The 57,671-nt window shown below is 70.0% G+C and carries 46 protein-coding genes; 25 read left to right on the top strand and 21 right to left on the bottom strand.

Going from position 1 to position 57,671, the window contains the following annotated elements; genetic code table 11:
• Positions 1 to 282: 282 nt before the first annotated feature.
• Entirely contained in the window at positions 283 to 717 is a 435-nt protein-coding gene (locus tag FGD71_RS07915; protein WP_119099676.1) for a protease inhibitor, read from the top strand.
• Between the two features lie 197 nt (positions 718 to 914).
• On the opposite strand, the gene FGD71_RS07910 is transcribed toward FGD71_RS07915, so the two are convergent.
• A complete protein-coding gene (locus FGD71_RS07910; protein ID WP_119099675.1) occupies positions 915 to 1,106 on the bottom strand; it encodes a hypothetical protein in 192 nt (63 codons plus the stop codon).
• Between the two features lie 176 nt (positions 1,107 to 1,282).
• Here FGD71_RS07910 and FGD71_RS07905 point away from each other — a divergent pair, with 176 nt between their 5' ends.
• Positions 1,283 to 1,990, top strand: coding sequence for a MerR family transcriptional regulator (locus tag FGD71_RS07905; protein ID WP_338120040.1), 708 nt, complete (start codon positions 1,283 to 1,285; stop codon positions 1,988 to 1,990).
• Here the strand turns inward: FGD71_RS07905 and FGD71_RS07900 are convergent.
• A complete protein-coding gene (locus FGD71_RS07900; RefSeq protein WP_119099673.1) occupies positions 1,969 to 2,445 on the bottom strand; it encodes an STAS domain-containing protein in 477 nt (158 codons plus the stop codon). The genes FGD71_RS07905 and FGD71_RS07900 overlap by 22 nt on opposite strands.
• 226 nt (positions 2,446 to 2,671) lie before the next feature.
• On the opposite strand from FGD71_RS07900, the gene FGD71_RS07895 reads away from it, so the two are divergent.
• The 6 genes from FGD71_RS07895 to FGD71_RS07870 all read left to right on the top strand — a co-directional run bounded on the left by FGD71_RS07895 (position 2,672) and on the right by FGD71_RS07870 (position 9,008).
• Positions 2,672 to 3,205: a GNAT family N-acetyltransferase gene (locus tag FGD71_RS07895; RefSeq protein ID WP_119099707.1), complete on the top strand. Its 534-nt coding sequence runs from the start codon at positions 2,672 to 2,674 to the stop codon at positions 3,203 to 3,205.
• 86 nt (positions 3,206 to 3,291) lie between these two features.
• Positions 3,292 to 4,788 (top strand): ABC transporter substrate-binding protein, encoded by a 1,497-nt coding sequence (locus FGD71_RS07890; RefSeq protein ID WP_119099706.1) that lies wholly within the window; start codon positions 3,292 to 3,294, stop codon positions 4,786 to 4,788.
• Between the two features lie 12 nt (positions 4,789 to 4,800).
• Positions 4,801 to 6,651, top strand: a complete 1,851-nt coding sequence (locus FGD71_RS07885; protein WP_119099672.1) for an ABC transporter permease subunit — start codon at positions 4,801 to 4,803, stop codon at positions 6,649 to 6,651.
• Positions 6,648 to 8,006: an MDR family MFS transporter gene (locus FGD71_RS07880; protein WP_119099671.1), complete on the top strand. Its 1,359-nt coding sequence runs from the start codon at positions 6,648 to 6,650 to the stop codon at positions 8,004 to 8,006. Before FGD71_RS07885 ends, FGD71_RS07880 begins: the two co-directional genes overlap by 4 nt.
• 102 nt (positions 8,007 to 8,108) lie before the next feature.
• Complete coding sequence (locus FGD71_RS07875; RefSeq protein WP_119099670.1) at positions 8,109 to 8,465, top strand: ArsR/SmtB family transcription factor; 357 nt, start codon at positions 8,109 to 8,111, stop codon at positions 8,463 to 8,465.
• Positions 8,466 to 8,471: 6 nt separating this feature from the next.
• A complete protein-coding gene (locus tag FGD71_RS07870) occupies positions 8,472 to 9,008 on the top strand; it encodes an SRPBCC family protein (RefSeq protein WP_119099669.1) in 537 nt (178 codons plus the stop codon).
• Positions 9,009 to 9,012: 4 nt separating this feature from the next.
• Here FGD71_RS07870 and FGD71_RS07865 read toward each other — a convergent pair whose 3' ends face one another.
• The 6 genes from FGD71_RS07865 to FGD71_RS07840 all read right to left on the bottom strand — a co-directional run bounded on the left by FGD71_RS07865 (position 9,013) and on the right by FGD71_RS07840 (position 16,516).
• Complete coding sequence (locus FGD71_RS07865) at positions 9,013 to 10,977, bottom strand: DUF2264 domain-containing protein (protein WP_119099668.1); 1,965 nt, start codon at positions 10,975 to 10,977, stop codon at positions 9,013 to 9,015.
• Positions 10,978 to 11,016: 39 nt separating this feature from the next.
• Positions 11,017 to 11,997: a hydroxyacid dehydrogenase gene (locus FGD71_RS07860; RefSeq protein WP_119099705.1), complete on the bottom strand. Its 981-nt coding sequence runs from the start codon at positions 11,995 to 11,997 to the stop codon at positions 11,017 to 11,019.
• 83 nt (positions 11,998 to 12,080) lie between these two features.
• Entirely contained in the window at positions 12,081 to 13,004 is a 924-nt protein-coding gene (locus tag FGD71_RS07855; RefSeq protein WP_162931059.1) for a carbohydrate ABC transporter permease, read from the bottom strand.
• Complete coding sequence (locus tag FGD71_RS07850) at positions 13,001 to 13,978, bottom strand: carbohydrate ABC transporter permease (protein WP_240436453.1); 978 nt, start codon at positions 13,976 to 13,978, stop codon at positions 13,001 to 13,003. The genes FGD71_RS07855 and FGD71_RS07850 overlap by 4 nt, the downstream gene beginning before the upstream one ends.
• Before the next feature lie 9 nt (positions 13,979 to 13,987).
• Entirely contained in the window at positions 13,988 to 15,301 is a 1,314-nt protein-coding gene (locus FGD71_RS07845; RefSeq protein WP_119099666.1) for an ABC transporter substrate-binding protein, read from the bottom strand.
• A gap of 126 nt (positions 15,302 to 15,427) precedes the next feature.
• Positions 15,428 to 16,516 (bottom strand): LacI family DNA-binding transcriptional regulator, encoded by a 1,089-nt coding sequence (locus FGD71_RS07840; protein ID WP_119099665.1) that lies wholly within the window; start codon positions 16,514 to 16,516, stop codon positions 15,428 to 15,430.
• A 179-nt stretch (positions 16,517 to 16,695) separates the two neighbouring features.
• On the opposite strand from FGD71_RS07840, the gene FGD71_RS07835 reads away from it, so the two are divergent.
• The 7 genes from FGD71_RS07835 to FGD71_RS07805 all read left to right on the top strand — a co-directional run bounded on the left by FGD71_RS07835 (position 16,696) and on the right by FGD71_RS07805 (position 23,100).
• Positions 16,696 to 17,208 (top strand): ArsR/SmtB family transcription factor, encoded by a 513-nt coding sequence (locus tag FGD71_RS07835; RefSeq protein WP_119099664.1) that lies wholly within the window; start codon positions 16,696 to 16,698, stop codon positions 17,206 to 17,208.
• A gap of 3 nt (positions 17,209 to 17,211) precedes the next feature.
• On the top strand, positions 17,212 to 18,303 hold the full coding sequence (locus tag FGD71_RS07830) for a serine hydrolase domain-containing protein (protein WP_119099663.1): 1,092 nt from the start codon (positions 17,212 to 17,214) through the stop codon (positions 18,301 to 18,303).
• A gap of 214 nt (positions 18,304 to 18,517) precedes the next feature.
• Positions 18,518 to 19,261 carry a sulfite exporter TauE/SafE family protein gene (locus FGD71_RS07825; RefSeq protein WP_420878255.1) on the top strand — a complete coding sequence of 248 codons (744 nt, stop codon included), beginning with the start codon at positions 18,518 to 18,520 and terminating at the stop codon, positions 19,259 to 19,261.
• 106 nt (positions 19,262 to 19,367) lie between these two features.
• A complete protein-coding gene (locus tag FGD71_RS07820) occupies positions 19,368 to 20,363 on the top strand; it encodes a branched-chain amino acid ABC transporter permease (RefSeq protein ID WP_119099661.1) in 996 nt (331 codons plus the stop codon).
• A gap of 12 nt (positions 20,364 to 20,375) precedes the next feature.
• Positions 20,376 to 21,368 (top strand): branched-chain amino acid ABC transporter permease, encoded by a 993-nt coding sequence (locus FGD71_RS07815; protein ID WP_119099660.1) that lies wholly within the window; start codon positions 20,376 to 20,378, stop codon positions 21,366 to 21,368.
• A complete protein-coding gene (locus FGD71_RS07810; protein ID WP_205571104.1) occupies positions 21,358 to 22,356 on the top strand; it encodes an ABC transporter ATP-binding protein in 999 nt (332 codons plus the stop codon). Before FGD71_RS07815 ends, FGD71_RS07810 begins: the two co-directional genes overlap by 11 nt.
• A 3-nt stretch (positions 22,357 to 22,359) precedes the next feature.
• A complete protein-coding gene (locus tag FGD71_RS07805) occupies positions 22,360 to 23,100 on the top strand; it encodes an ABC transporter ATP-binding protein (RefSeq protein ID WP_119099659.1) in 741 nt (246 codons plus the stop codon).
• A gap of 114 nt (positions 23,101 to 23,214) precedes the next feature.
• On the opposite strand, the gene FGD71_RS07800 is transcribed toward FGD71_RS07805, so the two are convergent.
• On the bottom strand, positions 23,215 to 24,486 hold the full coding sequence (locus tag FGD71_RS07800) for an ABC transporter substrate-binding protein (protein WP_119099658.1): 1,272 nt from the start codon (positions 24,484 to 24,486) through the stop codon (positions 23,215 to 23,217).
• Between the two features lie 129 nt (positions 24,487 to 24,615).
• Positions 24,616 to 27,531 carry a glycosyl hydrolase 115 family protein gene (locus tag FGD71_RS07795; RefSeq protein WP_119099657.1) on the bottom strand — a complete coding sequence of 972 codons (2,916 nt, stop codon included), beginning with the start codon at positions 27,529 to 27,531 and terminating at the stop codon, positions 24,616 to 24,618.
• A gap of 325 nt (positions 27,532 to 27,856) precedes the next feature.
• Between FGD71_RS07795 and FGD71_RS07790 the strand changes: the two genes are divergently transcribed.
• The 3 genes from FGD71_RS07790 to FGD71_RS07780 all read left to right on the top strand — a co-directional run bounded on the left by FGD71_RS07790 (position 27,857) and on the right by FGD71_RS07780 (position 31,963).
• Complete coding sequence (locus tag FGD71_RS07790; protein WP_119099656.1) at positions 27,857 to 30,694, top strand: beta-L-arabinofuranosidase domain-containing protein; 2,838 nt, start codon at positions 27,857 to 27,859, stop codon at positions 30,692 to 30,694.
• Positions 30,695 to 31,000: 306 nt separating this feature from the next.
• On the top strand, positions 31,001 to 31,675 hold the full coding sequence (locus FGD71_RS07785) for a hypothetical protein (protein ID WP_119099655.1): 675 nt from the start codon (positions 31,001 to 31,003) through the stop codon (positions 31,673 to 31,675).
• A gap of 99 nt (positions 31,676 to 31,774) precedes the next feature.
• Positions 31,775 to 31,963 (top strand): hypothetical protein, encoded by a 189-nt coding sequence (locus FGD71_RS07780; protein ID WP_181359146.1) that lies wholly within the window; start codon positions 31,775 to 31,777, stop codon positions 31,961 to 31,963.
• 44 nt (positions 31,964 to 32,007) lie between these two features.
• On the opposite strand, the gene FGD71_RS07775 is transcribed toward FGD71_RS07780, so the two are convergent.
• From FGD71_RS07775 to FGD71_RS07750, 6 genes are all read right to left on the bottom strand, one after another.
• Entirely contained in the window at positions 32,008 to 32,814 is an 807-nt protein-coding gene (locus FGD71_RS07775; RefSeq protein WP_181359147.1) for an HAD-IIA family hydrolase, read from the bottom strand.
• Positions 32,815 to 32,864: 50 nt separating this feature from the next.
• Positions 32,865 to 35,633 carry an NHLP bacteriocin export ABC transporter permease/ATPase subunit gene (locus FGD71_RS07770; protein ID WP_240436457.1) on the bottom strand — a complete coding sequence of 923 codons (2,769 nt, stop codon included), beginning with the start codon at positions 35,631 to 35,633 and terminating at the stop codon, positions 32,865 to 32,867.
• A 118-nt stretch (positions 35,634 to 35,751) separates the two neighbouring features.
• Complete coding sequence (locus tag FGD71_RS07765) at positions 35,752 to 37,968, bottom strand: NHLP family bacteriocin export ABC transporter peptidase/permease/ATPase subunit (RefSeq protein WP_119099702.1); 2,217 nt, start codon at positions 37,966 to 37,968, stop codon at positions 35,752 to 35,754.
• Positions 37,969 to 37,997: 29 nt separating this feature from the next.
• Positions 37,998 to 38,804 (bottom strand): biotin/lipoyl-containing protein, encoded by an 807-nt coding sequence (locus FGD71_RS07760; protein WP_119099652.1) that lies wholly within the window; start codon positions 38,802 to 38,804, stop codon positions 37,998 to 38,000.
• 133 nt (positions 38,805 to 38,937) lie between these two features.
• The gene (locus tag FGD71_RS07755) at positions 38,938 to 39,153 is read right to left on the bottom strand and encodes a type A2 lantipeptide (protein ID WP_119099651.1); all 216 of its coding nucleotides are present in this window, start codon (positions 39,151 to 39,153) and stop codon (positions 38,938 to 38,940) included.
• Positions 39,154 to 39,634: 481 nt separating this feature from the next.
• On the bottom strand, positions 39,635 to 40,330 hold the full coding sequence (locus FGD71_RS07750) for a type 1 glutamine amidotransferase domain-containing protein (protein ID WP_119099650.1): 696 nt from the start codon (positions 40,328 to 40,330) through the stop codon (positions 39,635 to 39,637).
• Between the two features lie 429 nt (positions 40,331 to 40,759).
• Between FGD71_RS07750 and FGD71_RS07745 the strand changes: the two genes are divergently transcribed.
• Positions 40,760 to 41,980, top strand: coding sequence for a S1 family peptidase (locus FGD71_RS07745; RefSeq protein ID WP_119099649.1), 1,221 nt, complete (start codon positions 40,760 to 40,762; stop codon positions 41,978 to 41,980).
• A gap of 124 nt (positions 41,981 to 42,104) precedes the next feature.
• Here the strand turns inward: FGD71_RS07745 and FGD71_RS07740 are convergent, their stop codons facing one another.
• Positions 42,105 to 44,156 (bottom strand): SpoIIE family protein phosphatase, encoded by a 2,052-nt coding sequence (locus FGD71_RS07740; RefSeq protein ID WP_119099701.1) that lies wholly within the window; start codon positions 44,154 to 44,156, stop codon positions 42,105 to 42,107.
• Positions 44,157 to 44,918: 762 nt separating this feature from the next.
• Here FGD71_RS07740 and FGD71_RS07735 point away from each other — a divergent pair.
• From FGD71_RS07735 to FGD71_RS07705, 5 genes are all read left to right on the top strand, one after another.
• Positions 44,919 to 47,008 (top strand): SpoIIE family protein phosphatase (locus tag FGD71_RS07735; RefSeq protein ID WP_244951207.1); only part of this gene is annotated, 2,090 nt, incomplete at its 5' end.
• Between the two features lie 24 nt (positions 47,009 to 47,032).
• Positions 47,033 to 47,539, top strand: coding sequence for a metallophosphoesterase family protein (locus FGD71_RS07730; RefSeq protein WP_119099648.1), 507 nt, complete (start codon positions 47,033 to 47,035; stop codon positions 47,537 to 47,539).
• A gap of 142 nt (positions 47,540 to 47,681) precedes the next feature.
• The gene (locus tag FGD71_RS07725; RefSeq protein ID WP_119099647.1) at positions 47,682 to 49,688 is read left to right on the top strand and encodes an elongation factor G; all 2,007 of its coding nucleotides are present in this window, start codon (positions 47,682 to 47,684) and stop codon (positions 49,686 to 49,688) included.
• Between the two features lie 579 nt (positions 49,689 to 50,267).
• Entirely contained in the window at positions 50,268 to 50,972 is a 705-nt protein-coding gene (locus FGD71_RS07720) for a LuxR C-terminal-related transcriptional regulator (protein ID WP_240436452.1), read from the top strand.
• Between the two features lie 956 nt (positions 50,973 to 51,928).
• Positions 51,929 to 53,806 carry a cellulase family glycosylhydrolase gene (locus FGD71_RS07705; protein WP_240436451.1) on the top strand — a complete coding sequence of 626 codons (1,878 nt, stop codon included), beginning with the start codon at positions 51,929 to 51,931 and terminating at the stop codon, positions 53,804 to 53,806.
• On the opposite strand, the gene FGD71_RS07700 is transcribed toward FGD71_RS07705, so the two are convergent.
• A complete protein-coding gene (locus FGD71_RS07700; protein WP_119099646.1) occupies positions 53,799 to 55,073 on the bottom strand; it encodes a YncE family protein in 1,275 nt (424 codons plus the stop codon). The genes FGD71_RS07705 and FGD71_RS07700 overlap by 8 nt on opposite strands.
• A gap of 160 nt (positions 55,074 to 55,233) precedes the next feature.
• Here FGD71_RS07700 and FGD71_RS07695 point away from each other — a divergent pair, with 160 nt between their 5' ends.
• On the top strand, positions 55,234 to 55,896 hold the full coding sequence (locus tag FGD71_RS07695) for a TetR/AcrR family transcriptional regulator (protein ID WP_119099645.1): 663 nt from the start codon (positions 55,234 to 55,236) through the stop codon (positions 55,894 to 55,896).
• Between the two features lie 37 nt (positions 55,897 to 55,933).
• On the opposite strand, the gene FGD71_RS07690 is transcribed toward FGD71_RS07695, so the two are convergent.
• The 3 genes from FGD71_RS07690 to FGD71_RS07680 all read right to left on the bottom strand — a co-directional run.
• Positions 55,934 to 56,857, bottom strand: a complete 924-nt coding sequence (locus tag FGD71_RS07690; protein WP_119099644.1) for an aminoglycoside phosphotransferase family protein — start codon at positions 56,855 to 56,857, stop codon at positions 55,934 to 55,936.
• 32 nt (positions 56,858 to 56,889) lie between these two features.
• Positions 56,890 to 57,240 (bottom strand): hypothetical protein, encoded by a 351-nt coding sequence (locus FGD71_RS07685; protein WP_119099698.1) that lies wholly within the window; start codon positions 57,238 to 57,240, stop codon positions 56,890 to 56,892.
• Between the two features lie 5 nt (positions 57,241 to 57,245).
• Positions 57,246 to 57,671: cbb3-type cytochrome c oxidase subunit I (locus FGD71_RS07680; RefSeq protein WP_181359143.1), on the bottom strand; the 426-nt coding region annotated here is incomplete at its 5' end.

Raw genomic sequence — 57,671 nt, 5'->3', positions numbered from 1 at the left:
AAAGCGGAATGTTTCAGGCCTATTGCTGAGCAGTGCATATCCGGCCAGCTCGCCCCATCCGGGGTGTGGCGCCCGCTCTGTTGAGGGGGAGGCGCGTTCGAATTCCGTGACTTCGCGCCACTGATTCAACACGCAAGGTTACTGAAACGCGTGGGGTCCACGTGTGTTTCTGCCGCGGACTCGGCAGACTCGCCGTCGCCGGTCCGCCACACAGGATTCGGCACCCGCACGTTCCGGAACGCAAACGTTCCGGAACGCCATCTGAGCGGAAGGATGCACACAATGCCGACCACCGCGCGCTGGGCAGCAACCCTGACCCTGACGGCCGCCACTCTCTGCGGACCCCTGACCGGGGCCGCCCTCGCCGCCCCGGAGCCCGCCCCGTCCGCGCTCTACGCCCCTTCGTCCCTGGTGCTCACCGTGGGCCACGGCGACAGCGCGGCCGTCGCCACTGTCGAACGCGCGGTCACGCTGTCCTGTGCGCCGATCGCCTCGGGCACCCACCCGGCCTCCGTGCGAGCCTGCGCCGAACTGCGCGCCTCCGGTGGGGACTTCGACGCCCTGACCGACAGACGCGACGCCCTGTGCACCCGTGAGTACGACCCCGTGGTCATCACGGTCGACGGCGTCTGGCAGGGCCGGCGCGTCTCCTACGAGCGCACCTTCTCGAACGAGTGCGTGAAGAACTCCTACGGGACAGCCGTCTTCACGTTCTAAGGGCCGGGGTCGCGCGGCGCCCGTGAACGTCGACCGACGGCAGGTGGATGTCGACCGAGGGCCCGTAGCTGGGGAGTGCGGGTCCCGCCGCGGGTGCCGCGCGATCTCGCGCCGGGAGTCGGCAGGGACGGAAGTGGGGCCGTCCCGCCGACTCCCGGCATCAATGGTGACCATCGGTGCCGGTACTGCTCACGGCATCACTCGGGCGTGGTGATGCTCCAGCGCCCGACCTCGCGGTACTCCGAGTCGTAGATGGCCGATCCGTCTCCCGGCTTGAGGTCGTAGTGGTGGAGATTCCCGCCCCAGTACCGCAGGATCCGGCCGAGCTCCTGAGCGGTGTTCCCGTCCCAGGGCGTGTCCCCCATGTCGACTTCGAGCACGAACTTCACGTCGGCGCCCTCCCTTTCCAGGTCGATGTGCGACTCCTAGTGCGGCTGCAGCCCTTCAATCGTTTCATTGAAGTGCTTCTTGAGACTTGAGCCCGATGCGCAGCGGGAGCACTGCCCCCACTTATCCTGAAACCCTCAAATCGATGGGTGGGTACGGCGGGTGAGGTGCGGGTGAGGTGCGGGTGAGCGAACGGCTGCGGGCCGTCGACCTCGCGCGCGCGGCGGGCATCTCGACGCAGCAGGTCCGCAACTACGTGGAGACGGGGATCCTGCCTCCCGTCGAGCGCACGGACAGCGGCTATCGCGTCTTCACGACCGCACACGCCGAGGCGCTGACCGCCGCCCGCGAGCTCGCCACCGGCCACGGCTGGCCGACGACCGGCGCGATCATGCGCGCGGTGCACGACGAGGACCTGGAAGCCGCGCTCGCCGTCCTCGACGAGAGCCATGCCGAACTGCACCGGGAGCGGACCGAACTCGCCGCGGTGCTCGCCGCCCTGGACACGCTTCTCGCTGTCGGGGTCGCGCCCGGGGAGCGCGGGAGTCTGCGCATCGGCGAGGTGGCCGACGCCGTGGGCGTGCAGCCCCCCGTCCTGAGGCTGTGGGAGGCTCGCGGACTGCTGCGGCCCATGCGTGAGAAGTCCACGGGATACCGGCTCTACTCCGCTGCCGAGGCACGTATGGCGCAGGTCGTGGCGCTTCTGCGGCGCGGCAACCATCCCTTCGCCACGATCGAGGCGGTCCTCGCCGAGCTGCGGACCACAGGGAGCCCGGAGCGCGTTCGCCTCGCACTGGCCGCGCGTGAGCGGGAGTTGCATCACCGCAGTCTGAGCCGGCTGCGCGGCTCGGCGGCCCTGTACGCCTACCTCCGGCGCCTGCTCTGATTCGTTTTCGGGCCGCTCACTCCTGTGGGCGGGGGCTCTGATGCGCTGTCAGCGCCGGACGGAGGAGGAAGATCCGGGAGCGGCGGGAAACGTTTCAGGAGTCCCGAGGCGCGCAACAACCGGTGGATGCGGGGCTGGTCGGAGACGAGGCGGAGTGCGCCGCCGCGCTCCTTCGCGCGGCTGTCGGCACGGCACAGCAGGCGAAGCCCCGAGCAGTCGAAGAAATCGGCGGAGCGCAGGTCGACCAGGACCTGGGGCTGGGGGCGCGCGGTCGCGGCGTCCAGGTGCTCGGCCAGGGCGCCGGCCGTCGCCATGTCGATCTCGCCCAGCACCACGACCACCGTGAACTCGCCGCTCAGACGGCTGTGGGCGGATGGATTCGCCGCGGGGAGACCGGATACGTCCGCGCTGGTCTCGGGCAGTCCGGCGGTGCGGTCATCGGCTTCCGGTGGCATCTCGACTCCACCTCGTGCGGGGGAGGACATATGTGATCTCGGTAGTTACCCCGGCAGCCCAGGGGCCATCCCCGACACGCCGCCCGCAAGATCAGGTTCACTCGACTCGGTGAATTTCGGGAAGAAGTGTTGACTTCTGTCGCGCAGGCAAACCGCACCAGGGTCGGGCGGGCAAGGGGCTCCACCCCGGACGGGACGGCAGGGCCTTAATGCATATGATGTGCAGGTGCGTAGCTACTGCATCAGAACCGCGACCCCCGACGACCTCGACGACGCGCGATCCGTGATGCTCGACATCGTCTACGAGGACTTCGGCACAGGGTACGTACCGCGCTGGCACCGCGACATCGTCGACCTCCACCAGGCCTATGTCGCGCCCGCACGGCACACCTTGCTCGTCGCGGTCGACGAGCGGGACGGCACGGTGGCCGCGACCGCCGCGCTCGACTCCCGGGGACCGGCCCATCCGCCGAACCCGCGCCACCTGGCCGAGCGCTACCCCTCGGGGCGTACCGCCCAACTGCGCCGTGTGTACGTACGTCCCGAGCACCGGCGGCGCGGCCTGGCCCGGCGGCTCGTGGACGAACTGCTCGACTTCGCGACGGCCGACGGCGGCTACCGCGCCGTCTACCTGCATACGGATCCCGCGGTGCCGGGCGCCGAGGCGTTCTGGCGCTCCCTGGGCAAGTCGGTGCACGACGAGCGCGAAGAGCCGGGCGGAGGGCAGGGAATCGTGCATTTCGAGGTTCCCTTGCCCTGACGGCCCCTCAGGAGCTCAGGGACCCCACGGACCCGATGGGCACGCCCGCGCACCAACCGTCCCCGCCCCTCACGAAGAAAGAGACCATGCCCTCTCTGCCGCGCCGCCGCCGGTTCGTCGCCGGCCTCCTGCTCACCCCGCTGCTCAGCGGCTGCTTCGCCTCGGGCGGCGAGGACTCGTCCGACGCCGCGGGCGGCTCCAGGCTGCGGGTCGCACTCGCCTTCCCGCCCGCCGAGAACTTCTCCCCGTACGGCGCGGACGCCACCCTCCTCAGCAGGCTCGGCGTCACCGAGGGACTCACCCGCCTCGACGCCAACGGCGCGGCGGCCCCCGCGCTGGCCGAGTCGTGGAGCCGCGAGAACGACCGCAGTTGGCTGTTCACCCTGCGCGAGGCGACCTTCCAGGACGGCACCGAGGTCACACCGAAGGCGGTCGCGGCGTCCCTCACGCACGCGGCCCGCGCCGAGCCCGCGACCCCCGCGCTGACCGGCGTCGAGCTCACCGCCGAGGCAGCGGGCGGCGCACGGGTACGGGTGACCACCTCCGCACCCGACCCCGTACTGCCGCTGCGCCTGTCGAGCCCCGGAGTTCCCGTGCTGTCGGCCAAGGCCTACGCGAAGAAGGACGCGGTCCGTCCGGTCGGCACCGCCACCGGCCCCTTCGAGATCACCGACGTCACCGGCACCACCGTGGCCACCCTGGACCGCTTCGACGACTACTGGGGCGGCCGCGCGCAGGCCTCCGGCGTCGACGCGAAGTTCATAGCCGACGGCACGGCCCGTACCAACGCGCTGCGCACCGGCGAGACCGACATCGCCGAAGCCGTCCCGGTCTCGCAGGCCGCCTCGCTGGACGAGGGGGACCGCCGTGAGACGGCCACCACTCGCACCACGAGCCTGCTGCTCAACACCAAGTCCGGCGCCTTCGAGGACCCCAAGGTACGGGCCGCCGCACGCGAGGCGATCGACACCTCCTCCCTCGCCAAGGGGGTGTACGAGGGGCACGCCGACCCCGGCGCCGGGATCTACGGGCCCGCCCTGACCTGGGCGGCCGACAAACGCGTCAAGCCCTCCGGCCGGGCCCGGGCCGCGGGCGCCCAGGGCACGACGATCACCGTGGCGACGTACGACAACCGGCCCGAACTGCCCGAGGTCGCCCAAGTCCTCGAGCAGCAGCTCGAAAAGGCGGGCTTCGAGGTCAAGTTGGAGGTACGCGAGTACGCGCGGCTCGAAAGTGACGCGCTGGCAGGGAAGTTCGACGCGTTCGTCTCCGCACGCAACACCATGCTCGACACCGGCGACCCGGTCTCGATCCTCGCCGGCGACCACACCTGCGACGGCAGCTACAACCTGGCGCTGCTGTGCGACAAGACGGTCGACCGGGCCGTCTCCCAGGCCGGGTCGATCACCGACACCGCGAAGCGGCAGGGCGCGGCGATGAAGGCCGAGGCGGCGGTCCTCGGCACGGACGCGGTGGTGCCGCTCGTCCATCAGCGGATCATCACCGGCGTCGGCGGCGACGTGAGCGGAGTGCAACTCGACCCGTACGAGCGCAGCCTCGTCGGAGTCGGGACGCGGCGCTGACGGGTGGCGTCCATGCTCAAGACGGTCGTACGAGGCGGGGCGCCCGTGCTGCTCTGGCGCGCCGTCCTCGTCGGTGCCCTGCTGTGCGGGGTCGGGCTGTTGCCCTGGCTGACGCGCACCGACCCGGCGCTCACCGTGCTCAAGGCGCGGTCCGCGGAACGCGACCCCACCCCCGAGGCGCTGGAGGCGATCCGCTCCGAACTCGAACTGGACGCCGGGCCGTTGCGTCTGCTCGGAGCCTGGCTCGGCGGGCTGCTGCGTGGTGACGCCGGCCGGTCCTGGATCTCCGGTGCCGAGGTCACGCCGTCGGTCCTCGAGGCGCTCGGGGTGTCGCTGCTGCTGATGGCCGGTGCGCTGGCCGTCGCGGTCATCACGGCGGGCGCGGTGTGCGCGCGGACCTTGTGGCTCGGGTCGCGGTGGCGGCTCGCCGGGCGCCCGTCCGGGGCCACCGGGTCGGCGTTCCTGTCCACGCTGCCCGACTTCCTGATCGCGTCGGTGCTCGCCGCCGTGGTCGGCGTACAACTCGGCTGGCTGCCCGCGCTCGGCTGGTACGGGCCCCAGTGGATGGTGCTGCCCGCGCTGTCGCTGGGCCTGCCCGCGGGCGCGCTGCTCGGCCGGCTGCTCGACGACATGCTGCCGGGCGCGTTCGCGGAGCCCTGGGCGCTGGCGGCCGCGGCGCGTGGAGTCCCCGGCCGCGGGGTTGCCCGGCAGGCGCTGCGTCGCTGCGTACCCGGACTGCTCCCGAACACCGGTCTGTTCGTCGTCGGCCTGACCGGCGGCGCGGTCGCCGTGGAACAGGTCTTCGACATCCCCGGACTCGGACGGCTGACGTTGCAGGCCGCCGTGGCGCAGGACCTGCCCGTACTCCAAGCCGGAACGACGGCCCTCGTCCTGCTGGCGGCGGTCGCCTCAGGCCTCGCCCGGCTCGCGGCACGGCTTCTCGTCGGACCGGCCCTGCGCGACGGCGCGCTGTCCTCGCTGCACCGCCCGACGCCGACGCGGCCCTCGACCCTGCCTCTTCTGTACGGCGGGCTGCTGCTCGGCGCCGTCGCGCTCGGACTGGACCGGGACCCGGTGGCGCTGGACACCATGGCACGGCTCCAATCCCCTTCCTGGGACCACCCGTTCGGCACGGATGCCCTGGGCCGCGATGTACTGGCGCGGGTCGGGCACGGCGCGTGGGACACGCTGGCCCTCGCCGTCGCGGTGAGCGCGGCCGCCTTGGCGGTAGGGGTCGTACTGGGTCTGCTGCCGAGGTTCTCCGGCCCGCCCGCCGACACGGTCAACGCCGTGCCGCCGGTCCTCGCCGCCCTCCTCGTCACCGGTGTCGCGGGGAGCGGCGCCTCGACCCCGGCCCTCGCCGTGACCGCCGTCGCCTGGGCGCCGCTGGCCGCCCACACCTCGGCGCTGCTCCAACAGGAGCGCGCCACCACGCACTTGGCGGCGACCCGCGCTCTGGGAGCAGGCCCGCTGTACCTCCTGAGGCGCGAACTCCTCCCCGCCGTCCTGCCCCCGGTCGTCCGCCACGCCCTCCTGCGCCTGCCGGGCGTGGCCCTCGCTCTGGCGGCCCTCGGCTTCCTCGGCCTGGGCGCCCAACCGCCGTCGCCCGAGTGGGGGTTGCTCCTGTCCGAGAACCAGCCGTACGCCGAACGCGCCCCGTGGGCCGTCCTGGCCCCGGCCGCCGCGCTCGCCCTGCTGGGGGCGGTGGCGGTGACGGCCGGGGGAGGGGTGCGGCTGCCAAGGCTGCCGCGACCGCGACGGTCGGGTGGGGCGGTGTTCGAGGGCGAGATGCGAGCGGAGCACGAGCAGCGGTCCGAAGAACGCGAGCCGCTGGCCGCGAGTTCCATGGGGGAGAGGTCATGACCGAGCAGAAGCAACCACGCCAGGCTGAGACCCGGACGGGCACCCCCCGCCGCAGCAGGCGCCTGCTGCGGTCCCTGCGGACCTTCACTTCCCTCTCCCCGCTGCTCCGCCTCCTCATCCTCACCCAACTCGCCTTCAACATCGGCTTCTACGCCGTGCTGCCGTTCCTCGCCGAACACCTCGGCACGGCGATCGGCCTGGCGGGATGGCTGGTCGGACTGGTCCTCGGCCTGCGCACCTTCAGCCAGCAGGGACTGTTCGTGGTGGGGGGTGCGCTGGCCGACCGGTACGGAGTACGCCCGGTGGTGCTGGTCGGCTGCGTCCTGCGGATCGCGAGCTTCGGCTGGCTCGGATACGCGGACGCGAGCTGGGCGGTCATCGGCGCGGTCCTCCTGATCGGCTTCGCCGCCGCGCTGTTCTCGCCCGCCGTCGAGTCGGAGGTGGCCCGGCAGGCGGTCTGCCGGGAGGAGGCGGGCGACGGCCCGCGTACGCACGTACTGGCCCTGTTCACGGTGGCGGGCCAGGCCGGCGCGTTCGTCGGCCCGCTGATCGGCGCCCTCCTGCTGGCCGTGGACTTCCGCGCCGTCTGTCTCGCCGGTGCCGGAGTCTTCGTACTCGTCCTGGCCGGGCACGCGTGGCTGCTGCCGCAGCACATACCCGGCCGGGTTCGCGCCAAGGGCCGTGGAGGCCTCCGCTCGCTGGTCCGCAACGGCCGCTTCCTCGCCCTGTGCGGCGCGTACGGCGCCTACCTGCTGGCGTACAACCAGCTCTATCTCATCCTCCCCGCCGAGGTGGAGCGTGCGGCGGGCTCGCAGGCGCCGCTGGCGTGGCTGTTCGCGCTGTCCTCGCTTCTGGTCGTGACCGCCCAGCTGCCGGTCACGCGCTGGGCGGCGGACCGGCTCGACCTGCGCCGGTGCATGGCCGCGGGGTTGCTGCTCATCGCGGCCGGGTTCGCGGTCGTGGCCGTGGCCCGGCCCGCCGGGTGGACCGGCACCGCGGGGCTGCTGCCCGCGGCCGGCTACGTCGTCCTGCTCACCCTCGGCCAGATGCTCGTCGCCCCCGCCGCCCGTGCCTGGGTGCCGGACCTCGCCGATCCCGACCGGCTGGGCCTCTACACCGGCGCGATGTCCTCCGTGTCCGGCCTGATCGTTCTCGCCGGGAGCGCGGCCACGGGCTCCCTCCTCGACTCCGGGCTGCCACCGGCCGTCCCGTGGCTCGTCCTCGCCGCACTTCCCGCCGCGGCGGTCGCGTTGCTGCCCCGCCGCCCCGTCCCGACTGGAGCGGCCGGAGCGGCCGGAGCCGCCGGGCCACCGGCCAAAGCGGCCGCGGACGCCGTCGAGGACCGGGCCACATAGCCGCCTTCGCCCGGTGGCCCTCCCTCGCCCGGTACAAGGTCCGGATCGCGCAAGGCGATATATTCCTTGACTGGCATATAACCGCCGAGGCATATTTGAACCATGTCCGACGCCTCCCTGTGGACCGCGCTCGCCGATCCGCACCGGCGGGTCATCGTCGGCCTGCTCCTGGAGCGGCCCCGACCTGTCGGTGAGATCGTCGACGCATGCGGCCTGAGCCAGCCGAGCACCTCGAAGCATCTGCGGGTGCTGCGAGACGCGGGGCTGGTGCGCGTACGGCAGGACGCGCAGCGCCGCGTCTACGCCCTCGATCCTGCGCCGATCGCGGAGCTGGACGCCTGGCTGGCCCCGTACCGGAAGCTGTGGAACAGCAGCCTCGACGCACTCGGGCACCGGCTGGACGAGACGGCGCCCGGGGAGCCGCCGGACCACACCCAAGCCCCCACCTCGAAGGACTGAGCCACCATGTCCGCCGAACTCACCGGAACCTACCTGACCCTGGACGACGGCCGCCCGGCCGTCCGCTTCAGCCGCACCTACGACCACCCCATCGACCGTGTCTGGCAGTTCGTGACCGATGCGGACGAACTGGCCCACTGGTTCCCCTCCCGCGCCGAGATCGAGCTGCGTGTCGGCGGCACGATCACGTTCAGCGGCGACCCGAACCTGGAGGACACGACGGGCCGGGTGATCGCCGTCGAGGCGCCCCGGCACCTGTCCTTCGAGTGGAGCGGCGACGAACTGCACTTCGACCTGGAGGAGTTGGACGAGAAGCGGACCCGCTTCACGCTCACCAACGTGCTGGTGGAGGAGAACACCGCCGCCCGTAACGGCGCGGGCTGGGAGGTGTGCCTCACGGCCCTCGACGCCTGGTCCCGCGGCGAGCGGTTCGAGGGCCCGCACGCCGGTGCCTCCGCACCCTGGCAGGAGATCTACCGCGGTTACGTCGCGGCCGGAGTCCCTTCCGGTGCGCCGGTACCGGGCCTGGACGACGGGAGCTGAGCGGTCACGCCGGATCCCCGGCGGCGGTGCGGTCCGTCGTGACCGTGGGGCCGCCGTCGCCGAAGTCCACGACCGTACGGGCCCCGTCGGCCCAGCGGACGGTGACCGTCAGGCCGCTCACCTCGGCGGTGGCCTGCCCGGCGAGTCGGGACGCACCGGGTTCGCCGGTGAGGGAGGCCAGCGCGGCGAACACCGTGCCCGCCGGGTTCTCTTCGACGGTTCCGGTGAGTTCGGGGACCAGGGCCCAGGGGCCGTACGCCGTGCCCTGTGGTGCGCGGACGGTGCGCTGCGTCTGCCAGCCGTACAGGCCGAGCAACTGGCTGGTCACCTCAGGACCGTCGAGACGTATTTCCGCGCGCTGTTCTGCCTCGGCGGGCGCGGCCTCCGGCGACGCGGCGACGGCCCAGCCGCTGTGGTGGATCGGGGTCCCGGCCGGGACCCCGACCGTCCGGTGCACGCGCAGTTCGAACCTGCCGCGCGCCAGCGTCAGACTCTCGATCCGGGCCGAGGGCAGGACCGGACCACCCTCGGGGAAGACCGGCCGGTGCGATGAGGCGAGCCAGTCGGGGCCGGCGGCGAGAGGGTTGATGCGTACCCGGGCGCTGCGGGTGCCACGTGCCTGGAGCGCGATGTGGTTGTCGGGGGTGTTGGCGGCGCTGGTCGGGCCGGTACGGGTGGAGTACGCGAGGCGGGCGTACAGCGGGTTTCCGGGGGCCCGCTCCGGCTCCCGGGAGTCGAGCTTGTAGCTGCCGTGGTTGTGCAGTCGCGCGAGGCCGTCCCGGCCGGTGGTCTGGATGAGGAGCCCTGGGGCGCGCAGGGCGAGGGCGCGGTCGGGCCCCTCGGCGGGCGCTTTCTCCTCGGTGGCCGTCCACACCGGGTCCCCGGGCGGCAGGAGCAGAGCCAGGAAGCCCTTGGACGCCCAGTACGGGGAGCCCGGCCCCGAGTAGCGCTGGAGCGTCGCCTCGTGCGGCCCGTACCAGCCGAGGCTGAGGACGCCGTCCGCGGTCAGGGCGCCGCGGTCGAGGAAGTGGCGCAGTGCCCCGCTGAGGACGCGGCGGGTGACGCCGGGCGCGAGCGGTGTCATGCCGGTGAGGGCGCCGAGGGCCACGGAGGCGCCCGCGGCGAAGCGGTAGGCCAGGGAGCGCCCGTGGTGGATCGGCGCGCCGTTCGCGTCGAAGAGCAGCGTGAAGCCGTCGAGGAACTCCCGCAGCCGCGGGCCGAGATGGTCGAGCAGCGCCCGGTCACCGGCCAGGTGGGCATGGAGCATCGGGTACAGGTGCAGGGCCCAGCCGTTGTAGTGGTCGAAGGACCGGCCGTCGCCGTCGGAGTACCAGCCCTGCCCCTGGTACCAGCCGTCCAGCAGGTCGAGCCCGCGCTCGATCCCGCGGCGCGTCTCGGCGTCGCCCCGTCCGACGGATTCGAGGAACCCCGCGACGGTCAGCGGGAAGAGGTACCAGTTGTTCGGGGCGGGTGTGTGCCGCAGCGCGCCGCGCAGCCACTGTTCGAGGCGGTCCTGGTCGGCGGCGGGCATGGTGTCCCAGGTCCACGGCGTGGTCAGCCGCAGGGCCAGTGCCACCGAGGCGGACTCCACCATGGGCTGGCCGTGGATGCCGTGGTGGCCGATCACCGGCCAGGACTCGGCGTCGTCGCGCCCGGGGGTGCGGGTGCCGCGTGCGATGCCGGAGTTGTAGCGCTCCAGGAACCCGTGCGGGTCCTTGCCGGACGCCCCGGCGGTACGCAGCGCCGCCAGCAGGAACGTACGGGCGAATCCTTCGAGCCCGTCGGAGCGCACCCCGGACTTGGAGGGCGGGCCGGGCAGGTCGATCAGGGCCTGGCCGGGGGTGGCGTAGCGGAGGGCGGCGGCCAGCATCCGGTCGGCGGTGGCCTCCCAGTGGGCGCGGGTGCAGCCGGTGTGCGGGCTGAGGGTGCGATCTTCCTCGGGGGCTGTGGGGCGGGGGTGTTCGGGCATGGGAGGGGCCACGTCTCCTGTTCGTTCCGGCGGATGGGCTCAGGCGAGGCGGGCCAGGTGTTCGGGCCGGACGGGGTGGGCGAAGGGGCGGCCGAGGGCGTACGTTTCGACCTCGGCCAGCGCCAGGTCGGCGAGGCGGCGGAGTTCGCCGCCCTTGGAGCCGGCGATGTGCGGGGTGACGACGACGTTGGGGCAGTCGAACAGCGGTGAGTCGGCGGGCAGCACCTCCGGCTCGGTGACGTCCAGGATCGCGTGGAGCCGCCCGGACACCACCTCGTCGGTGAGGGCCCTCTGGTCGACGACGGCGCCGCGCGCGGTGTTGATCAGTGTGCCGCCCGTACGCAGCCGCGCCAGCAGCTCCCGGCTGACCAGGCCACGTGTCTCGGGCAGCAAGGGTGTGTGCACGCTGATGACGTGGCTGTCCTCGAACAGCCGTGGAAGCGGGACCAGTTGCGCCCCGAGTTCGCGGGCCTCGACGTCCGAGACGTAGGGGTCGTGGAGCAGCACCGTCAGATCGTGCGGGCGCAGCAGGTCGATGACGCGGCGTCCGATGATCGAGGCACTCAAAATGCCCACGGTCTTGCGGTAGTTGCCCGCGTCGGGGTGGCGTTCGTTCCAGTCGATACGGCGGCGCTCGGTGCGGTAGGCGCGGGCGGTCTCCAGGACCCGCTTGTTGGCGAGCAGGATCATGGCGAGGGTGTACTCGGCGACCGGTACGGCGTTGGCCGCGGCGGCCGAGGAGACCGCGAGGCCGCGCTGCCAGCACGCGGCGGTGATGTGGTGGCGCACGGTGCCGGCGGTGTGCACGACCGCGCGCAGTTTGGGCGCGGCGTCCAGGGCCGCGGCGTCGATGGGCGGGCAGCCCCAGCCGGTGATGAGCAGTTCGGCGTCGGCGAGCGCGCGGTGTGCGGTGGGGGTCGTGAGATCGTCCAGGACGAGATGCGGGTCGATGTCGGTGAGGGCGGCCAGCCGGGCCCGTATGCCGGCGTCGAGGACCTGCTCCGCGGTCTTCTTCGCCATGGCCAGCACGGCACGCGGGCGGGGCCGGTGGTCGAGGTCGGAAACTTCGGGCTCCGTACGGGGCAACTGGCGCTCCCTGTTGGTCACTTGACGCTTCCCGCCGTTAGGCCGGACTTCCAGTAGCGCTGCAGGGCGATGAACGTGACGATCAGCGGGACGACGGCGAGCAGCGAGCCGATGACGACGACGGGGTAGTACTCGGGGGAGACGGTGGCGGAGCTGTTCCAGGTGTAGAGCCCGAGGCTGAGCGGATACAGGTGCTGGTCGGAGAGCATCACCATGGGCAGGAAGAAGTTGTTCCAGATGGCGGTGAGCTGGAAGAGGAAGACGGTGACGAATCCGGGACCGAGCATGCGCAGGCTGACGCGTACGTAGGTCTGCAGTTCGCCCGCGCCGTCGACCCGGGACGCCTCCAGGACCTCGTTGGGTACGTAGCCGCTGCTGAGGAGACGGGCGAGGTAGACGCCGAAGGGGTTGAACAGGACGGGGATGAAGACGGCCCAGAAGGTGTTGACCAGGCCGATGCCGGAGGCCACCAGGTAGAGCGGGAGGGCCAGTACGGTCGGCGGGACCATGACGCCGGCGAGGACGAGTCCGAACAGCTTCTCCTTGTGCCGGAACTCGTACTTGTCGAAGGCGTACCCCGCGGCGACGCTGATCAGCGAGCCGACGAGAGCGCCACCGACCGCGTACAGCAGGCTGTTGAGGTACCACTCGCCGTAGAGGCCGCCGTCCATGGCGAACAGGTCGGAGAGGTTCTGGGCGAAGGAGAAGTCGCTGAGGGAGAAGATGTCGCTGCCGAAGAGGGCGTCGGCGTTCTTGGTGGAGGCGAAGAGCAGCCACAGTCCGGGCAGCAGGGTGTAGAGGGCCGCGATCAGGACGACGGCGTTGGCGACGCCGCGGCTGGTCAGCTTGCCTGTGCCGAAGGGGCGGCCGAGCGGCTTGCTCAGGGGCCGGCCGGCTACGCCGGGGCTGGTGCCGGGATTGGTGGGGGTCGTCGTGGTCATCGCGCGCTCCGATCCCGGCGGCCGGCCCACCGCGTTACCGCGTACGACAGGGCGCAGGTGACGACGAGGAGGATGACGGAGGCCGCGGCGGCCATTCCGTAGTTGTTGCGGCGGAAGGCCGCGTCGTAGATGTACATGTTCGGGGTGAAGCGGGAGTTGACCATCGGTGTGGCCTGGTTCATCAGCATGGGCTCGGTGAACAGCTGGAGTGCGCCGATCAGGGAGAACATGCACACCATGACGACGGAGGCCCTGATGATGGGGACCTTGACCTGCAGCGCGGTGCGCACATCTCCCGCGCCGTCGATCCGGGCGGCCTCCAGCACTTCGCGCGGCAGCGCCTGCAGCGCGGCGTAGAAGATCACCATGTTGTAGCCGAGGCCGCTCCACAGCGCGATGTTGACGATCGACGGCAGCACGGTGTGCAGACCGAGGAAATCGATGGTGATGTCGGCCTGCGCGAAGAGCTTGATGACCGGGCTGAGGCCGGGGGTGTAGAGGTACAGCCAGATGAGGGCGGCGATGATGCCGGGCACGGCGTGCGGCAGATACAGCAGCATCTGCGCCGTGCGCCGCAGCCGGACCAGCCCCGAGTCGAGGAGCAGGGCGAGCGCGAGCGCGCTGACCACGACGACGGGTACGAAGATCACGCAGTACAGGGCGATGGCGCCGAACCCGGACATGAAGCTCGGGTCGTCGAGCACCGCGAGGTAACTACGCAGCCCGGTGAAGACGGTGATGCCGCCGCCGAAACCGAGGCCCTTGTGGTCCTCGGAGAAGAGGCTCAGGCCGATGGCGTAGCCGACGGGTACGAGGAACACGGCGACGAGCAGTGCCGTGAACGGGGCCAGGAGCGTGACGCAGGCGAGCATCTGCTGTCGGCGTCCGGCTCTGCGGGGGCGGGCGGGACTCGCGGCCGGCGGTGTGGTGCCCGTCCGCTTTCCCGGTTTCCCTGGGGAGATCACTGTGCTCACGGCTGCACCTCAGTGGGTAGTGACCGACAGGCCGAGGCTCTTCAGGTCGGGCAGGGTTCTGCGCTGGGCTTCGCGGAGGGCGTCCAGGATGGTGCCGCTGCCGGCCCCTGCTCGCGCGAGCCCGTCGTCGCCGGAGCTGGTCGTCGACACCATGCGCGGCCCCCACTTCCATCGGGGGTCGATCAGCTTGGCCTCCCTGTGGAAGAGACCGAAGATGTCCTGGCCCGAGTAGTAGCTGGTGTCCATTTCCTTGCGGGCGACCGAAACCAGCTCGGGCACGGACGGATACGCGCTGCTGACGCCGCTGGAGAGCTTGGCGCGCAGCGCGGCCGGGCTGGTCACCATCCAGGAGATGAACTCCATGGCCTCCTTGGGGCGGTTGCTGTCCTTGGTGACCATGAAGGTCGAGCCGCCCTGTGTGCCGAGGGTCGGCTTCTTCAGGTCCCACTGCGGGAAGGGCGCGATGGCCCATTTGCCCTTGCCGCTCGGTGTGGAGGACATCATCGAGCCCGCGGCCCAGGCGCCCGCCAGCCAGCCGGCCGTCTCACCGCTGCGCAGATGCGCCCGCCACTGCTGGCTGGACGAGGGCTCGACACGCACCAGGTCGTCGTCGAGCAGGCGCTGCCAGTACGCGGTGACCTTGCGGGTGGGGGCGTCGTCCATGGATACGTGCCAGGTCTCGCCGGAGGTGTCGTACCACCGCGCGCCGGCCTGCCAGCTGTACCCGGCCATGTGGAGAGTGCCGCCAGTGGTGAAGAGGCTGGCGATACGGGAACGGGGATCGGCCTCCTTGAGCTTGCGGGCCGAACTCTCGAACTCCGCCCAGGTCTTGGGGACCGGGATGTCGTTCTTCGTGAACAGGTCCTTGCGGTACAGGAAGACCATCGGTTCGATGTCGACCGGCACGGCGTAGGTGCGCCCGTCGAATGTGGTCAGGTCCATCGCCTGCGGCAGGATCTTGCGGCGCACCGAGTCGGGCAGCAGCTTGGTGATGTCGCGGGGCACACCGTCGATGGCGTAGCCGGGCAGCTGGGGATACTCGATGGTGGCGACATCGGGGGCGTTGCCCGCCCGTGCGGCGTTGCTGAGCTTGGCCCAGCCTCCTTGATCGCCCGAGGGGACCTGCTCGAAGTCGACCTTGATCTTGGTGTGGGTGCGGTTGAACTCGTCCACGACTTCTTGGCTGCCGCGGAGGGCCGACCAGAAGGTGATGTGCACCGGCCCGCTGCCGGCGGTGTCGCTGCTGTCTCCGGCGGAACAGCCCGCCAGCAGCATGGCGAAGATCGTGAGCAGCGCCGCCGTGACCTTGCGGGTCCATCGCATGAGCCCTCCCGCGTCCTTGCATGGATTACGGGCATCTTGAGCGGCAGATGAAAAAGGCGTCAATAGATCGAACAGAAGAAACTGAAACGGTCAAACGAACAAGTGTCAGTCGACCGGTGAGCGGGATCAGGCCGGCGGCGGAGCCGTGGACTCCCTGATCACCAGACCAGGCAGCAGCTCCAGATGACGGGTGGCCCCCGGGCGCAGCCCCTCGCGCGCCATGTCGAGCCGGCGCAGCAGCAGATCGACTCCGACCCGCCCGAGCTCCGCCTTCGGCGGGGCGACGGCCGTCAGGGCGACCGGCCCCATGTCGGCGACCACGTCGTTGTACGCGACCACCGAACACCTCCCGGGCACATCGATCCCCGCCGCCTGCAGCCGCTGCACCAGCACCAGCGCGTCCATGTCGCTGTGGATCAGCACCGCCGTCGCACCGCTGTGCCCCACCACCTCGGCCAGATCCTCCGCCCGAGCGTCGGGCACACGCGGATCGGGGCCCGCGGTGCGCGAGCTGAGGATCGAGCGGCACTCCTCGGCGAGCCCCCGGGCGGCGGTCTGCGCGGCGAACTCGGCGCGGATGACCCGCGCGGTGGGACTGTCGTCGCGCGACGCCAGCACGATCCGCCGGTGCCCGAGACCGACCAGGTGGCCGAGCGCCAGATGAACGCCGTACGCGTGGTCGGAGCGCACACAGTCCAGTGTGTAGATCGCGCTGGTCCGTGCGGGGCGCCGCTCCACCAGCACCGTGGGCACGTCCAGGGCGGACAGCCACGAGTGATCCGCATCTGCCTCGGCCCGCGTGCGCCAGTGCGGCGACAACAGCACCCCTCGCGCCCCGGCGTCCAGCGCCTGGCGCACCGCCTCTCGCTCCGCCCCGCCCTCGTCGGCGGCGATGTGCAGTGCGAGCCGCAGGCCGGCCTTCTCCGCGGCCTCCCGCGCGCCCTGCACGGCTTCGGTGAGATAGGTGTTGCGCTCGGGAACGATCATGGCGATGGCGTCGCCCCCGGCGGCACTCTCCTCGGGCACCGGCCGCAGCGAACGCGCCACCCCATGGCCGCGGCGCACCTCTCCGCGCCGGGCCATCTCCTCGACGTCCCGGCGCACGGTGACGACGGAGACGCCGAGCTCGTCGGCGAGATCGGTGATGCGCGCGACGCCCCGGTCCCGCACCACCTCCGCGATCCGGGTCTGCCGCTTCTGCGCCGACTCCCGCATGGCCCCACCGCTTTCGTTCCCGCCGGCCGCACCGCCGGGGCGCGACCGCGCGGCGGCTTGCGCGATCGAATTCGCGCGATGCGCCCATGGTAGCGATCAATCGATCAGACAGGGTGAGGTCGTCTCTACGACCCAAAAGAACTTGCTCTGTTATTCCGGAATAACGTAGCGTTCGCGTCATGACTGCTGAGTCCCTCCCGGAGCGGCTCGCCGCGCTCGAAGAACGGGTGGCGCGGCTGGAGGCCGGGCCGCAGACCCCCCGGAACGAAACGTTCTGGGCTCTCGAAGGGCTGCGTGAGCGGCTCACGGGACAGGGACAAGTGCTGTTCACCGGCGCGCTGGACCTGCCCACGGGCGAACACTACGAATGGCAGCAGGGTGCCGCGACGGACGGGCTGCTCGAAGCCGACTGGGCGGAGTACGCCGCGGCGTACTCCGCGCTGGGTCACCCGGTACGGCTCACCCTGCTGCGCGCCGTGCTCCAAGGAACCCGGTCCGCGGCCGAGTTGCAGGAGACGGCCGGACTGAACACCACCGGTCAGCTCTACCACCACCTCAAGCAGCTGACAGCCACCGGCTGGCTGAATGCCGAAGGGCGCGGCCATTACCACGTGCCGGCAGGCAGGGTCGTGCCGCTGCTCGTGCTGCTGTCCGCGGTGGTGCCGCCAGGTAAACCGACGACAGGGGAGTAACCCATGGACCGACGTAGATTTCTCACCGTGGCGACGACAGCGGCGGCCGGTGCGTCGCTGCTGCCGCAGAACGCCGCGGCAGCCGAAGACGAACTGCCCGCGCGGGTGCGGCGTTACCTGGACCGGGCCCTGGCCGCGGGCAGCCCGAGCGCGGTCTGCGGGGTCATCCACGGCGCACGCACCTACGTCGCGGGCGCGTCCCAGGGCGCGCCGACGCCGAACGGCACAACGGTGTTCCAGCTCGGATCGATCGGCAAGACCCTCACCGCCACCGCTCTCGCCCGCGCCGTGCGGGCCGGCGCGACCCGCCTCGACGCGCCCCTGGTCTTACCTGCCCGGTTCCGCATCCCGCGCAAGGGTCCTCGCAGGATCACCCTGGCCGACCTGGCGACCCACACCGCCGGTCTGCCCTCGCTGCCTCCGAACCTCATGGCGGGAGCGGACCCCTATGACCCGTACGCGCACTACACGCTGGACGACCTGGCGGCCGGCCTGGCCGAGACGACCTTGGGCAGCGAGCCGGGCAGCGTCCACGCGTACTCGAACCTCGGGTTCGGACTGCTCGGCCAGGCGCTGGCCTTCGACGACGTGGACGCGATGCTGCGCCGCCGTGTGACCTCGCCACTCGGCCTGCACGACACGACGACGACGCTGAGGCCGGACATGGCGTCCCGCAAGGCCGTCGGCCATCTCGAGAACCGGCCCGTTCCCGACTGGCACGACCCCGTCCTCAGCGCCGCGGGGACGTCGATCTACAGCACCGCGGACGACATGCTGCGCTTTCTGGGCGCCCAACTGCGCCCGGAGCGTTCGCCGTTGCGGGACGCGATCGAACTGACGCAGCGGCCCCACTTCACCGTCGACGAGAACCTGCGTATCGGTCTCGGCTGGCACCTCAGTCCACTGCCCAGCGGCCGGACCATGACCTGGCACAACGGTGGCACCGGCGGATTCAGCACCTGCGCGGCCTTCAGCAGGAAGAGCGGGACGGCGGCCGTGATGATGGTGAACACCTTCAGCGAGGAGACGTCGACCGACGCCCGCCCGGTCGACGCGCTGACCTTCGCCCTGCTCGGTGAACTCGACGCGACCTGAGCCGAGCACTACGTTGAACGACGCCCAGGCCGATCTTGACCCCGACCTGAAGTCGTGACCTGACCGGGGCGATTCGGCGGACACCGAAGCGTCGCCCGCCTAGCGTCAGCTTCATGAACATCTTCTCCGGCACGGGACGCCGGCAACCAGGACAGATGCCGGCGGCAGCTGGCGGCACCGCCGTCAGGGGAGCCGCAGCGTGACACCGGGGGAGATGTTCGCCGTGTTCGCGGCCGGCGTGAGTGCCGGTGCCATCAACACCGTCGTCGGCTCGGGAACACTGATCACCTTTCCCGTGCTGCTCGCCACTGGCCTCACGCCTGTCACCGCAACGGTCTCCAACGCGCTCGGGCTGGTCCCCGGCTCCATCAGCGGCGCCATCGGCTACCGCAAGGAACTGAGCGGACAGCGCCGACGCATCCTGAAACTCGGCGTCGGCGCCCTGCTGGGCGGTGTCACCGGCGCCACGCTCCTGCTGGCCCTGCCCGCCACCGCGTTCGAGAAGATCGTGCCCGTCCTGGTGGGCTTCGCCCTCGTCCTGATCCTGGTGCAGCCACTGATCAGCAAAAGGGTGCGCCGACGCGCACCGGACGACACCGCCCGACGCGACGGTGGCCCGCTGCTGTTCACCGGTCTGACACTGGCCAGCGTCTACGGCGGCTACTTCTCCGCCGCCCAGGGGATCATCTACATGTCGCTGATGGGCATGCTCCTCGATGAGCCGCTGCAGCGCCTCGTCGCCGTCAAGAACGTCTTCGTCGCCGTCGTCAACGCCGTCGCCGCGCTCTTCTTCCTCTTCGTGGCGGACTTCGACTGGACGGCCGTCGTACTGATCGCCGCCGGGTCCGCGCTCGGCGGCCAGATCGGAGCCACGGTGGGCCGCCGCTTCAGCCCCGCGGTCCTCAGGGCCCTCATCGTGACGATCGGCGTCGTCGCCATCGTCCAGTTGCTCCGCTGAGGCGCGGCCGGCCTCTGCGCCGAGTTCGCGGAATTGCCCTGCCGAGTGCCTGATGGGCCGCGCTTACACTGAGTAACACGGATGTTCGGGACATACCGGGTACATCATGCGCTGTCCGCGGATCTTGCTTCCGGCACTCGCTCTGGCACTGGTGGTGCTGTCCGCAGCACCCGCGGCGGGGCAGGGCGAGGAGGTTCCGGCTGGCCGGGGGTTCGGTGCACGGTTTCTGCAGGCGCTGATCGACGGCGTCCAGTTCGGTGTGATCATCGCCATCACCGCGGTCGGGCTGTCGCTCGTCTTCGGCACCATCCACCTGATCAACTTCGCCCACGGTGAGTTCGTCACCATCGGCGCCACCTTCGCCTTCTTCCTCAATGCCTCCCCGGCGGGTCCGGGCTGGCATCTGATCCCGGCCGCGGCCGCCGCCGTCCTGTTCGGGGCGCTGATGGGCGCGGCGGTGGATCGAGGCTTGTGGCGCCCGCTGCGGGCGCGGGGCACCGGGCTGATCAATCTGTTCATCGTCACCATCGGGCTGTCCCTGCTGCTGCGGCACATCGTTCTCGTGCTGTACGGGACACGGCCGGCCTCCTTCGCCCAGTACGACATCCAGGAGGCGATCGATCTCGGGCCGGTCGGCATCACACCGCGGGACCTCACGGTCACCCTGCTCTCGATCCTCGTCCTGCTCGGTGTCGCCGCGCTCCTGCAGAGGACACGGATCGGTACGGCCGTCCGGGCCGTCTCCGTCAACCGCGACCTCGCGGAGGCCTCCGGCATCGATGTCCAACGGGTGGTGCTCGTCGTGTGGATGTTCGGCGGCGCCCTGGCCGCCCTCGGCGGAGTCTTCTTCGGCCTGGTGGAGATCATCACCTGGGACATGGGGTTCAAGCTGCTGCTGCTCATGTTCGCCGGGATCATTCTGGGCGGACTCGGCTCCGCTTACGGAGCGATGGTGGGCAGCCTCGTCATCGGGATCGTCGCCCAGGTATCCACGCTCTGGTTCCCGGTCGACCTGCAGTACGCCTGGGCGCTGCTGGTCCTCATCGTCGTCCTGCTCGTGCGGCCGCAGGGCATCCTCGGCCGCCGGGAACGCGTGGGGTGAGGAGGCGGGTCCATGGACTTCTCGGTCATCGTCTCCGACGCGCTGCGCTCCGGCATCGGCCCCATCGCCGCCATCTACGCGCTCGCCGCGATGGGGCTGAACCTGCACTTCGGCTACACGGGCCTGCTCAACTTCGGCCAGGTCGGCTTCATGCTCGTCGGCGGCTACGGGCTCGCGGTCACCGTGGCGACGTACGACGGATCCATGTGGCTCGGGGTCCTGAGCGGACTCGGCTGTGCGATCGTGCTGGCCCTCCTGCTCGGTGCGCCCACACTGCGGCTGCGCGCCGACTATCTCGCGATCACCACCATCGCAGCGGGGGAGACACTCCGGCTGTTCTACCGCTCCAGCTGGGCCGAGCCGGTCACCGGCGGCGTCTTCGGCCTGCAGAGGTTCGCCGGCGACTTCTACGACCTCAACCCGATACCGCGCGGCACCTACGGGGTGTGGCTGGTGGAGTTCAGCTCCCAGGACCTGTGGGTGCTGACCGTCGGATGGGGGCTGGTGGTTGTGGTGGGCACACTGCTCGCCCTCCTGGTGCACAGCCCATGGGGCCGCGTCATCCGCTCCATCCGTGAGGACGAGGCCGCCCCCCGCAGCCTGGGCAAGAACGTCTACGCGTACAAGATGCAGAGTCTGGTGCTGGGGGGCGTGCTCGGAGCCGTCGCCGGCATGCTGCAGGCGATCCAGGTGCAGTCGGTGAACCCCGACAGCTACGACCCCGCCGTCACCTTCTTCCTGTACACCCTGCTCGTGCTGGGGGGTGCCGGGCGGATCCTGGGGCCGGTCGTCGGTTCGATCCTGTTCTGGTTCGTGCTCACCTTCCTCGACAGCGCGCTGCGCCAGGCCATCGGCGCCGGGTACATCTCGCCGGAACTGATCAGTACGTCCGAGGTCGGCGCCGTGCGCTTCGCGCTGGTCGGTCTCGCGCTGATGCTGCTGATCGTGTTCCGGCCGCAGGGCATCCTTGGCAGTAGGAAGGAGATGCTGCTCAGTGGACGCTGACCAGCCCCCGGCCGTGCGCGCCTCCGCCTCGGCTGTTTCTGCCCACTCCGCGTCCGCGGCCGCCGGCCGGCTCGCCGGGACCGCGGCCGAACCAGGCGTGCGCAAGCCCGATCCGCTGCTCGTCCTGGACGGGGTGACCCGCACCTTCGGTGGACTCGTGGCCGTGCGGGTGGACCATCTGGAGGTGCAGCGAGGGGCCATCACGGCACTCATCGGCCCCAACGGTGCCGGTAAGACCACGCTGTTCAACATCGTCAGCGGTTTCGACCGCGCCGGCCGCGGCAGCTGGTCGTTCGACGGGCATCCGCTCACCGGCCGCCCCGCGCACCGGGTGGCACGGCAAGGACTGGTCCGTACGTTCCAGCTCCCGAGGACGCTCTCCCGGCTGACCGTACGGGAGAACATGATGCTGGCGGCGGCCGGGCAGCACGGTGAGCGGTTGCTGTCCGCTGTGCTGCGGCCGCTGTGGCGCCGGCAGGAGCGGGAAGCCGGGCGCAGGGCGGACGAGCTGCTGGAGCGGTTCAGGCTGGGCGGCGTCCGCGACGACTACGCCGGCACGCTGTCCGGAGGCCAGCGCAAACTGCTGGAGCTGGCCCGCGTGCTGATGGTCCGTCCCGTCATGGTCCTGCTCGACGAGCCGGTGGCCGGTGTGAACCCCGCGCTGAGCCAGTCCCTGCTCGGACACATCACCGAGCTGCGGGACGAGGGACTGACCGTCTGCTTCGTGGAACACGACATGGACGTCGTGATGGGCATCAGCGACTGGGTGGCCGTCATGGCCGACGGCCGCCTGGTGGCGGAGGGACCACCGCACACGATCGGCCAGAACCCCGCCGTGGTGGACGCCTATCTGGGGCGGCGCCACGACGAGCCCGGAGCCCCCGGGGTCGAGCCGACCGGAGACCAGTCGACCGGAGACCAGCTGACCGGGGACAAGAGGGCCGGAGACCAGCCGACCGGGGACGAGCCGACCGGGGACAAGGAGTGACTCATGTCTGCCGACGAACACGCACCGGTGCTGGCGGCCGACGACATCGTCGCCGGATACCTGGCAGGCATCGACGTCCTGCGCGGATGCAGCGTCCAAGTGGAGCCCGGTGAACTGGTCGGTGTGATCGGCCCCAACGGAGCCGGCAAGTCGACCCTGATCAAGGCGGTCTTCGGCCTGTTGCGCGTGCGCAGCGGTACGGTACGGCTGCTCGGCGAGGACGTCACCGGCCGGTCGGCGCATGAGCAGGTCCGCCGGGGCGTGGGCTACGTACCGCAGCTGGAGAACGTCTTCCCGGCGCTGACCGTCGAGGAGAACCTGCGGATGGGGATCTATCTGCGGCCCAAGGACTACGCGCGGCGCGCGGCGGCCATGGCGGAACTCTTCCCCGTGCTGGCCGCCCGCCGGAGGCAGAAGGCCGGGTCGATGTCGGGCGGCGAGCGGCAGATGCTGGCGATGGCCCGCGCGCTCATGATGGAACCGCGGCTGCTGCTGCTCGACGAGCCGTCAGCGGGACTGTCTCCGGTCCATCAGGACCTGGTGTTCGAGCGGGTGAGGGAGATCAACGGCGCGGGCGTGGCCGTGCTCATGGTCGAGCAGAACGCCCGCAGATGTCTGCAGATCTGCGACCGGGGCTACGTCCTGGACCAGGGCCGCAACGCGTACTCCGGTACCGGCGCGCACCTGCTGCGGGACGAGAAGGTGATCGAGCTCTACCTCGGCACCCTCGCCCGCGTCCGCTGACCTGGGGCCTGTCCGCCGGACAGGCCCTGGTCCCTTCGTCTCACCTCTTCACTCGTCCTCACTCGTCGCTCTTCGTCCTGTCGTCCCTTCGTTTCGTCGTGCGTCGGTTTGTCCTCACTCCTCGGCAGTGCTCACCTCGGTGCGGATCGTCTGCAGCTGGCCCTGGTTGTCGTAGGTGTAGACCTCAATGGTGGCCCGGCCCGGTTCGCCCTTGTCCGTGAAGTCGAGCGGGCCGCTCACGCCGTCATAATCAATGTCACGGCCGTCCGCGATCAGTTCCTTGCAGGCGGCGAACGTGTTGCACTTCTCTCCGTCCTTGGTGATCCCGATCATTTCCTTCACGAGGTTCTCGGGGTTGTCCGACTTCGCCTGTTCCGCGGCGAGCGCGATGGTCGTCACACAGTCGAACGACTGTGGTGCGAACTGCAGCTCCGTCAGATCGGGTGCGAATTTCTTGAGATCGTTCACGTACTGCTCGTTGGCTGCCGACGCGGGGGCTGTCCCCTTCATCCCGGAGAGCCGCTCCGGATTGTCGGGAGCGACGAGCGTGGCAAGCTCCTCACTGCGCAGGCCGTCGGCGCCGTACACGCCGATCTGATCAGGGCCGAGCCCGGCCTCGATCATGCCCTGCAATATCTGCGTGCCCTCCTCGAAGGCGATCACTCCGACCGCGTCCGGACTGGCGTCCCTGACCCGCTGTACGACCTGGTCGAAGTTCGTCGCCTCAGGGTCGTAGGTGTCCGCGAGTGTCACGGCCACCCCTTGGTCCTCCAGTGCCTCCTTGGTGGACTGCACCAGGCCGCGCCCGTAGTCGTCGGCACGCCCCACCAGCGCCACCCGGTCATGGCCGTCCTCACGGATGACATCCGCCAGGACCGGCCCCTGCAGTAGGTCACTCGGCGCGGTACGGAAGTAGTACCCGCCGTCGTCGTAGTCGGTGAAGGTGGGTGCCGTGTTCGACGCCGAGCACTGCACCACGCCGGCTCCGGTCACCCGGTCGATGAACGCCAGGGACATGGCGGAGGCCGCCGCACCGACGATCGCGTCCACGCCGGAGGCGAGGACCCGTTCGGCGGACTGGGCCGCGATGGCTTCCTGACCGGCCTCGTCGCTGGCGACCGCGTCCGGTACCGGCTCACCCAGCACACCGCCTGCGTCGTTGATCGTCTGGATCGCGAACTTCATGGACTCGATCTGGGGTGGGCCGAGGTAGGCCAGCTGCCCGGTCTCCGGCAGCACATAGCCGAACTTGAGCTCACCGTCTTCCTCGCCGGCCGGTGGCCCACCCTGGGCACTGGCGGTCGCACCCGTGGTCGCCCCGACGGCCGTCACCAGCAGTGCCGCCGCGCTCACGAAGATCGCGGACCGGCGTTTCGACACTCTCATGTCCGCCTCCTCTCAATGAGGCGGGCAGCGGTCGAGAGGCCGGCCTCCGCCCGCCTTCATAGTTGAGGGTAGAACCTCTTTGCCCGTCCGGGCATGTCAGGTGACCGCGACCTCCGCCAGAGCCTCGGACTACCGGTCCGAGCCGTCCGGCTCCACCTCCGCGACGGGATCCGGGCGGTGAGAGCGGTGGTAACTCTCCGGTGGCGCGAGGTAACTGTCGGGCACCCCGCCGGTATTGATGACGATCTGGTCCACGGCGATCGCGGGGTCGACCATGAACAGCCTCAGGACGTGCTCGCCGGGCTCCGTGACGGTCACGGTGGCGGACAGCTTCTCGATGCCGTCCTCCACATTGCGGGCCCAGGCATCACCGCGGTTGCCGGTGGCGACGGCCTGACCCGACAGGACCGTGACCGGCTGGTCGTCGAGGGCGACGGCCAGCCGGCGCTTGCCGCGCTCGTCGAGGGAGGGAAGGCGGAAGACGGTCACCGGGAAGGTGCCGGTGGTGGTGAAACGCACTCGATAGCGCAGCTCCGGTGCCCGGTCGGCGAAGTCCTCAGTGATAGGAACCGCCGTCGACGGCACCGCTTCCATGGCGGCCGTGCGGCGCCCGAGACCGCGTACCGTCCGCCAGTTGGCCCCGCCGCGCGCCACCCGGCGGTCGAAGTGCGCGGCGTCGATCGAGACGTATCCGTGGGCCTCGACGAACCCGGGTACCCGATGGCGCGCCCGTTCCCCGTCGTTGAGCACCCGGAGAGACACCTCGGTGCTCTGCCCGGCACCGGTGAAGGTCACCGTCGCGTCATGCGCGCCCTGCGGCGCCCGCTTCCAGTCGATCTCCACCCATACCCGTGTCTGCTCGGTCATGCTGCCGCCGGTCGTGCTCAGCCGGACCCAGGGGTGGCCGGCCTCGGCGCTCCATTCCAGCGCGCGGAAGCCGGTGTTGAAGACATCGACGAAGCGGCGGTCGCGGGTGTAGGAGGAGAAGGACAGGGGCCGTGCGCCCCCGGTGTCGTTGCCCTCGGACGCGACGCCCAGCCCCGACGTGTCCTGCTGGGCGACCCTGGAGACGGTGGGGCGGCCCGGCGCCTTCGGGATCTGCGAGGGGTACGGGTTGACGATCCCGTCCCATTTGCCGTCGGCGATCTCGGTGTTGTAGCGCTTGGTGATCGCCTGTTCCTCGGCGTGGGCCGCCTCGGCCAGGTCCGCGAAGCGGTTCGTCCCGGCTCCCCGGCCCTGACGGACGGCGAGCGCGTTCCGCTCCGCCCAGTAGAACTTCAGATTCATCAAGTACGCGCCGTGGACGGGGTATTCGACCAGTTGGTAGAAGGCGTCCCGGTAGGCGCCGGGCAGTTTGGCGCCGAGCGTGCGCGTCCGCTCCAGCAACGCGCGGTACGCGGCCATCCGGCGGCCCGCCTCGTCTCCGTGGTGGACCACGGAGAGGATGCCGCGGCCGATGAACTCCGGACGAAGTTCCGCCGCCAGCCGGTAGTACTCGGTGCGGATGGAGGCGATCTCCCGGCCGTGGCGCCGCCCGAACTGGCGCCCGGCCCACTCCACCAGGAACGCGTCGATGTTCTCCGGGCCCCACCGGTCCACGTCCCAGGCCATGTCCATGCAGAACGACAGCCCGTTCTCGATCGACTTGATGTCGCCGACGTTGAAGATCCACATCCGGTCGACCTTGTGCTCGTACACCCGGCGCAGCTCCTGCCACACCTTGCTCAACTGCGTGGTGTCGAGCCAGAGATAGCTCTTGGGGCGGCCCCAGTAGGAGAGGTGGTAGTAGATCCCGTTGCCGCCGCCGCGCCGCCGCTCCGCCTCGTTCGGCAGCTGGCGCATATTGCCGTGGTTGTCGTCCGGCCAGACCAGAGTGACGTCGTCGGGGACCTGGACCCCCGCGTTGTACAGCTCCAGAACCTCCTTGTACGGGATGAAGATCTGCGGCGTGGCCGCGTCGCCGACCTCTTCGCTCAGGATCCGGCGCTGGTCGGCGATGATGTTGTTCATCACCACGACCTTCTCCGGAATCGTGGTGGCGTACCGGGTCTCCAGAGCGCTGTCGTGCAGACCGCGCATACCGAGCGTCCAGCTGCTCTCGTACGTGGCGTTCTGCCGCGCCCGGGCTCTCCAGTAGCCGGAGATGACGCCGGGGTTCACCGTGTAGTCGTACACCGGCAGGCTGCCGTCCGCGCCCCGGTGCTCCTCGGCCCACGGCTCCCACTCATGGACGCCGTTGCGCAGCAGGGCCTCCGGGTGACTGGAGCCGACCACGATGCCGTAACGCTCGGCCAGTTCGGGGTTCTCCCGGTGCTTGTTGAAGAAGTCGGAGTACGGATGCATGGCCGGCCACAGGTAGTTGGCCTTCAGGCGGAGCAGCAGTTCGAAGACACGGCTGTACGTCTCGGGGCCGATGTTCTTGTCGGGCTCCTGCTTACGATGGGACCAAGTGGTCAGGTTCTGCTCGTCGTTGATGAAGATGCCCCGGTAACGGACGGACGGTTCGTACCGCTTGAGGGGACCCGCCGGAACCGTCACGGTCTCGCGGCGCTCGACGGGCACATCGGCCCACCAATGCCAGGGCGAGACCCCGATCCGCTCCGAGGTGTCGTAGATGCCGTAGACGGTGCCACGCCGGTCGCTGCCCGCGATCACCAGGGCGCGTCTCACGCCGGGTAGCGGGCGGTCCACCACCTGGGTCACCGACGCCTCCCAGCGGCCTTTCACCCGGGAGGTGTCCAGGCGCTTCTGTCCGATGAGCCGGTCGATGACCGGGCTCGCGCCGATCGTGCCCATCAGGACCACGCACTCGGCCTTCTCCGGCACGGTGTGCAGCAGCCGGGGCCGCACCCCGCTGACCCGCTCGACATCCGCCTGCAGGTCACCTGCCGCACGGAGCACCGCTGGGTCGTCCGCCGAGTCCACGAACAGATCGACGGCGGCACCGTCCCGTACCAACGGGAAGTCGGGCCGGTCCGACTCGGTGGCATGGGCGGAGGCGGGAAGTACGCCGGGAAGCAGCGGAACCACGCCGACGGCCGCCATTCCCCGGAGGAACGACTTACGGGTCCACGAAGGTAATTGGCCGTGCGACTGACTGTGCGACTCGTTGTGCGGCACGAGGCACTACCTCTCCGATGCGTTGGCATGGCCAGGACAGAAAGCGCTTACTGTCTCGCACCCTAAGTCAGCCCGGGCTGGAGCGTCCAGGTCTCGGCGAGGCTCCATGACCTCTGGAACGGGCGAACGGTCGTACCGCCGCCCGATCTTGACGCATCCATTGACGTGACCCCACCAGCCTCTTAGGTTCTGGTCGGTTCATCGAACTGCTGTCGAAATATCGAACATCGCGTTCAGAAGAGAGGCCTCCATGGCGTCGTTCCCCGCACGACGAGCCGTTCTCCGTGCCGCCGCTCTCGCCGCCGCGGCCCCGGCGATATCCGCCCTTCCCTTCGCCCGCGCGACGGCAGCCACCTCCGGCTCGGTGGCGGCGGTCGCCGCCGTTGCCGGACTCGCGGCCCCCTCCGCCTGGGCGGTGCGGCCGTTCGCGCTGAAGGACGTGGCCCTGGGTGCGGGAGTCTTCGCGGAGAAGCGGAGCCTGATGCTCGACCACGGACGGGGCTACGACGTGGACCGGCTGCTCCAGGTGTTCCGTGCCAACGCCGGCCTCTCCACCCGGGGCGCGGTCGCCCCCGGCGGCTGGGAGGGCCTGGACGGCGAGGCCAACGGCAACCTCCGCGGGCACTACACCGGACACTTCCTCACCATGCTGTCGCAGGCGTACGGCAGCACCGGCGACAAGGTCTACGCCGACAAGATCCGCTACATGGTCGGCGCGCTCGAGGAGGCACGTGAGGCGTTGCGAAGCGATCCCGTCGTGCTCAGCGTGCCGGGCAGATTCGCCACGGCCGCCGAGAACGTCCGGGGGTCCTACCAGTACGTGGACCTGCCGAACACCGTCCTCGGCGGCTCCGCCTCCATCACCCTCTCCGCCTGGGTGAAGCCCACCCATGACGCCAACTGGACCCGAATCTTCGACTTCGGCGACAACAACACCCGCTACCTCTACCTCGCCGCCCGCAACGCCGGCGGAGCGCCGCGCTTCGCCATCACCACCGGCGGAGCCGGCCGCGAGCAGGGCATCAACGGCACCGGCCCGCTGCCGCTGAACAAGTGGAGCCATGTGGCGGTGACAATCACCGAGAGCACCGGAACGCTCTACGTCAACGGCAGCGCCGTCGCGAAGAACACCGCCATGACCCTCAACCCGGCCACCCTCGGCACCCTCAAGAACAACTGGCTGGGCCGCTCCAACTACCCCGACCCGGTCTTCGCCGGTGCCTTCGGCGGGTTCGACATCTGGTCACGCGCGCTGACCGCCGCGGAGATCGCCGAACTGCAGGACAAGACCGCCGCCGAATCCTCCGCCGGCGCCGGCGACCTGGCCTCGTACACCTTCGCGGAGACCAGCGGCGGCACCTTCGCCGACCACTCCGGGCACGGGCGGCACGCCACCCTGCGCCGCACCTGGGGCGGCCCCAGCCACCCCGGCTTCCTCGCGGCGTACCCGGAGACGCAGTTCATCGACCTTGAGTCGAGGACCAGCCCCGACTACACCAAGGTGTGGGCGCCGTACTACACCGCCCACAAGATCCTGCGCGGGCTGCTGGACGCCTATCTCAACACCGACGACGAGCGGGCCCTCGACCTCGCCTCCGGTATGTGCGACTGGATGTACTCCCGGCTGTCCAAACTGCCGGAGAGCACCCTGCAGCGCATGTGGGGAATCTTCTCCAGCGGCGAGTTCGGCGGCCTCGTCGAGGCGATTTGCGACCTGCACACCATCAACGGCAAGGCCGAACACCTCGCCCTCGCCCGCCTCTTCGACCTCGACAAGCTCATCGACGCGTGCGTCGCCGGCGACGACATCCTCGACGGGCTGCACGCCAACCAGCACATCCCCATCCTCACGGGCCTGCTCCGGCTGTACGACGAGACGGGGGAGGAGCGTTACTTCAAGGCCGCGAAGAACTTCTGGGACATGGTCGTGCCCACCCGGATGTACAGCATCGGCGGCACCAGCACCGCGGAGTTCTGGAAGGCGGCCGGCTCCATCGCCGGAACGCTCAGCGACACGAACGCCGAGACCTGCTGCGCGTACAACATGCTGAAGCTGAGCCGGATGCTGTTCTTCCACGAGCAGGACCCGAAGTACATGGACTACTACGAGCGCGCGCTCTACAACCAGGTCCTCGGCTCCAAGCAGGACAAGGCCGACGCGGAGAAGCCGCTCGTCACGTACTTCATCGGTCTGAAGCCCGGCCATGTGCGCGACTACACGCCCAAGCAGGGGACGACGTGCTGCGAGGGCACCGGCATGGAGAGCGCCACCAAGTACCAGGACTCCGTGTACTTCCAGAAGGCCGACAGCAGCGCCCTCTACGTCAACCTCTACAGCCCCTCCACTCTGACCTGGGAGGAGAAGGGCGTCACCGTCACCCAGCAGACGGACTACCCGCAGAAGCAGCAGACCCGGATCACCGTCCGCGGCAAGACCGCCCGCTTCGACCTGCACCTGCGGGTGCCGTCCTGGGCGGGGGACGGCTTCGAGGTCAGGATCAACGGCGACAAGGCGCCCGGAACGCCCGAGCCCGGCCGCTACTTCACGGTGTCCCGGACCTGGCGCGACGGAGACACCGTCCGTGTGGCCGTCCCGTTCCGTGTCCACGTCGAGAAGGCCCTCGACGACTCCGGCGTCCAGTCCCTGCACTACGGACCGGTCAACCTCGTGGCCCGAGACCCTCGTACGACGTACCTCCAGCTCGGGTTCTACCGCAAAGCCGCGCTCTCCGGAGATCTGCTCCCCAGCTTGACCCCCGTGGAGGGCAAGCCTCTCCATTTCACCCTCGACGGCGTGGAGTTCGCTCCCTTCGCCGAAGGCACCGAGGATCCGACCCACGTCTACTTCAAGCGCTCCGAGCCGCAGATCATCTTCGGAGGTCTCGACTCCGGGGTCGCCAACCCTGCCCGGACCGACGGCACGACACTCCTCGATGAGATCTGGTCCGCCGCGCCTTTCAAGAGCAAGCGTGCGCTGCTCAAGCGGGTGGAGGACACGACGGCCGCGTGGGTGTCCGCCGGTCTTCTCACGGCCGAGGACGCCCGCAAGGTGGTCAGCACGGCGAAAGCGGCCTCGTACGAGTCCTGACCTTCGTCGTCACTTTCGACTTACTTGCCGAAGAATCCCGCCGATCGGTCCTGGCGTGGCAACGACCCGCACCACAGGTGCGGGTCGTCGCGGCCGATCTGGAAGCTCACCCGAAAGCGTGGTTTCAGATCGTATGGTGTCGGCACCCCTCTGAGGGATCTCTAGCGTTCCCCCATGACGTCGACGCCTCACAATCCTGGGCCGCCGGTGAGCGTGCCTTCCCCGGCAGGAGCCTTGGATCCAGCACCAGCGCCGGACCCGTCAGCAGCGCCGGGCGCAACGTCAGGAACACCTTGGACTGTCTGGATGGAGAAGTACTCGTTCCCCAGCCTCGGTGTCGCCGGCGCGCTGCTGTTCGGTCTGCTGACGATGGAGTACGACCAATTTTACCGGGAGTTGGGCATGGCCCCGGGCGATGTGGGCCTTGAGTACTCGACCCGGCTGAGTGGATCGGCGGGACTGGTACTGATGAGCGCCGTCGCTTCGGCGACGCTCTTTCTGCTTGTCGCAGGGGTTTTGAAAGCAGCGCGTTGCTTCGGCGCGTCATGGGTTCGCGATCGGGCCGAGCGAGTGTGGTCATTCCTGTGGAGGCGTGAGCGCCGTGGCCTGACGTTCATTGTCTGCTGCACGTTGAGCGTCCTGCTGGTGGGGGCGCTCGTTACGTATGTGGCTGACGAGATGGCGGACAGGGCCAAAAGCGGCAGGTGGGTGGAGCCTCTTCACGTTGGGCCCATCACCGTCCTGTCTGTGCGCGCTTACCCCGCGGATGTGCGGTTGGCGGTGAAAGACAGCGGCAAGCAGCTGAACCTGGAGACCGTCAACTCGAGCCAGTTGCTTTATATCGGGCATGGGCCCGACTCGGTGGTCCTCTACGACCACGAGCGTCAACGTCCCCTGTATCTGCCCGCCAAGGACGTGACGGTGACGACGTACAACTGCGAGACGTGGCGCGCCCAACGGCACAGCCGGTGTGACGGCTGATCCGAGCGCACCGACGGCATCGGGTGCGCACCGACGCCGCCGCCACCGAGCAGCAGTCCTGGCACCAGGAGGCACCGTGCAGGACCTGTCTCCGACACCTTGGACCGCTCGCTGCCCAACGGCTGGAATTTCGCGCTGCCCAACGAGGAGTTCCGTACCGCCGACGGCACCACCTTCGACGGTGCCGGAATCCCGCCGCGGCACCGCACACCCGTCTTCACCGAGCAAGAACTCGAGCAGGGCCGCGACAGCGCGCCGGCAAAGGCGCGGCAGATGCTGCGCCCGTAGGGCGCAGCCAGGGGATCCCACTGTCGCGCCCAGGCTGCGAGGCGCTACGAGACGGACTCCAGCAGAGCCGGAAGGTCCGCCACGGACTCCAGCACGTGGTCGGGTGTGCCGCTCGCGGACTCGTGGGTCTCGGGCAGGTACTTGCCGGTCTTGACGAGCACTCCGGTGATCCCGATGCGCTGCGCCGCCAGCACGTCGGACTCGACGTCGTCGCCGACCATCAGTGCCTCACCGGGACCGACCCCGACCCGCGCCAGCGCAGCCTCGAAGAACGCCGGCGCGGGCTTGCCGGTGATCTCGGCCTCCGTGCGGGCGGCCTGCTCCAGCCCGATCAGAAACGCGCCGGTGTCGAGCTGCAACCCCTCCGCCGTACGCCAGTACAGGTTGCGATGCATGGCGATCAGTCGGGCGCCCTGCTGCAGATGCCCGAACGCCCGGTTGAGCGAGGCGTAGTCGAACTCCGGTCCCGCACCACCCACGATGACGACATCCGGGACGGCTTCGGCCTCGGTGTCGGCGTCTGCGTCGTCGAGCAGCGCCACACCGGCGAGGTCCTCGCGGATGTCACCGCTGTTGAGCAGCGAGCACCGCGCACCGGGATACCGGTCGGAGACGAACGTCGCCGTCGCGGCAGGCGCGGTGAGGATGTCCTCGGCGTCCACCGGAAAGCCCGCCACGGCCAGGACCTCGGCGATCGACGCGCGCGTACGGGACGTCGTGTTGGTGACCAGGGCGACACCGAGCCCCGCCTCCCGGACCCGCTGCAACGCCTCAACGGCTCCGGGCAACGGCTCCCACGAGACCGTGAGTACACCGTCGATGTCGATCAGAACCGCACGTACCGACTCCAGGCCTGCCATCCCACGAACATACCGAACATATCGGCGCGCAACAGGTCAGGTCACTGCATCTGCCGCCGCACCAGCTCGTGCAACCGCCCACCCGTGTCCGCGAGCAGCGTGGCGGGCGGCCCCTGCTGGGCGACGCGCCCGGACTCCATCACGATGACGCGGTCCGCGTCCATCACCGTGGACAGCCGGTGCGCGATCACGACACGCGTGGCGTTGAGCGCGCGGGTGCTCTCGATCACCGTGCGCTGCGTCTCGTTGTCCAGGGCACTGGTCGCCTCGTCGAAGAAGAGGATGCGTGGCCGGCGGATCAGCGCCTGAGCGATCATCAGCCGCTGCCGCTGCCCGCCCGAGATCGCGCCGCTCCCCGAGACGATCGTGTGCAGCCCCATGGGCATGCGCTTGATGTCCTCGGCGAGCCCCGCCATCTCGGCGGCCGCCATCGCCTCCTCCGGCGTGTACGGCTCGGTGCCGCAGATGCAGTCGAGGATCGAGCCGGTGAACGGCTGGGCGTGCTGGAGCACGACGCCGCACTGACGGCGTACGGCCGACTGGTCCAGCGCCGCGAGGTCCTGACCGTCGTACAGCACACTGCCCGAGACCGGCTTGTCGAAGCCGATGAGCAGCCGCAGCAGCGTGGACTTGCCGCACCCGCTCGGCCCCACGATCGCCACGAACTCGCCGGGCCGGATCTCGAACGACACGTCGTCCAGGACGAGCGGCCCGTCGTCGGTGTACCGGAAGGACAGGTCCTTCGCCTCGATGGCGCCGGACAGCGCGGCGGGGCGGGTGCTCGCCACGCGCACCTCGGGCGTCGCGTCGAGGACGGGCCTGATCTCCTCGAACATCGGCAGCGCGGCGACCGCCGAGACGAAGGAGCCGGTCAGCTGCGTCACCGAGGTCAGCAGCATGGTCACCGAGGTGTTGAACGTCAGAAACGCACCGGCCGACATCGATCCGCGCGCCGGCGCCGCGAGCAGCATGAACATGAGCAGGGAGCACAGGGGCAGATACACCGCGCCCAGCACCGTGGTGAGGTTCTTGATGCGCCCCACCTTCTGCTGCAGCTCACGACTGTGGGCGAACTCGCCGGCCCAGGCCGCGTACGCGTAGTTCTCGGCCGCCGCGACCCGCAGCTTGGGCAGACCCCGGAGGGTCTGGAACGCCTGGTTGTTGAGCTTGTTGCTGAGCACGACGAGCCGACGCTGCCAGCGCACCTGCCACAGACCGAGCCCGAGGAACACCGCGGCGATCACGACGAGCATGCCGATCGCGGCGAAGGCCATCGGGACGCTGTACAAGAACAGCAGGGCGAGGTTCATCGCGCCGACCGTGCCCGACTGGACGACCACCGGCCCGACGCCCGCCATCAGCCGGCGGATGGAGCTGATCCCCATGGCGGCGCTGGCCAGTTCACCGGTGGAGCGCGAGGTGAAGAACTTCGTCGGAAGCCGCAACAGCCTGTCCCACACGGCGGGTTGCAGCGTGGCCTCGATACGACCCTCCATCCGCAGGACGGTGAGGTTCTGCATCAGCATGAAGGCCGCCGACACCACACTGGCGATCATGATGGCCAGGCAGAACTGGACGATCAGGTTCTCCTGGGCCTTCGGCACATAGACCCCGAGCACCTGCCCGGTGGCGATCGGTACCAGCGCGCCGAGCGCCACCGTGACCAGCCCGCTGAGCGCGAGATTGCGCAGGTCGCCGGTGGAGCCCTGGAGACTGAACCGCAGCAGCCGCAGCGGGCTCAGTCGGCGCTCGGGCAGCGGCCGGTAGAACATGACGGCGCGCGGCTCGAAATCCGCCACGTTGGCCTTCTCGACCGGTGTCTCACGACCGCTCGACGGGTGCACGGCCACGTAGCCGCCGCGTCGCCACAGCAGCGCGACCGGGGCACCCGACGCGGCCCGGTGACCGATGAGCGGGCCGACGTTGTCGCGCCACCAGCGCCCGTCAAGGCGTACGGCGCGGGTGCGGACGCGGGAGGCGAGCGCGATCCGCTCGACGGGGTCGAGACGGTCGCTCTCCGTGCCGCCCTGCGCGGGGTCCGCGAGCGTGATCCCGGCGGCGTGGGCGACGAGCTTGCAGGCGGCATACGTGGCGTCGGCGTCCGCGGGGGCCGAACTCCGCCCCGAGCGTTTGGAGATGGAGGCCAGCAGCGTCCGGTCGGCCTCGGCACGGACCGCCTCACCCGCCTTGATGCCGGCGGCCGTGCGGTGTTCGTGGGTGAGCTCCAGCTGCTCGATCCACCGGTCCAGCGTGGCGAGGAGCCGGTACTGCTGGTCGACCAGGGCCTGCCACATCGCCGGGTCCATCAGCAGATCGGCGGCGGCCTCGGCACCGTACACGGAGCCGTACTGCACACTGCCCGGCGGCACCTGCATCCACAGGACGTCGTCATCGGTCAGGGCCGCGCCCCGCTCGGTGGCCAGCGGTGCCTCGAACAGGATGGCCAGGCCGCGGCCGACGCCGAGGGAGAGGGCGTACTCCAGCGGGCTGGTGGCCGGGGGTACGTACTGGGGGTTGCCGTACTCGTCGTACGTCCATGTCTCGGTCTGCGGAGGCTGGTACAGCTCGCGCAGCTCGATACGCCGCAGCACGCACTCGCGCAGCGGCCGGCCGACCAGGGTGTGCTGCGGCCCGGCGACCGGGCCGAGCAGCAGCGTGCCCGCTTCGAGGCGGCCGAGGTGGTGCCAGTGGCCCTGCTGTACCGCGTCGACCGCGAACAGGTCCATGGCGCCGGAGGCGACGAGCCACAGCACGTGCGGGCCTTCGAGGTCCAGCCGGGTGAGGCCGGAGCCGTCGACCGGCGTGCCCATGCCGCCGAGCGCGGCGAGCACGTAGTCGCCCTCGGTGGCGGGCTGTTGGTGCTGCTGTTGATATTGCTCGTGCAGCTGCTGCTGGTGGTTTTGGTGCTCCGGGTGCACGGACGTCATCTCACCGCTCCCTGACCAGCTCGGCGTACGGGCCGCCGGCGGCCACCAGGGCGTCGTGACGCCCGCGTTCCACGATCGTGCCGTGCTGCAGGACCACGATCTCGTCGCTGTCGCGCACGGTGCTGAGCCGGTGCGCGATCACCACGCAGGCGCAGCCGCGCTTGCGCAGGTTGTCCATCACGAGCTGCTCGGTCTCCGCGTCCAGGGCGCTCGTGACTTCGTCGAGGACGAGGATGCTGGGCCTGCGCACCAACGCCCGTGCGATCTCCAGACGTTGGCGTTGGCCGCCGGAGAAGTTGCGTCCGTCCTGCTCGACCTTGCTGTGGATGCCGGCGGGGCGGCGCATGACGACGTCATACAGTGCCGCGTCCTCCAGCGCGGCGACCACGGCCTCGTCCGGGACCGACGGGTCCCACAGCGCGATGTTGTCGCGGACCGTGCCCTCGAAGAGGAAGACGTCCTGGTCGACGAAGGAGACCGAGGAGGCGAGCGCGCCGCGCGGGATGTCCTCCAGGCGTTGCCCGTCGATCCGGATCACGCCCTCCCAGGGAGCGTAGAGTCCCGAGATCAGCCGGGACACCGTCGACTTGCCGCTGCCGGAACCGCCGACCAGCGCGACCTGCTGGCCCGGCCCGACCGTCAGCGAGAAACCCGACAGCAGCGGCTTGTCGAGCGGGCTGTAGCCGAACGTGATGTTCTCCAGCTCCACATGGCCGTGCAGCCTGCGGGTACTGTCGCCCGCACCGGGACGGGAGTAGAGCGGGTCCGCCGCGAAGTTCTCGACGTCCTTGAGACGGGCCACGTCGGCCGCGAAGTCCTGGATGCGGCCCGCGACGCCGTTGAGCCGGGTGATCGGCGCGGTGAAGCGGGTCACCAGCGCCTGGAACGCGACGAGCAGCCCGACGGATATGTGGCCCTCCACGGCTCGCATCCCGCCGATCCACAAAATGAGCGCGCTGTTGAGCGTCGCCAGCGTCGGCGCGACCACGCCCAGCCAGGCGCTCGGCACACCGAGCCGCTGCTGTTCCTCCAGCGTGGTGGCGTGCTGCCCGGCCCACTTGCGGAAGTAGCCGTCCTCGCCGCCCGTCGCCTTCATCGTCTCGATCAACTGCAGCCCGGTGTATGCCGTGTTGGTCAGCCGGGCGCTGTCCGCGCGGAGCTTCGCGGTACGCGTCGCCCGCAGCCGCACGACGACCCGCATCGCCACCACGTTCAGCAGCGCGACGCCGATGCCGACGGCTGTGAGCTGCGGGTCGTAGGTGTAGAGCAGGACCGCGTACAGCACCACCACGACCGCGTCCACGCCGGCCGCCGCGAGGTCCCGGGCCAGGGTCTCGGCCACCGCGTCGTTGGACTGGAGCCGCTGCACCAGGTCGGCCGGGCTGCGCTGGGCGAAGAACGTGACCGGCAGCCGCAGCAGATGCCGCAGGAACCTCGCACTGCTGAGTGTGGACGAGATGATGCGCCCGCGCAGCAGGTTCGCCTGCTGCAGCCAGGTCAGCACCACCGTGAGCAGCACCGTGGCGCCCATCGACGCGAACAGCACACCGAGCAGCGAGGTCTGCCCGCCGATCAGGAACGTGTCGATGTACGTGCGGCTGAGCGCGGGCACCGCGGCCCCCACCGCCACCAGCAGCAGACTCGCCAGGACCGCGGCCGGCATGGTGCCCGACGTACCGCGCAACCGGGCCGGCATGGCGCCCAGGACGCCCGGCTTGCGGCCGCCCTTCTCGAAGTCCGGACCTGGCTCCAGGACCAGGACCACACCGGTGAAGCTGGTGTCGAAGTCCTCCATGGGGACGAAACGGCGGCCCTTGCCTGGGTCGTTGATGTGCACCCCGCGCCGCCCGAAGCGGCGCCCCATGCCGTCGTAGACGACGTAGTGGTTGAACTCCCAGAAGAGGATCGCCGGGGCGCGCACCTCGGCGAGCGCCGCCGTGTCCATCTGCATGCCCTTGGCCGTGAGGCCGTAACTGCGGGCCGCCTTCAGCAGGTTGCTGGCCCGTGAACCGTCACGCGAGACGCCGCAGGCGATGCGCAGCTCTTCGAGGGGGATGTGCCGCCCGTAGTGGCCGAGCACCATGGCGAGCGAGGCGGCGCCGCACTCCACGGCCTCCATCTGGAGGACGGTGGGGCTGCGGACGGTCTTCCGGCGGCCTTTGGGGACGGTGCGCTTCGGTGGCGCGGCACGGCGCCTGCCCCGTACGGGCGGTGGCAGTCGGGACTCCGCGGTGTCCTGGGGAGCGGTCACGGGAGCAGCCAATCGATCGGACGCTGATCGGCCAGGCGGATCGATCCGGAGGCCATGGTCATGGAGTCGAGCCGGAACGGCGGGCCATCGGCGGACGACCACTTGTAGCCCGACTTCGTGCCGGACGAGCGGTCCAGGCGGACGAGAACGGCCACGGGCCTGCCGTCCTTGGTGAACTGCTCGCCCAGCTGGCTGTCACCGAGGTAGGCGGTGATCTGCTGTGGCGTCTGCGCGCTCCGGTCGACCGACTTCACATGGCCGCGCAGCACTCCGTACTGCTGCGTGGGCGCCGACTGCACGGTGAGGTCCACGGCCGCGTCTTCGGGAATCGTGGCGGCGTTCTCGGCGGGCACGTAGACCGTCGCGTACAGCGGGTCGTCGGCGTCGGCGACCTTCTCCACGGAGGCGACGTTCGCCCCGGTGCTGATGATCGCGCCGATGGTGGCGGCGAGGGCGGTGACCCGGCCGGCGGCGACGGTGCGTACGACCGTCTCGCCCTTCTCCGTACGGACCTTGAGGACGGGGGCGTCGGCGGCGAGGCGCTGGCCCTGCTTGGCGAGGACCGCCGTGACCTGGCCGGCGACGGGGCTCTGCAGCACGTAACTGCCCTGCCCGTGCGTGAGGATGGCGGGTGCGCTCACCGTGGATGCCACGGAACCCGTCGCGGCCCAGACGGACGCGGCCGCCATGACGACGACCGTCACGGACAGCACGAGCCAGCCCTGGGGGCGGGCGAAACGCACCGGAAGGTCGAGCTCTTCGGGCGACTGGAGTTTGGCGAGGGCCTGTTGGCGGAACTGCACGGGACTTTCCCTCACCTGCGAACGACATGACGTACGGCCAGGGTGAACGACTGCCGTACGGCCGACTGGTTTACGGCATCCGAGAGTCCCGGAACCGGGGAGCGGTTCCGGGACTCAAGGCACGCTGATGCGCTCAGAGACCGGCGACCAGGCCGGTGACCGGGGCGGTGTTCAGGCCGGTCGCACCCTCGATGGTGCCGACGGCCGTGTCAACGGTGCTGGAAACGGGGGCGACGCCGTCCAGCGTGCTGGTGACGGTGTCCACGGCGTTGACGGACAGACCACCGGAGACGTTGTCGAGGTCCGCGTCAGCGATCTCGACGGTCTCGACCTGGGGGGTGGAGTTCATGATGGAACTTCCCTTCCTATTGATATTCATAAGGGGGGAGCGGCCCCCTCTGGGGACAGATGGTCGGGCCGCGTACGCAGGCGTCCGGTTTCCCGGAACCGGGAACCGTACGTGACCCCCGCGGTGCAAAGGATCAAAGCACGGTGTCGTGGCGCGCATCCAATCAACCGCCCACGTGATCAGGGCACTTGCGACCCGAGGCGACCCATCCGTGCAGGTGTGGGCACCGCTCGGGGGCGAGTTCTTCACACGAGTCCCGGGGGTCGTCACATTTCGGGGCCGGGCTGCTGATTCCGAATCGGACACTCCCCTTCCAAAGGCGCGGCACGCGACGATCCGCTGTGTGGATTCGTCGCGTGCCGTGACTTGGCTGCGTATTCGATGTGCAGATTTCCTGAAGTCGGGATTCAGCTCGCTTTGACGGACGGGCTGTTACCGGGCGGTGGCGGAGTGCGAGGGGTGGCCTCCGCCACAGGCAGGGTCAGTCCAGCTTCTTGAGGAGCTGGGTGGCGAGCGGGGCGGAGGAGGCGGGGTTCTGCCCGGTGACGAGATTGCGGTCGACGACCACGTGCGGGGCCCACGGCTCGCCCTCCTGGAAGTCGGCGCCGATCTCCACCAGTCGGTCCTGGAGCAGCCACCTGGCCTTGCCGGCGAGGCCGGCCTGGGTCTCCTCCGCATTCGTGAACCCGGTCAGGCGATAGGCCGCGAACGGGTTGGTGCCGTCCTCCTTCGTGGCGGCGAGCAGCGCGGCCGGGCCGTGGCAGACCACGCCGAGCGGCTTGCCCGACTCCAGTGCCCGGGTGAGCAGCCTGCCGGAGTCGGCGTTGACCGCCAGGTCCTCCATCGGGCCGTGGCCGCCGGGGTAGAAGACGGCGGCGTAGCCGTCAGGGTCCACGCCTTCGAGGCGGATGGGGCTGCTCAGCTCGGCGAACGAGGCGAGGGCGTCGGCGATCTTGTCGGCTCCCTCCTGGCCGCCGTTGACCTCGGCGGCCAGGCTGCCGCGGTCAACGGTCGGCGTCACACCGCCCGGGGTGGCTACGACGACCTCGTGCCCGGCGGCCTTGAACGCCTCGTACGGGGCGACGGCCTCCTCGGCCCAGAAGCCGGTCGGGTGCTTGGTGCCGTCGGCCAGCGTCCAGAAGTCGACGCCGGTCAGTACGAACAGGATCTTCGACATGTCACATGCTCCGAGAGTTGGGGGATTCGCGCGACGGCGTTCGCAAACGGTGCGCCGCCGCGCCGACGCTCTCGAAGGTAGGCCGATCGGGCATAGAGATCCAATAGCGGACCCTTTGGCCTGGTGAGCAGTCGCATCACCTGCTGGTGGTCACTCAACTTCACGAGGACTACGCCGAGTTGGGGCGCCACCCAGGGGGGAGTCCGTCCGCGAGGATCTTGGGTGCATCGGTGCTGGTCAGCCGATGCCGGCTCTTGTTCACCGTCGTCGACGGCAAGGCCTCGGCAACGGGCGATGCGCAGTTTTGCAAAGAGAGTTGGGAAAACACGTTGAACACCACACGCACAACATCCGTACCTACAGCCATCCAGGCGCCGCCACCAACTGCCGCCCCGGCAGTTCGGACCCCGTCCCCAGGAGGTCAAGAAGTTGAGTCACAAGCGAACACCGAAGCGCAAGGCCGTAATAGCAGCGGGCAGCGTGGCGGCGCTCGGAGCGGCGGCACTCATACTCCCCAACGCTATGGCGTCGCAGACCGAGTCCTCATCGGAAAGCGCCGAACCGAAGACGGTCAAGGCCGCGGCTGCGCAGGCCCTGTCGGCGCAACTGGCCGAGCAACTGGGTGACGCGTTCGCCGGGTCGTGGTACGACTCCGACGAGCAGAACCTCGTCATCAACGTCATTGGCGACAACAACAACATCATCCTGGGCGAGCAGGCCGGTGCGGTCGTACGCCAGGTGGACAACAGCATGTCCGAACTCAAGGCTGCCGAGCAGACCTTGAAGACCAAGGCCAGCGTCCCCGGCACGTCCTGGGCCATGGACCCCAAGACCAACAAGATCCAGGTCACCGCCGACAGCTCCGTCAAGGGCGAGAGCTGGGACCAGGTGGAGTCGACCGTCAAGTCACTCGGGGGCATGGCGGAGGTCAAGAGGTCCGAAGGTACGTTCAAGACGTTCGCCGCGGGCGGCGACGCCATCTTCGGCGGCGGGTCACGCTGCTCGCTCGGCTTCAACGTCACCGACTCCGCGGGCGAGCCCGCATTCCTGACCGCGGGTCACTGTGGTGTCGCGGCGGCCGAGTGGTCGGAGGAGGAGGGTGGCGCGGCCATCGGCACGACCGACGCGGACACGGCCACGTTCCCCGGTGAGGGCGACTTCGCGCTCGTCAAGTACGACGACCCGGCGACCGAGGCGCCCAGCACCGTGAACCTCGGCGGCGAGACGGTCGACATCGCGCAGGCCGCGGAGGCCGAGGTCGGCATGCCGGTCACCCGCATGGGCAGCACCACCGGCCAGGACTCCGGCACGGTCACCGCCCTCAACGCCACCGTGAACTACGCGGAAGGCTCGGTCAGCGGTCTGATCCAGACCGACGTCTGCGCCGAGCCGGGCGACAGCGGCGGCTCGCTGTTCAACGAGAACAGCGCGATCGGCCTGACCTCCGGTGGCAGTGGCGACTGCACCGTCGGCGGCGAGACCTTCTTCCAGCCGGTCACCACCGCGCTGGAGGCGGTCGGCGCGACGATCGGCGAAGGGGGCGCGGGTGCCGGTGGCGCCGGTGGCGCCGGTGCCGGTGAAGAGGCCGGCGGCGCCGCCAACGGCAACGGCGCGGCCAACGGCAACGCCAACGGCGCGAACAACGGCTAGGGCCGCTGGGCCTGAACAGCTGATCCGGCTGACTCGGCCGTACGACGTACACGCGTGACGGCTGTGGTGGGGCGGTCCGGCTCTCCGGCGGGAGGGCCGGGCCGCCCCGCGCGTGTGACCCGGGTCAGCCGGTTCGCGCGCGCAGCAGCAGCAGTGCCACGTCGTCGACCCGGTCCCGTTCCGTCCCGCTGTGCCGTACGAGACTGTCGGCCAGCTCGTCCAACGGCTGGTCGCCGATCTCGGCGAGCCGCCGGGAGAGCCCGGCCAGCGCGTCCTCGATGTCGACACCCGGGGACTCGATCAACCCGTCGGTATAGAGAGCGAGTACGGCCCCGGGGGCGAGCGCGACCTCGGTCGTCGGGTACGTGGCGGCCGCGTCGATCCCGAGCAGCGGACCTCCGGCGAGGTCGAGCGTCCGGACCTGCCCGTCGGGCTTGCGCAGCAGAGGCGGCGGATGCCCCGCACGGGCCATCACGGCCCGGCCGTGCGCGGGATCCAGCAGCAGATAGATACAGCTGGCGAAGAGGTCGGTGCCCAGGTCGATCAGCAGCCGGTTGGTGCTGCGCATGACCTCCTCCGGCGGCCGGCCGACGGTCGTGTACGCGCGTACGGCGGTGCGGATCTGTCCCATGAGCCCGGCCGCCGTGACGTTGTGGCCCTGCACGTCACCGATCACGGCCGCGGCCTGGCCGAACGTCGGCACCAGGTCGTAGAAGTCCCCGCCGATCTCCATGCCCCGCGTGGCGGGCAGATAGCGGGCGGCGGCCTCGATACCGGGCAGCGACGGCAGCGAGTGCGGCAGCAGGGCGGCCTGCAGGCCGTGCGCGAGCTGGTGCTTCGTGTCGTACAGGCGGGCCCGCTCCAGCGCCTGCGCGATCAGTCCGCTCAGACTGGTCAGTACGGCACGTTCGTCCGCCGGGAACGCGTGCGGTTCGGCGTACGCGAGGACACAGGTGCCCACCGGCCGGCCGGACGCGACCAGCGGCAGGTACGCCCAGGCCGCCATGCCGTCGGCGGTGGTCGGCCGGGCCGGATAGACGCGCTCCAGCTGTCTGCGGGATTCGAAGAACGCGGGCACGCCGCTGTTGGGCGCATGGGTCTCGGGTGTCTGTGCGGTGAGCGGCATCCCGTCGAACCGCTCCACCGCCTGTGGGTCCGGGTAGCCGCGATGTCCGAGTACGTGCAGCCGGCCGCCCTGTGTGCCGAGGAGGACCAGCGCCTGGCTGCCGACGGCGGGCGCGATCTCGCTCGCGACCAGATCCACCACGTCCTGGACGCCCACCGCCTCGGTGAGCGCGCTGGCCAGGTTCAGGACCTGCGAGATGGTCACGAGACGTGAACCGCCCTCCCCGGGCGGCAGCTCCGTGCGGCCGGCCCCGGTGACCGCGCGCGCCCGGGAGATCCGCAGACTCAACCCGTTCGTCGTGGGATAGAGCCGGAAGGACAGCCAGTCGGCCGGCGGGCGCAGCGCCACGAACGACGTCACCTGCTGGCTGAGCAGCGCGGCGCGGTAGCGGTCCTCGTAGACCGGGTCGTTGAGCCACGGCACGGACGCCCACAGCTGGGTGCCCAGCAGGCCGCTGACCGGCAGGCCGAGCAGTTTGCCCGCCGCCGCGTTGGCGAAGGTGATCCGGCCGTGCAGATCGAGGGCGCACAGCCCGTACGGCAGCCGGGCCACCATGCGTACGGCCTCCACCGTGCCGAGCGTCCCGGCCACGGTCGCCACCGACGCCGGGGCGAGCAGATCGGGCTCGGGGCGGACCGGGTAGCCCTCTTCGACGGCCCGCTCCAGACGCAGGGCGAGGCGGCCGCAGGCGGCGCTGAGGTGGTCCCGCTCGCGGTCGGACAGGTCCGACGGACGCGTGCCCGGCCAGGTCACGAAGATCGCTCCGTACGCGGCCCGCTCGGTGGCCACCGGCAGCGCGGCCAGCGCGAAGGGATACGGCAGGACCACGGCGATCCGCGGATAGTCGCGGGCCATGTCCTCCTCGCCGGCGACCCAGACGAGCCGGCGTTCGCGCACCGCCTTCGCCACCGGGACCGGGGCGCTGAGCCCCACTCGCTCCCAGGGCGCGGCGAAGGCCCTCGGCAGCCCCGCCATCACCGCCATCTCCAGGACCTGTTCCCCCGGCGCCAGCAGATAGACCGCGCCGGAGTGGGCGTGGACGTCGTCCATGATCGCGGCAAGCGTCAGGGACAGCAGTGGTCGGCCGACCGTCGCCGGGACGTTGTCCGGCTCCTGCCACTCAGGCACGCCGACCACCTCCTCCCACGGACGTGCGTAGGAGTACCGGAATCAAGGCTCTCTCGTGCGCACGGTTCCCGCACGGCGAGCGGGAACCGTCACAGGGGCTGCGCGAGCGTCCACGACGCGCTGTAATTGCGGACGTGGTAACTGAGGGCGTTGCGGGACGCAGAACGAGAACACTGCGTGCCGAACTTGCCCTCAAGGCACTCTCCGCGGATCCGGGCTCCCGCGAGCGATTGCGGAGCGTGATCGAGCTGGCCCTCGTCTTCGGCCGCGCGTCGGTCGCCGCCGTGTATGCGCCGGGGGAGGACGAACAGCTGAGTCTGGTCGAGTCCGCGGGCGTGCCGTGGGCCCTGTACGGGCTGCGGGACAGTTACGCCCTCTCCGACGGCTCGCCCGCGGTGGACGCGTATCGCCGCGGACAGCCGCTGTGGCTCAGCCCCGAGGAGCTCGCCATGAATCCCGGGGCTCCAGGTATCGGCGAAAACTCCGGGGTCCCCGATCCCCCCGGCATCCCTGATCCCCCCGGCGTCCAGCGCACACCCGCGGGGGACTTCTCGCTGGCCGCCGTGGCGCTGCCCGCGGATCAGGGTGGTGGCGGATGCCTGCTCGCCGTGAGCGACAGCCCCGGCGGCTTCGACGCCGACGACCGGCAGTGCCTGGAACTGCTCGCCGAGGCGGTCGTCGTCNGCCTGCTCGCCGTGAGCGACAGCCCCGGCGGCTTCGACGCCGACGACCGGCAGTGCCTGGAACTGCTCGCCGAGGCGGTCGTCGTCCGCCCCTTCCCGCCCCGGCCCCCCGCCTCGCCCCGACCCCCTGCTCCGCCCGGGGGCGCTCCCGACGCCCCGCCCGGCGTCCTGCCCAGCAGTGCGTTCGCCCTGGCCATGGACACCGGGCGTGTCGAGGTCGACGACGAGATGCTGGAGCTGTTCGGCCTCAGCCGGGGGGACTTCGACGGCAAGGTCGAGACCCTGCTGGGGATGACGGTGCCGGAGGACCTGCCCACGCTGATGTCCGTGGTGGAGGCGGACCACATGTCCATCGGGGACCGCGAGCTGGAGTTCCGCATCCTCCAGCCCTCCGGGAAGCAGCGGTGGCTGAGGCTGCGCGGACAGCTGCTGCCCGCCGGCGACGGGCATCCGGCGCGGCTCGTGGGCACGGTCGCGGACGCCTCGAAACTGCGCACCGGCATCAACGAGGTGGCCCGCGTCCAGCAGCTCGCCGCCGCCCTGGCCACCGCGGGCACCGTGCGGGACGTCAGCCAGGCCGTGGTCACCGCCCTGCGCCGGCCGCTGCTGGCCGACCGCATCGCACTGGCCGTGGTGGAGGGCGACCGCCTCGTCGTCACCATCCTGGACCCGCCGGAGCCGGAGGCATGGCCCCAGGTGTGGCGCAGCGAGTGGCGCTCGGAGTGGCCCGACGCGCCCATCCGCACCATGCCGACCCTGGCGGCCGCCCTGCGCGAGGGGCGCGCGGCGATCTGGCCCGCCGGGACGCCGCTGGAACCCGCGCTCGCCGAGGTCGGACCCGGCGGTCTCGCCGTCCTGCCGCTGCCGGCCGGCGGCCGTATGGCCGGCGCCTGCCTGATCGGCTGGGACACCCCGCACGACTTCGGCCCCGACGAGCGCGCACTGCTCACCGCGTCCGCCGGTCTCGCCGGCCAGGCCCTGATACGCGCCCACGCATTCGACGCCGAACACGAACTCGTCGGCATGCTCCAGCGGACCCTGCTCCCGCGTCGCCTGCCGACCCTGCCCGGCGCGGTCGCCGTCGCCCGCTATCTGCCCACCACGGCGGGCCTGGAGGTCGGCGGCGACTGGTACGACGTGATCCCGCTGCCCCACAACCACGTCGCCCTCGTCATCGGCGACGTCCAGGGGCACAACGCCGGAGCGGCGACGCTCATGGGCCAGATGCGCACCGCCCTGCGTGCGTACGCCATCGAGGGGCACCCCCCGGACGTGGTGGTCTCCCACGCCAACCGGCTGCTCGTGGACCTGGAGACCGATCTCTTCGCCACCTGCTGTTACGTGGACGTCGACATGGAGGAGGGCACGGCCTGGTGCGTACGGGCCGGACATCTGCCCCCGGTCCTGCGGCACCCGGACGGCACCACCGAGGTCGTCGTCACGGAGGGCGGACCGCCGCTCGGCGTGGTCACACAGGCCGACTTCCCGATGAGTCCGATACCGCTGCGCCCCGGCACGCTCGTGGCGCTGACGACGGACGGTCTGGTCGAGTCCGCCGAACTCGACTTCGAGGACGGGCTGGACCGGCTGGCCGATGAGCTGGCCGCCGCCGACCCCACCCACCTCGACCTCGTGGCGGACGCCCTGCTCACCTACGCCAACCGCAGCGACGACGTGGCCCTGCTGCTCCTGCGCTACGACGGCATGGCGCTGCGGCCACAGCGCGAGAGCTGGACGGTGTGGCGCCTGCCCGAGGCGGTCCGCCACGCCCGCCGCTTCACCAAGCGCACCCTGCGTGCATGGGACGTGACCGAGGAGACCGACGCCATCCTGCTGGTCGTCTCCGAGCTGGTCACCAACGCCCTCGTGCACACCGACGGCCAGGTCCGGCTCGACCTCACGCTGATCGACAACCGCCTGCGCGTCGCCGTCGCCGACGCCTCACCACGTACGCCCATCAAGCCGACCAGCATCGGCTGGGAGGCCACCGGCGGCCGTGGCATCCTGCTGGTCGAGGCTCTGTCGGCGGTCTGGGGAACCGTGCCGGTCAGCGGCGGCAAACAGGTGTGGAGCGAGATCGCCCTGAGCTGAACCGTCCGTCCTACGCTGAGTGGCGTGCGCCTCCTCCTGATGTCCGACACCCACATCCCCCAGCGCGCCAAGGAGCTCCCCGCGCCGCTGCTCGCCGAACTCCCGCGCGCCGACGTCGTCATCCACGCCGGCGACTGGGTGGACGTCGCCACCCTCGACCTCCTGGAGAGCCGGGCCAACCGGCTGATCGGCGTGTACGGCAACAACGACGGCCCCGCGCTCAGGGCCCGCCTGCCCGAAGTGGCCCACGCCGAACTGGACGGGCTGCGCCTCGCGGTCGTCCACGAGACGGGCGCCGCGGCGGGCCGCGAACGCCGCTGCGCCACACGTTTCCCCGACTTCGACGTCCTCGTCTTCGGCCACAGCCACATCCCCTGGGACACCACGGCACCGACCGGCCTGCGCCTGCTCAACCCCGGCTCGCCCACCGACCGCCGCCGCCGGCCCCACTGCACGTACATGACGGCGATCGTGAGCGACGGCCGGCTGACGGACGTACACCTCCACCGGCTGCCGCCCCGTCACCGTTAATCCGTTGCGCTCGCGCACGCCGCCTGTTGCACTACGGGAGACGAGCCGTCATTGATCAAGCAGATCGAGGAGCAGCACATGCGAGCACCGTTCATGTCCACCCAGGAAGGAATCCCTCTCACCTCAAAGGACATGACACCCGGTGCATACGCACACGCACACGCATACGCATACGCTGAACCTGGGAATCCTGGCGCACGTAGACGCCGGTAAGACGAGCCTGACCGAGCGGCTCCTGCATACCGTCGGGGTCATCGACGAGATCGGCAGCGTCGATGACGGCAGTACCCAGACGGATTCCCTCGCGCTGGAGCGCCTGCGCGGGATCACGATCAAATCCGCCGTCGTCTCCTTCGCGATCGACGACGTGACCGTCAATCTGATCGACACACCCGGGCACCCGGATTTCATCGCCGAGGTGGAACGGGTGCTGAGCGTGCTCGACGGCGCGGTACTCGTGCTGTCGGCGGTGGAAGGCGTACAGGCGCAGACACGGGTTCTGATGCGGACGCTGCGGCGACTGGGCATTCCGACGCTGATCTTCGTGAACAAGATCGATCGTGCCGGGGCACGTTACGCGGACCTGCTGGAGAGCATCTCCACGCGGCTCGCCCCGGCGATCGTCCCGATGGGCGAGGTTCGCGAACTGGGCACGCGGGACGCCCGTTTCACCCCGTACACCGGTCCCGCGCCGCGGCTTCTCGAACTGCTCGCGGAGCACGACGACGAACTGCTGTCCGCGTACGTCGACGACGAGGTGACCGTCTCCTGTGAGCGACTGCGCACGGAACTCGCCGCTCAGACCGGGCAGGGCCTGGTGCACCCGGTGTTCCTGGGCTCGGCCATCACGGGTGCGGGGATCGGTGAACTGGTCACGGGAATCCGCGAGTTGCTGCCCTCGGCCGAGGGCGACACGGACGGTCCGGTCTCGGGCACCGTCTTCAAGGTGGAGCGCGGGCCGGCGGGGGAGAAGGTCGCGTACGCGCGGATGTTCTCGGGGACTCTGCGCACACGCGACCGGCTGCCGTTCCGCGATGGCGAGGAGGGCAGGGTCACCGCGATCAGCGTCTTCGACCGTGGCTCGGCCGTGCGGACAACGTCCGTGACGGCGGGGCGGATCGGCAAGCTGTGGGGGCTGGGCGACATCCGCGTCGGCGACACCATCGGCGTACCGGGCAAAGGGCGGGCCGATCACCACTTCTCGCCGCCGACGCTGGAAACGGTCGTCGTCCCCTCCAGGGTGGCCGACAAAGGCGCGCTGCATCTCGCACTCACCCAACTCGCCGAACAGGACCCGCTGATCAACCTGCGGCAGGACGAAATCCGGCAGGAAATCTCGCTGTCCCTTTACGGAGAAGTGCAGAAGGAGGTCATCCAGGCCACGCTGGCCGACGAATTCGGCATCGACGTCACCTTCCGCGAGACGACGACGATCTGTGTCGAGCGGCCGGTCGGCACCGGTGCGGCCGTCGAGTTCAACGGCAAGGGCCCGAACCCGTTCCTCGCGACCGTCGGTCTGCGCGTCGATCCGGCACCGGTCGGCTCCGGCGTGGAGTTCCGGCTGGAGGCCGAACTCGGATCGATGCCGTACGCGTTCTTCAAGGCCGTCGAGGACACCGTGAGGGAGACGCTGGGCCAGGGCATTCACGGCTGGCAGGTCACCGACTGCACGGTCACCATGACGCACTCCGGCTATTCGCCGCGGCAGAGCCACGCCCATCAGCGGTTCGACAAGAGCATGTCGAGCACGGGCGCCGACTTCCGCGGACTGACTCCGCTGGTGCTGATGGACGCGCTGCGGCAGGCGGGCACGCAGGTGCACGAGCCGATGCACCGTTTCCGGCTGGAGGCCCCGACGGACACGCTGGGCGCGGTGCTGCCCGCTCTGGCGAAGCTGCGCGCCGCGCCGCAGACGACCCGGACGCGGGGAACGGCGTCCGTGCTGGAGGGGCGGATCCCGGCCGCCCGGGTGCACGAACTTGAGCAGCAGCTACCGGGGATGACCCGGGGCGAGGGCGAGCTGGAGTCCGCCTTCGACCACTACGCGCCCGTCGCCCGCGGCATGCTCCCGGAGCGGCCCCGGACCGACCACAACCCCCTGGACCGGAAGGAGTACCTGCTGAACGTGACGCGGCGACTTGCCGGATGACGTTGAACTCTCCCGAGAAAACGGGTATTTACCACGAGTGCACGAGTTGATCCATTTCAGGGCGCATTTGTGCAGGTGAGCACAGGCTCCACCTGCGCGGGAGCACGGTGGAGCCGCGGGTGCCGGTCGTGCGGCGAACGACTTCGAGGTCGATGCCGAGGCGGAGGGGTAATGGGCGGTAGATCGAACCGCCCTGCCCCTGCTGGGCACCGCACAGGGCGGGCAGGCGCCAAACGGGCCCCGCTCGCCCGCGTGTTCGGGCTGCCGCAGCGCTCGAATTCCGCTCCACCACTGGTCCGGTACGGGTACCGGCGGGCGAAACGGGCACATACGGGCACCATCGGATGAACAACAAACACAGTCAGTGCCGCACATCCGTTGTAGAAATTCTCCCACGGGTCCACTGGGGCCCGAAGCCATCAAAGATCCCCCTGTGAAAAGGAAAGTCTCCCGACTCCAGAGGATTTGGTGGCTTCAAGGAGTCTGGCAAACCCCGACACCAGGGCTTCTTATGGCCTGACCGCACAGTTGAACAACCCCCCCATGTATGTGCAGCAGAAGAAAGACGGTACGTCTCAGATGACCAAGAACATGACCGGTGCCTCGCGTGCCAGTGACAGCGTGACCGTGTCGTCCCGCGCAACCGTCCCCGCTCATCCTTTGGAAAGCCGACTCAACGCCCGGGCGCGACGCCGCACCTGTACGGCGCACATCGACACCGAGCTCAATGTCACGGCCGCGGACTCCGACTTCTGCCGGCAGTTCGGACGCAGCTCGGCCGACACCTGCGGGCGCAGCCTCTTCGATCTCCTGCATCCCAGCGCCCCGAGCGTCATGGGCCGGCACTTCAGGCGGCTCGCCGAGGGCCGCTGCAACCGGTTCGTCGAACGCACAGTGGGCGTGTGCGCCCCTCATCGCGTGTTCTCCTGCGAGCTGGCAGGCATAGCGGTTCACGGCACCTCGGACCGCCTTGTCGGCATCGTGGTCCTCGTCCACCCGGACGAGGTTCCGGGCGACACCGCCGCGGAGGCGGTCAGTCCCCGCGACGTGCTTCTCAGCAAGCTCGATGCCCAGGTACTCGAAGGCGTCGCGAGCGGTGCCTCCACCGTGCAGCTTGCCACACGGCTCTACCTCAGTCGGCAGGGTGTCGAGTACCACGTCGGACTGATGTTGCGGAAACTCAGGGCTCCCAACCGTGCGGCCCTCGTTGCCCGGGCGCACTCCCTGGGCATGCTGACCGTCGGCCACTGGCCGCCGCGGGTCCTGCCGGAGTTCGTCAAGTAGCAACGTCACGGAGGCAATTGACTGTCGACCGCAGGGTATGCCTGCGACGGTCGCATCAACTGACGGGATTGCGCCTTCCCTTACTCTGCAACTCGGCAGGCCGGCTTCGTGGGTGAGAACGGGGCTCTGGCACACCTGGCCACCAACTCGGGCGTGATCCGCTCATGCCCTCAAGCGTCAACCAGCCTGGCCCTTGACGCTCGTGAACGTGCGGAATGGTCACTCGAACCCCGGGCTGCTCGCCCTCCAGCAGGCTGACCTCGCTGCCGCCTCAGCACCGGCCCGGCTCATCCGCGATCTGCTCCCTCAGTGTGTCGGCGGTCCGCTCCGCCCCCGCCTCGTCGTGGGTCACGAGGCACAGCACCTCCGAGCTCCCCCTCCCAGGAACCCTCGGCAGCCTCAGAGCCCGGGTGCTCCAGGTAGTGGTCGAGCTCCATGCGGGCCTGGCCCTTGGCCTCAGGGGGGCAACCGTCGATCAGATGGGGGCGGTACTTGATCTTCTTGAGGCCGCGCTTGATAACGCAGGCGAGGTGGTCGAGGTTGGCCGCGGGCAGGTTGGCGAGCACGCGTGACGGGAGCCTGGCAGCCGTCTTGGGTACTCCCCGGCTCGTCGGCTTCGCCCTCAGACCAGCTGCTCCGGCAGCGGCCGGGGATCGGCGGCGCCCGCGCGGCTACGGGCCGTAGGTAGTCCCGCCGCGACGAGTGCGGCGGCCGGCCCCAGCACCCCCTGACTGCTCCGCCCACGGTGGCGGCAGCCGAGATCGCGGTGGTCAGGCCGATCACGCCGGGGTTGTCCATGCCGAGGCCGTCGAGCAGGTACGCCATTCGTAAGCCCAAGTCAGAGGGGTGCGACAGAACTACCCCAAGAAAACGAGTACTTACTTTGGAGTAGCAGATACTTACTCTGGAGTCAGAGGAGTTGACGGGCCCCTGCTGCCGTTGCGAATGTGGTGGACATGTCAAAGATCGCGGACATGGCACCAACGCGTACGAGCCTGCTCGGTGTGCTCATACTCCTCACCGGCTTCCTGACCACGGCGGGCGCCCGGCCCGCCACCGCTCTCCCCGACGACCTCTGGTTCGACAGACCGGCCGGGGCCACCCTCACCGTCCAGAACGGCCGCTTCACCGACGGCCTCGGCCGCGAAGTGGTGCTCCGCGGCTACAACGTCTCCGGCGAGACGAAGCTGGCGGAGAACAAGGGCCTGCCGTTCGCCTCCGTTGCCGACGCCAAGAAGTCCGCGACCGCGCTGCGCGCCCTCGGCGGCGGCAACACGGTCCGCTTCCTGCTCTCCTGGGCGTATGCCGAGCCCGTGCGCGGCCAGGTGGACGCCGCGTATCTCGCCGCTGCCACCGGTCAGATACGCGCGTTCCTCGACGCCGGGATCCGTGTGTACCCGGACTTCCACCAGGACCTCTACTCGCGCCACCTCTTCGACCCGGACAGCTGGTACACCGGCGACGGAGCGCCCAAGTGGGCCGTCGACGCCGGGGACTACCCGGACGAGTACTGCGGAATCTGCCCCTTCTGGGGCCAGAACATCACGCAGAACGAGGCCGTGAAGCAGGCGTCCTACGACTTCTGGCACAACGAGCACGGACTCCAGGACGCCTTCCTCACCACCGCCCAGAAGACCATGGCGTACGTCGAACAGAACCTGACCGACGACCAGTTCGGGGGCGTCATCGGCTTCGACCCGTACAACGAACCCCACGCCGGCACCTACGACTCCGGGCAGACCAGCCGCACGTGGGAGAAGAACGTCCTGTGGCCGTTCTACGAGAAGTTCCGTGCCCGCATGGACGCGGCCGGCTGGCAGGACAAGCCCGCCTTCGTCGAACCGAATCTCTTCTGGAACGCCAACATCGACTTCCAGAAACAGGAGGGCGGCCTCCTCGACGCGGGCAAGCTCGGGCCGGACTACGTCTTCAACACCCACTTCTACGACCAGAAGGCGATCTCGGGCATCTTCATGCCGGGCAAGGCGGGTGACGGCCAGTACGCCACCGACTTCGCAACGGTGCGCGACCGTGCCGCGGCGGGCGGCACGGCGGGGATCGTCAGCGAGTTCGGCCACCCGCTGGCGGGGACCGTCTCCGACAAGGCCCCGACCGTCCTCAAGGCGATGTATCAGGCCCTCGACTCCCGTGTGCCGGGCGCCCGTTGGTGGTCCCGGCCCGCGCAGTCCGGTCCGGTCCTCTCCGGTTCGCAGTGGCAGTGGGACATCTACAACGGCCGCCACCGCGAGCTGATGAACGGCAACCCCGACAAGGTGCTCACCCACGGCGACGCCTGGAACGACGAGGACCTCTCCGCCGTACGCCTCGACGACTCCGGCAAGGCCGTACTGCGCCAGGACGCCCGGCTCCTCGACCGCGTCTACCCGAGCGCCACGGCGGGCAGCACCGTCGCGTTCACCTACGAGGACCGCTCCCGTGACGGCTCCACGACCCTGACGTGGAACCCGGTGCCCGACTCGCTCCCGCGCGTGAAGCAGCTGGTGGGCTCGGGCCAGTACGCCCTGCTCGTGTGGCGCTCCGACGGCGGCTCGGCACCCACCGAACTGCACCTGCCCGCGTCCTTCCCGAACTCGTCCACCACCGTGGTCTCCGATCTCGGTACGACGGCGGCCCCGCCCTCGTACACGAGGACCACCCCGGTCGCGGTCGCGAACGAGCCGGGCGGCACGGGCAGTCGTCGGCTGCTCCTGACCGCCGCCGACTCGGGCACGCACTACGCGCTCGTCACCAACGGTGCGACGGCTCCGTCCGCGGAGCTGCTGAGTGCCGCGCGGACGGAGCTGGCGAACTGGGCCGCTACGAAGGTCAGTTAGCGGACGGGCCGGTCCAGTCCGCGCGGACCTGGGCCAGGCGTACGCGCTGAGGGTGGTCGCCGACCGCCACGGACGCCGTCTTCCGCCCGGTGGCGAAGTCGATGGCCGTGACCCGGTCGGAGCCGCTCTCGGAGATGACACAGGACTTGCCGTCACCGCTGACGGTGGCCCAGTAGGGCTTCGAGGCGGTGACGAGCGGGCCCTCCTGGAGGGAGGAGCGATCGACGACGGTCGCGTAGTCGTCCATCGTCCCGGCGATGCACAGCTTGTCGCCGGCGGGGCTCATCGACATGCCGTGGTGGCGCGAGTCGTTGACCCAGGTCGTGCGGTCCTCGCTCGTCGCCGGGTTCTTCGGGAGTGTCTTCACGCGGGTGATCTTGTCGCTCGCGACGTCGTACTCGACGAAGCCGTTGAAGAACGAGACCTGGAAGTAGAGCTTCGATTCGTCCGGAGTGAAGGCGACCGGGCGGACGGCGTCGGACAGGTCCTTGCGGCCGAAGGCGTCGAGCCGTTCGCGCATGTCGATGACCTTGACCGGCTCGTACGTGTTCGCGTCGACGACGGTGATCTTGCGGTCGCCCTTCGTCCAGTCCAGCCACGGGGCGTCGGTTGCGGTGTTCACGTCCCCGATCGACATGTTCCACAGGTACTTGCCGTCCTGGGAGAAGACGTTCTCGTGCGGCTTGTCGCCGGTCTTGAACGAACCGAGCTGCTTGCCGGTGGCGATGTCGAGGACGTGCACGGTGTTGGAGATCGAGGCCGACACGGCGACCCGCTTGCCGTCGGGGGAGACCGCCATGTGGTCGGAACGGTAACCCGACACCGGGAAGCGCCAGTTGATCTTCCCCGTCGCGAGGTCGATCGACACGACATCGGCGAAGCTGGGCCGGGAGACCACCATCGCCGACCCGTCGGGCGTCGAGTACATGTCGTCGACGAACTGGTCGTGACCCTCCCCGACGCCGTTGCGGATGGCCATGAAGTAGATCCACTTGATCGGGTCGGCGTTGATCTCCGCCATCCGCTGTTCCTTGTCCGGGATGACGTTGATCCGGCCGATCTTCGCGAGGTCGCCGCCCGACTTGATGACGTCGGCGGTGCCGTCCCAGTTGTTGCCGACGAACATCACCTCGCGCAGGTCCGCGGAGGCGTCCTGGGTGCCGTCGGAGGCGTTCGGTGTGCCGGCCGTGGCCGCCGCCGGTCCGGCGACGATCAGGGCGAGGGCGGCCGCGAGCGGCCCTACGTGCCGGGCTTTGAAGGCAGACATGACCTTCTCCTCATTGGTGGGAGCATGACAAGCTGAGATCTGAATACGTTGGCGTTCAGACTTACTTACTGGAAAGTAAGGAGTGGGTGCCGCTCTCCACAAGACGTCGGACACGACAAAATTGGCCATCTGAGCGACAAGAGTGATGAGGGAGGGGTCAGTGGCGGGCAGGATCAAAGCGCCGACCGGCCGTTATGGTGGCAAGTCCGCCGAGGAGCGGCAGGCTGAGCGACGTCGGCGGTTTCTGGACGCCGCGCTCCAGCTCTTCGGCGACAGCCCCGGCTACCGCGCCACGACCGTGGCCGCCCTGAGCGAGGCCGCCGGGCTGTCGACCCGCCAGTTCTACGAGGAGTTCCGCTCCCTCGAGGACGTACTCGCCGCCCTCCACCTCCAGGTCAACGACTGGGCGGAAGAAGCCGCTCTGGCCGGACTCGGCGACATGAACGGACAGCCGATCGCGGAGCGTGCCACGGCCGCCTTCCGTGCCTACGCCGCCAACGTCACCGGCGACCCGCGGCGCCTGCGCATCACCTTCGTCGAGATCATCGGTGTCAGCCCCCGCCTCGAGAGACAGCGGCTGGCCCGCCGCTCCCGCTGGATCGACTTCATCTGCGCCGAGGCCGCGGCCGCCGTCCAGCGCGGCGAGGCGGCGCCCCGCGACTACCGCGTCGCCGCCGCGGCCTTCATCGGCAGCGTCAACGGCCTGCTGCACGACTGGAGTTCGGGCTGGGTAGAGGCGAGTCTCGACGAGGTGGTCGACGAACTCGTCCAACTGCTCCTGGGCATTCTGCGCCCGGCGGGGTGGTCCCCGGCGGACACGTAGCTCCGCCTCGCTGTGCCCGAGTGGGGTGGCCCGAGGGTCACCAACGGAGCAGCATCGCTGTGGCGACGGCGGCCCCGGCCGGGTCCAGCACCGTTCTGCCGTCTTCGATGTCCCACAACGTGTTCTGCAGGACGCGACCGAGTGTCCAGCCGGACGCCCGCCGCCGGTCCAGGCCGAGTGCCTCGGTCAGCTGGTCGAAGCGGCGGAGCACCGTGCCTGTCACGTCGCCGGAGGCCACTACCGACTCCCACCGGCTGTCGAGTGCCGGCCACAGGTCGAACCCGGGGTCGCCGGCCAGTGGTTCCGGGTCGATGGCGAGCCAGGGCTCCCGTTGCCCGGCCAGGATGTTGTCGTAGTGCAGATCCCAGTGCAGCAGCTGGTCGCCGGCCTCGCCGGTCAGGTCGGCCACGGCCGACGCACAGGTGCGCAGCAGCCGTTGCTCGACGGGGTCGCGCAGCGCCGGTACGGCGCGCGGCGCCTGGCCGAGCATGGCGGCGGCGATGTCCGCGAGCCGCCGCACGCCCTGCGGGGCGGGCACCGCTACCAGGCGTGCCATCAGCTCGGCGAGGATCCGCGTCGCGGCGGTGTCGTCGGTCACCGACGCCAGCGACCGGGTCGCGTCCAGCCGTTCCAGGAGCATGGTGCCGGTGTCCGGGTCGTGGTCGAGCAACCGCACCGCACCGTTTCCGTTCCATGCCCGCAGACCGCGCGCGGCGTCGGCGCTGTCCTCGGTGACCTGCTGGAGTTTCAGCACCGCGGGCGTACCGTCGGCGCGGGTCACCGGAAGCACCAGCGAGGCCATGCCGTGCCCGGCGGGGCCGTCCAGCCGCAGTGCCCAGCGGTCCAGGCAGCCGGCCGCCAGCCCCGGGAGCGCGGCGATCCACGCACGGCCGGACGCGCCGCTCCCGCTGTACGAAGCGGCGAACGCGTCGGGCACCTCGACCCGAATCGACCTGCTCATGTCGCGTATCCCGCGTCAAGCATGACAGCACCCTACTCGTACACGATCACGGAAACGATCAGTGCAACCGCAGTGGTGAAGAGGGCGACCCCGAACAGGAACCAGCCGATGAGCCGCTGCCGCAGCGTGCGATACCTCTCCTGATACTCGGCCCGCAGTTCTTCGCCGCGTCGTGCGGTGCGTCGCCAGGAAAGTCGGGTGAGCGCGAGGTACTCCTGCGCGTAGCGCTCCTCGATCTCCTCGCGCTGGGAGTCGCTGAGCCACTCGAACCGCCGGGTGAAACGGCCGGCTTGGGCACGGCCCTCGCCGCGGGTGGCCTCGATCAGCAGATGGCCTTCGATCTCGTTGATCAGGGCGTTCGCGTCCAGCGGCCGCTCGTCCATCGCGGTCACCGCAGGGCCGCCCTCTCCGCGGAGTCCAACTCCGCCTCGGCGGCGCCGACTTCGGGTCGGTGGAGGTCGAACGCCGGGGATTCGCTGCGAATACGCGGCATGGTGAGGAAGTTGTGCCGCGGCGGCGGGCAGGACGTCGCCCACTCCAGCGAACGGCCGTAGCCCCACGGGTCGTCGACCTCGACCTTCTTGCCGTACTTGGCGGTCTTCCACACGTTGTAGAAGAACGGCAGCAGGGACAGACCAAGGAGGAAGGAGAAAATGGTCGAGACGGTATTGAGGACGGTCAGGCCCTCCACCGCCAGGTAGTCGGGAATCCGGCGCTGCATTCCGTTGGTGCCCAGCCAGTGCTGGACGAGGAAGGTGCCGTGGAAGCCGATGAACAGCGTCCAGAAGGTGATCTTGCCGAGTCGTTCGTCGAG

The sequence above is a fragment of the Streptomyces sporangiiformans genome (assembly GCF_005768555.2).
Lineage (GTDB): Bacteria > Actinomycetota > Actinomycetes > Streptomycetales > Streptomycetaceae > Streptomyces > Streptomyces sporangiiformans.
This window is presented reverse-complemented; position numbering and strand designations above follow the sequence as displayed.

Excerpts from the sequence above, each read along its gene's own strand:
- FGD71_RS07915 (WP_119099676.1), top strand. The coding sequence starts at position 283 with ATGCCGACCACCGCGCGCTGGGCAGCAACCCTGACCCTGACGGCCGCC.
- FGD71_RS07900 (WP_119099673.1), bottom strand. The coding sequence starts at position 2,445 with ATGCCACCGGAAGCCGATGACCGCACCGCCGGACTGCCCGAGACCAGC.
- FGD71_RS07890 (WP_119099706.1), top strand. The coding sequence starts at position 3,292 with ATGCCCTCTCTGCCGCGCCGCCGCCGGTTCGTCGCCGGCCTCCTGCTC.
- FGD71_RS07885 (WP_119099672.1), top strand. The coding sequence starts at position 4,801 with ATGCTCAAGACGGTCGTACGAGGCGGGGCGCCCGTGCTGCTCTGGCGC.
- FGD71_RS07880 (WP_119099671.1), top strand. The coding sequence starts at position 6,648 with ATGACCGAGCAGAAGCAACCACGCCAGGCTGAGACCCGGACGGGCACC.
- FGD71_RS07875 (WP_119099670.1), top strand. The coding sequence starts at position 8,109 with ATGTCCGACGCCTCCCTGTGGACCGCGCTCGCCGATCCGCACCGGCGG.
- FGD71_RS07870 (WP_119099669.1), top strand. The coding sequence starts at position 8,472 with ATGTCCGCCGAACTCACCGGAACCTACCTGACCCTGGACGACGGCCGC.
- FGD71_RS07865 (WP_119099668.1), bottom strand. The coding sequence starts at position 10,977 with ATGCCCGAACACCCCCGCCCCACAGCCCCCGAGGAAGATCGCACCCTC.
- FGD71_RS07860 (WP_119099705.1), bottom strand. The coding sequence starts at position 11,997 with ATGGCGAAGAAGACCGCGGAGCAGGTCCTCGACGCCGGCATACGGGCC.
- FGD71_RS07855 (WP_162931059.1), bottom strand. The coding sequence starts at position 13,004 with ATGACCACGACGACCCCCACCAATCCCGGCACCAGCCCCGGCGTAGCC.
- FGD71_RS07845 (WP_119099666.1), bottom strand. The coding sequence starts at position 15,301 with ATGCGATGGACCCGCAAGGTCACGGCGGCGCTGCTCACGATCTTCGCC.
- FGD71_RS07840 (WP_119099665.1), bottom strand. The coding sequence starts at position 16,516 with ATGCGGGAGTCGGCGCAGAAGCGGCAGACCCGGATCGCGGAGGTGGTG.
- FGD71_RS07835 (WP_119099664.1), top strand. The coding sequence starts at position 16,696 with ATGACTGCTGAGTCCCTCCCGGAGCGGCTCGCCGCGCTCGAAGAACGG.
- FGD71_RS07830 (WP_119099663.1), top strand. The coding sequence starts at position 17,212 with ATGGACCGACGTAGATTTCTCACCGTGGCGACGACAGCGGCGGCCGGT.
- FGD71_RS07825 (WP_420878255.1), top strand. The coding sequence starts at position 18,518 with ATGTTCGCCGTGTTCGCGGCCGGCGTGAGTGCCGGTGCCATCAACACC.
- FGD71_RS07820 (WP_119099661.1), top strand. The coding sequence starts at position 19,368 with ATGCGCTGTCCGCGGATCTTGCTTCCGGCACTCGCTCTGGCACTGGTG.
- FGD71_RS07815 (WP_119099660.1), top strand. The coding sequence starts at position 20,376 with ATGGACTTCTCGGTCATCGTCTCCGACGCGCTGCGCTCCGGCATCGGC.
- FGD71_RS07805 (WP_119099659.1), top strand. The coding sequence starts at position 22,360 with ATGTCTGCCGACGAACACGCACCGGTGCTGGCGGCCGACGACATCGTC.
- FGD71_RS07800 (WP_119099658.1), bottom strand. The coding sequence starts at position 24,486 with ATGAGAGTGTCGAAACGCCGGTCCGCGATCTTCGTGAGCGCGGCGGCA.
- FGD71_RS07795 (WP_119099657.1), bottom strand. The coding sequence starts at position 27,531 with ATGGCGGCCGTCGGCGTGGTTCCGCTGCTTCCCGGCGTACTTCCCGCC.
- FGD71_RS07790 (WP_119099656.1), top strand. The coding sequence starts at position 27,857 with ATGGCGTCGTTCCCCGCACGACGAGCCGTTCTCCGTGCCGCCGCTCTC.
- FGD71_RS07785 (WP_119099655.1), top strand. The coding sequence starts at position 31,001 with ATGGAGAAGTACTCGTTCCCCAGCCTCGGTGTCGCCGGCGCGCTGCTG.
- FGD71_RS07770 (WP_240436457.1), bottom strand. The coding sequence starts at position 35,633 with ATGGGCACGCCGGTCGACGGCTCCGGCCTCACCCGGCTGGACCTCGAA.
- FGD71_RS07755 (WP_119099651.1), bottom strand. The coding sequence starts at position 39,153 with ATGAACTCCACCCCCCAGGTCGAGACCGTCGAGATCGCTGACGCGGAC.
- FGD71_RS07750 (WP_119099650.1), bottom strand. The coding sequence starts at position 40,330 with ATGTCGAAGATCCTGTTCGTACTGACCGGCGTCGACTTCTGGACGCTG.
- FGD71_RS07740 (WP_119099701.1), bottom strand. The coding sequence starts at position 44,156 with ATGGACGACGTCCACGCCCACTCCGGCGCGGTCTATCTGCTGGCGCCG.
- FGD71_RS07720 (WP_240436452.1), top strand. The coding sequence starts at position 50,268 with ATGACCAAGAACATGACCGGTGCCTCGCGTGCCAGTGACAGCGTGACC.
- FGD71_RS07705 (WP_240436451.1), top strand. The coding sequence starts at position 51,929 with ATGTCAAAGATCGCGGACATGGCACCAACGCGTACGAGCCTGCTCGGT.
- FGD71_RS07700 (WP_119099646.1), bottom strand. The coding sequence starts at position 55,073 with ATGTCTGCCTTCAAAGCCCGGCACGTAGGGCCGCTCGCGGCCGCCCTC.
- FGD71_RS07690 (WP_119099644.1), bottom strand. The coding sequence starts at position 56,857 with ATGAGCAGGTCGATTCGGGTCGAGGTGCCCGACGCGTTCGCCGCTTCG.
- FGD71_RS07685 (WP_119099698.1), bottom strand. The coding sequence starts at position 57,240 with ATGGACGAGCGGCCGCTGGACGCGAACGCCCTGATCAACGAGATCGAA.